Source organism: Streptomyces sp. G-G2 (assembly GCF_030063135.1).
Classification (GTDB): domain Bacteria; phylum Actinomycetota; class Actinomycetes; order Streptomycetales; family Streptomycetaceae; genus Streptomyces.
In genome coordinates this window covers 223746-279890 of the sequence record NZ_JASISO010000003.1, presented here as the reverse complement: position 1 = coordinate 279890, position 56145 = coordinate 223746, and the positions used below count along the sequence as shown (strand labels likewise).

General features: G+C 73.4%; 52 protein-coding genes (1 of these 52 cut by a window edge). 32 read left to right on the top strand and 20 right to left on the bottom strand.

The window, feature by feature from the left end; translation table 11 throughout:
• Window positions 1-1356: the 5' portion of an FAD-dependent monooxygenase gene (locus tag QMF80_RS04330; RefSeq protein ID WP_283449557.1), read on the bottom strand. The gene continues 75 nt to the left of window position 1, outside the view; 1356 of the gene's 1431 nt are visible here — the first part of the coding sequence; it begins with the start codon at window positions 1354-1356; the stop codon falls past the left edge of the window.
• Window positions 1357-1394: 38 nt separating this feature from the next.
• On the opposite strand from QMF80_RS04330, the gene QMF80_RS04325 reads away from it, so the two are divergent.
• The 5 genes from QMF80_RS04325 (at window position 1395) to QMF80_RS04305 (ending at window position 5121) form a co-directional block, all read left to right on the top strand.
• Window positions 1395-2081 (top strand): TetR/AcrR family transcriptional regulator C-terminal domain-containing protein, encoded by a 687-nt coding sequence (locus QMF80_RS04325; RefSeq protein WP_283449555.1) that lies wholly within the window; start codon window positions 1395-1397, stop codon window positions 2079-2081.
• A 141-nt stretch (window positions 2082-2222) separates the two neighbouring features.
• Complete coding sequence (locus QMF80_RS04320) at window positions 2223-2756, top strand: hypothetical protein (protein ID WP_283449554.1); 534 nt, start codon at window positions 2223-2225, stop codon at window positions 2754-2756.
• A gap of 109 nt (window positions 2757-2865) precedes the next feature.
• Entirely contained in the window at window positions 2866-3054 is a 189-nt protein-coding gene (locus QMF80_RS04315) for a DUF6381 family protein (RefSeq protein WP_283449553.1), read from the top strand.
• Window positions 3055-3209: 155 nt separating this feature from the next.
• On the top strand, window positions 3210-4412 hold the full coding sequence (locus QMF80_RS04310; RefSeq protein ID WP_283449551.1) for a serine hydrolase domain-containing protein: 1203 nt from the start codon (window positions 3210-3212) through the stop codon (window positions 4410-4412).
• Between the two features lie 283 nt (window positions 4413-4695).
• On the top strand, window positions 4696-5121 hold the full coding sequence (locus QMF80_RS04305) for a hypothetical protein (protein WP_283449549.1): 426 nt from the start codon (window positions 4696-4698) through the stop codon (window positions 5119-5121).
• A 284-nt stretch (window positions 5122-5405) separates the two neighbouring features.
• Here the strand turns inward: QMF80_RS04305 and QMF80_RS04300 are convergent, their stop codons facing one another.
• Entirely contained in the window at window positions 5406-6779 is a 1374-nt protein-coding gene (locus tag QMF80_RS04300; RefSeq protein WP_283449547.1) for a M64 family metallopeptidase, read from the bottom strand.
• A gap of 149 nt (window positions 6780-6928) precedes the next feature.
• Here QMF80_RS04300 and QMF80_RS04295 point away from each other — a divergent pair, with 149 nt between their 5' ends.
• Window positions 6929-8404: a helix-turn-helix domain-containing protein gene (locus QMF80_RS04295; RefSeq protein WP_283449546.1), complete on the top strand. Its 1476-nt coding sequence runs from the start codon at window positions 6929-6931 to the stop codon at window positions 8402-8404.
• Here the strand turns inward: QMF80_RS04295 and QMF80_RS04290 are convergent.
• The 7 genes from QMF80_RS04290 to QMF80_RS04260 form a co-directional block, all read right to left on the bottom strand.
• Window positions 8374-8706 carry a TcmI family type II polyketide cyclase gene (locus QMF80_RS04290; protein ID WP_283449545.1) on the bottom strand — a complete coding sequence of 111 codons (333 nt, stop codon included), beginning with the start codon at window positions 8704-8706 and terminating at the stop codon, window positions 8374-8376. The genes QMF80_RS04295 and QMF80_RS04290 overlap by 31 nt on opposite strands.
• Before the next feature lie 159 nt (window positions 8707-8865).
• Complete coding sequence (locus QMF80_RS04285; RefSeq protein WP_283449544.1) at window positions 8866-9336, bottom strand: SRPBCC family protein; 471 nt, start codon at window positions 9334-9336, stop codon at window positions 8866-8868.
• A gap of 1 nt (window position 9337) precedes the next feature.
• Window positions 9338-9592, bottom strand: coding sequence for an acyl carrier protein (locus QMF80_RS04280; protein WP_283449543.1), 255 nt, complete (start codon window positions 9590-9592; stop codon window positions 9338-9340).
• A 41-nt stretch (window positions 9593-9633) separates the two neighbouring features.
• Window positions 9634-10902: a ketosynthase chain-length factor gene (locus QMF80_RS04275; protein ID WP_283449542.1), complete on the bottom strand. Its 1269-nt coding sequence runs from the start codon at window positions 10900-10902 to the stop codon at window positions 9634-9636.
• The gene (locus QMF80_RS04270) at window positions 10899-12206 is read right to left on the bottom strand and encodes a beta-ketoacyl-[acyl-carrier-protein] synthase family protein (protein ID WP_283449541.1); all 1308 of its coding nucleotides are present in this window, start codon (window positions 12204-12206) and stop codon (window positions 10899-10901) included. Before QMF80_RS04270 ends, QMF80_RS04275 begins: the two co-directional genes overlap by 4 nt.
• Window positions 12167-12610 carry a cupin domain-containing protein gene (locus QMF80_RS04265; RefSeq protein ID WP_283449540.1) on the bottom strand — a complete coding sequence of 148 codons (444 nt, stop codon included), beginning with the start codon at window positions 12608-12610 and terminating at the stop codon, window positions 12167-12169. Before QMF80_RS04265 ends, QMF80_RS04270 begins: the two co-directional genes overlap by 40 nt.
• Before the next feature lie 136 nt (window positions 12611-12746).
• Window positions 12747-13853, bottom strand: a complete 1107-nt coding sequence (locus QMF80_RS04260; protein WP_283449539.1) for a SchA/CurD-like domain-containing protein — start codon at window positions 13851-13853, stop codon at window positions 12747-12749.
• Between the two features lie 224 nt (window positions 13854-14077).
• Here QMF80_RS04260 and QMF80_RS04255 point away from each other — a divergent pair, with 224 nt between their 5' ends.
• On the top strand, window positions 14078-15724 hold the full coding sequence (locus QMF80_RS04255) for an FAD-dependent oxidoreductase (RefSeq protein ID WP_283449538.1): 1647 nt from the start codon (window positions 14078-14080) through the stop codon (window positions 15722-15724).
• A 37-nt stretch (window positions 15725-15761) separates the two neighbouring features.
• Here the strand turns inward: QMF80_RS04255 and QMF80_RS38225 are convergent, their stop codons facing one another.
• Window positions 15762-16100 carry an acyl-CoA carboxylase epsilon subunit gene (locus tag QMF80_RS38225; protein ID WP_502962759.1) on the bottom strand — a complete coding sequence of 113 codons (339 nt, stop codon included), beginning with the start codon at window positions 16098-16100 and terminating at the stop codon, window positions 15762-15764.
• Between the two features lie 129 nt (window positions 16101-16229).
• Entirely contained in the window at window positions 16230-17699 is a 1470-nt protein-coding gene (locus QMF80_RS04250; RefSeq protein WP_283449537.1) for a UDP-N-acetylmuramoyl-L-alanyl-D-glutamate--2,6-diaminopimelate ligase, read from the bottom strand.
• Between the two features lie 557 nt (window positions 17700-18256).
• On the opposite strand from QMF80_RS04250, the gene QMF80_RS04245 reads away from it, so the two are divergent.
• From QMF80_RS04245 to QMF80_RS04235, 3 genes are all read left to right on the top strand, one after another.
• Window positions 18257-20143 carry a galactose oxidase early set domain-containing protein gene (locus QMF80_RS04245; protein ID WP_283449536.1) on the top strand — a complete coding sequence of 629 codons (1887 nt, stop codon included), beginning with the start codon at window positions 18257-18259 and terminating at the stop codon, window positions 20141-20143.
• 125 nt (window positions 20144-20268) lie between these two features.
• Window positions 20269-22074: a glycoside hydrolase family 15 protein gene (locus tag QMF80_RS04240; RefSeq protein WP_283449535.1), complete on the top strand. Its 1806-nt coding sequence runs from the start codon at window positions 20269-20271 to the stop codon at window positions 22072-22074.
• A 236-nt stretch (window positions 22075-22310) separates the two neighbouring features.
• Window positions 22311-23198 (top strand): glycoside hydrolase family 19 protein, encoded by an 888-nt coding sequence (locus tag QMF80_RS04235; protein WP_283449622.1) that lies wholly within the window; start codon window positions 22311-22313, stop codon window positions 23196-23198.
• Between the two features lie 16 nt (window positions 23199-23214).
• Here QMF80_RS04235 and cynS read toward each other — a convergent pair whose 3' ends face one another.
• Window positions 23215-23685, bottom strand: a complete 471-nt coding sequence (gene cynS / locus QMF80_RS04230; protein ID WP_283449619.1) for a cyanase — start codon at window positions 23683-23685, stop codon at window positions 23215-23217.
• Window positions 23686-23741: 56 nt separating this feature from the next.
• A complete protein-coding gene (locus tag QMF80_RS04225; RefSeq protein WP_283449534.1) occupies window positions 23742-24329 on the bottom strand; it encodes a carbonic anhydrase in 588 nt (195 codons plus the stop codon).
• 128 nt (window positions 24330-24457) lie between these two features.
• Between QMF80_RS04225 and cynR the strand changes: the two genes are divergently transcribed.
• From cynR to QMF80_RS04170, 11 genes are all read left to right on the top strand, one after another.
• Window positions 24458-25369 carry a transcriptional regulator CynR gene (gene cynR / locus QMF80_RS04220; protein ID WP_283449533.1) on the top strand — a complete coding sequence of 304 codons (912 nt, stop codon included), beginning with the start codon at window positions 24458-24460 and terminating at the stop codon, window positions 25367-25369.
• Window positions 25370-25645: 276 nt separating this feature from the next.
• Window positions 25646-26371, top strand: coding sequence for a CatB-related O-acetyltransferase (locus QMF80_RS04215; protein ID WP_283449532.1), 726 nt, complete (start codon window positions 25646-25648; stop codon window positions 26369-26371).
• Window positions 26372-26468: 97 nt separating this feature from the next.
• On the top strand, window positions 26469-27371 hold the full coding sequence (locus QMF80_RS04210) for a class I SAM-dependent methyltransferase (RefSeq protein WP_283449531.1): 903 nt from the start codon (window positions 26469-26471) through the stop codon (window positions 27369-27371).
• A 250-nt stretch (window positions 27372-27621) separates the two neighbouring features.
• On the top strand, window positions 27622-28290 hold the full coding sequence (upp, locus tag QMF80_RS04205) for a uracil phosphoribosyltransferase (RefSeq protein ID WP_283449530.1): 669 nt from the start codon (window positions 27622-27624) through the stop codon (window positions 28288-28290).
• Window positions 28287-29249: an EamA family transporter gene (locus tag QMF80_RS04200; protein ID WP_283449529.1), complete on the top strand. Its 963-nt coding sequence runs from the start codon at window positions 28287-28289 to the stop codon at window positions 29247-29249. The genes upp and QMF80_RS04200 overlap by 4 nt, the downstream gene beginning before the upstream one ends.
• Window positions 29246-33139, top strand: a complete 3894-nt coding sequence (locus QMF80_RS04195) for an amino acid adenylation domain-containing protein (RefSeq protein ID WP_283449528.1) — start codon at window positions 29246-29248, stop codon at window positions 33137-33139. Before QMF80_RS04200 ends, QMF80_RS04195 begins: the two co-directional genes overlap by 4 nt.
• A 111-nt stretch (window positions 33140-33250) precedes the next feature.
• Window positions 33251-33484: a tautomerase family protein gene (locus QMF80_RS04190; RefSeq protein ID WP_283449527.1), complete on the top strand. Its 234-nt coding sequence runs from the start codon at window positions 33251-33253 to the stop codon at window positions 33482-33484.
• Window positions 33481-34479, top strand: coding sequence for a pseudouridine-5'-phosphate glycosidase (locus QMF80_RS04185; protein WP_283449526.1), 999 nt, complete (start codon window positions 33481-33483; stop codon window positions 34477-34479). Before QMF80_RS04190 ends, QMF80_RS04185 begins: the two co-directional genes overlap by 4 nt.
• Window positions 34476-35150, top strand: a complete 675-nt coding sequence (locus QMF80_RS04180) for an HAD family hydrolase (protein WP_283449525.1) — start codon at window positions 34476-34478, stop codon at window positions 35148-35150. Before QMF80_RS04185 ends, QMF80_RS04180 begins: the two co-directional genes overlap by 4 nt.
• A 114-nt stretch (window positions 35151-35264) precedes the next feature.
• Window positions 35265-36245: a GlxA family transcriptional regulator gene (locus tag QMF80_RS04175; RefSeq protein ID WP_283449524.1), complete on the top strand. Its 981-nt coding sequence runs from the start codon at window positions 35265-35267 to the stop codon at window positions 36243-36245.
• 133 nt (window positions 36246-36378) lie between these two features.
• The gene (locus tag QMF80_RS04170; RefSeq protein ID WP_283449523.1) at window positions 36379-37023 is read left to right on the top strand and encodes an isochorismatase family protein; all 645 of its coding nucleotides are present in this window, start codon (window positions 36379-36381) and stop codon (window positions 37021-37023) included.
• On the opposite strand, the gene QMF80_RS04165 is transcribed toward QMF80_RS04170, so the two are convergent.
• Window positions 37013-37804 carry an NADPH-dependent F420 reductase gene (locus QMF80_RS04165; protein WP_283449522.1) on the bottom strand — a complete coding sequence of 264 codons (792 nt, stop codon included), beginning with the start codon at window positions 37802-37804 and terminating at the stop codon, window positions 37013-37015. The two genes, QMF80_RS04170 and QMF80_RS04165, sit on opposite strands and share 11 nt — an antisense overlap.
• 110 nt (window positions 37805-37914) lie before the next feature.
• Here QMF80_RS04165 and QMF80_RS04160 point away from each other — a divergent pair, with 110 nt between their 5' ends.
• Together QMF80_RS04160 and QMF80_RS04155 are read left to right on the top strand one after the other, a co-directional pair.
• Complete coding sequence (locus tag QMF80_RS04160) at window positions 37915-39033, top strand: glycosyl hydrolase family 18 protein (RefSeq protein ID WP_283449521.1); 1119 nt, start codon at window positions 37915-37917, stop codon at window positions 39031-39033.
• A gap of 337 nt (window positions 39034-39370) precedes the next feature.
• Window positions 39371-39778 (top strand): hypothetical protein, encoded by a 408-nt coding sequence (locus QMF80_RS04155; RefSeq protein WP_283449520.1) that lies wholly within the window; start codon window positions 39371-39373, stop codon window positions 39776-39778.
• Between the two features lie 77 nt (window positions 39779-39855).
• Here QMF80_RS04155 and QMF80_RS04150 read toward each other — a convergent pair whose 3' ends face one another.
• The gene (locus QMF80_RS04150; RefSeq protein WP_283449518.1) at window positions 39856-40314 is read right to left on the bottom strand and encodes a MarR family winged helix-turn-helix transcriptional regulator; all 459 of its coding nucleotides are present in this window, start codon (window positions 40312-40314) and stop codon (window positions 39856-39858) included.
• A 120-nt stretch (window positions 40315-40434) separates the two neighbouring features.
• Here QMF80_RS04150 and QMF80_RS04145 point away from each other — a divergent pair, with 120 nt between their 5' ends.
• Window positions 40435-40980, top strand: coding sequence for a DoxX family protein (locus QMF80_RS04145; protein ID WP_283449516.1), 546 nt, complete (start codon window positions 40435-40437; stop codon window positions 40978-40980).
• A 47-nt stretch (window positions 40981-41027) separates the two neighbouring features.
• On the opposite strand, the gene QMF80_RS04140 is transcribed toward QMF80_RS04145, so the two are convergent.
• The 3 genes from QMF80_RS04140 to QMF80_RS04130 all read right to left on the bottom strand — a co-directional run bounded on the left by QMF80_RS04140 (window position 41028) and on the right by QMF80_RS04130 (window position 47014).
• The gene (locus QMF80_RS04140) at window positions 41028-42089 is read right to left on the bottom strand and encodes a GNAT family N-acetyltransferase (protein ID WP_283449514.1); all 1062 of its coding nucleotides are present in this window, start codon (window positions 42087-42089) and stop codon (window positions 41028-41030) included.
• An 87-nt stretch (window positions 42090-42176) separates the two neighbouring features.
• A complete protein-coding gene (locus QMF80_RS04135) occupies window positions 42177-44936 on the bottom strand; it encodes a helix-turn-helix transcriptional regulator (RefSeq protein ID WP_283449511.1) in 2760 nt (919 codons plus the stop codon).
• Window positions 44937-45238: 302 nt separating this feature from the next.
• Window positions 45239-47014, bottom strand: a complete 1776-nt coding sequence (locus QMF80_RS04130; protein WP_283449617.1) for a S8 family serine peptidase — start codon at window positions 47012-47014, stop codon at window positions 45239-45241.
• 575 nt (window positions 47015-47589) lie between these two features.
• Here QMF80_RS04130 and QMF80_RS04125 point away from each other — a divergent pair.
• The 6 genes from QMF80_RS04125 to QMF80_RS04100 all read left to right on the top strand — a co-directional run bounded on the left by QMF80_RS04125 (window position 47590) and on the right by QMF80_RS04100 (window position 52360).
• Entirely contained in the window at window positions 47590-48678 is a 1089-nt protein-coding gene (locus tag QMF80_RS04125) for a DUF1996 domain-containing protein (protein WP_283449509.1), read from the top strand.
• 91 nt (window positions 48679-48769) lie between these two features.
• Complete coding sequence (locus QMF80_RS04120) at window positions 48770-49399, top strand: sigma-70 family RNA polymerase sigma factor (RefSeq protein WP_283449507.1); 630 nt, start codon at window positions 48770-48772, stop codon at window positions 49397-49399.
• A complete protein-coding gene (locus tag QMF80_RS04115; protein WP_283449506.1) occupies window positions 49396-50127 on the top strand; it encodes a zf-HC2 domain-containing protein in 732 nt (243 codons plus the stop codon). The genes QMF80_RS04120 and QMF80_RS04115 overlap by 4 nt, the downstream gene beginning before the upstream one ends.
• Window positions 50128-50324: 197 nt before the next feature.
• Window positions 50325-51239 (top strand): SCO0930 family lipoprotein, encoded by a 915-nt coding sequence (locus QMF80_RS04110; protein ID WP_283449505.1) that lies wholly within the window; start codon window positions 50325-50327, stop codon window positions 51237-51239.
• Between the two features lie 190 nt (window positions 51240-51429).
• Window positions 51430-51624, top strand: coding sequence for a DUF5302 domain-containing protein (locus QMF80_RS04105; protein WP_283449504.1), 195 nt, complete (start codon window positions 51430-51432; stop codon window positions 51622-51624).
• 235 nt (window positions 51625-51859) lie between these two features.
• Window positions 51860-52360, top strand: coding sequence for a hypothetical protein (locus QMF80_RS04100; protein ID WP_283449503.1), 501 nt, complete (start codon window positions 51860-51862; stop codon window positions 52358-52360).
• On the opposite strand, the gene QMF80_RS04095 is transcribed toward QMF80_RS04100, so the two are convergent.
• Together QMF80_RS04095 and QMF80_RS04090 are read right to left on the bottom strand one after the other, a co-directional pair.
• Window positions 52350-53099 (bottom strand): DUF1838 family protein, encoded by a 750-nt coding sequence (locus tag QMF80_RS04095; protein ID WP_283449501.1) that lies wholly within the window; start codon window positions 53097-53099, stop codon window positions 52350-52352. The two genes, QMF80_RS04100 and QMF80_RS04095, sit on opposite strands and share 11 nt — an antisense overlap.
• Before the next feature lie 57 nt (window positions 53100-53156).
• Window positions 53157-54341, bottom strand: a complete 1185-nt coding sequence (locus QMF80_RS04090; RefSeq protein ID WP_283449499.1) for an FAD-dependent oxidoreductase — start codon at window positions 54339-54341, stop codon at window positions 53157-53159.
• 391 nt (window positions 54342-54732) lie between these two features.
• Between QMF80_RS04090 and QMF80_RS04085 the strand changes: the two genes are divergently transcribed.
• On the top strand, window positions 54733-55350 hold the full coding sequence (locus QMF80_RS04085; protein WP_349372172.1) for a TetR/AcrR family transcriptional regulator: 618 nt from the start codon (window positions 54733-54735) through the stop codon (window positions 55348-55350).
• Window positions 55351-55496: 146 nt separating this feature from the next.
• Window positions 55497-56135: a hypothetical protein gene (locus tag QMF80_RS04080; protein WP_283449497.1), complete on the top strand. Its 639-nt coding sequence runs from the start codon at window positions 55497-55499 to the stop codon at window positions 56133-56135.
• Window positions 56136-56145: the final 10 nt, after the last annotated feature.

The following is a 56145-nucleotide window of genomic DNA, read 5'->3' as shown; positions in this document are numbered from 1 at the left end:
GACGTACCCGTCGGGCCGGATCAGGAAGATCCCCTTGCCGTACGGCTCGTACGCGGGCAGCCGGTGGACGTGGGCGAACTCGCCGTCCACCGGAGGCAGTTCGGCATCACTGCCGACGGCGAGCAGGGTGAAGTGCGGCCCCCGGAACAGGTCGAAGAGCCTACGGCCGTCCGGTAGCGGGCCGTCGGGGGCGCGGTCGCCCGCCTCCAGGGCGCCCGCCGCACCCTCGGAGAGCGGGCCGCCCCGGTAGCCCAGGCCGAGCTGGCGGGTGGCCGCGCCGCGCTGCTCCTGGCCGCGGTGGATCCGGGTGGACAGACCCAGCACCTGCGCGGCGACGGGCTGCCGCTCCTCCTCGTAGGTGTCCAGGAGTGCCGGGTCCGCGCCGTGGCGCAGGACCTGGCCGAGCTTCCAGCCGAGGTTGTACGCGTCCTGGACGCTGGTGTTGAGGCCCTGGCCGCCCGCCGGGGAGTGCACGTGGGCGGCGTCGCCCGCGAGGAACACCCGTCCGGCACGGAAGCGGTCGGCCATCGCCGCGCGCGGGCGGAAGTCGGAGGCCCACCGGACCTCGGTGACGTCCTGGGCGCTCAGGTGGGTGAGGGCGGCGATGACGGCGGGGATGTCCAGCTCACCGGTGCGGGCGACGAGCTGGTAGTCCTCGGTGCCGGGCAGCGGGCAGAGCGCGGCGAAACCGCCGTCCGCGCCCGGGAAGAGGTGCCAGTGGTCGCGGTCCAGGGCTCCGGGGCGCAGCCGGACGTCGGCGACGACCCCCTGAGCGGGGTCCACGGTCTCGCCGGTCATGCCGACGCCCAGGGCCGCGCGCACGGTGGACCGGCCACCGTCGGCGGCGACCAGGTAGGCGGCGCGCAGGGCGCTGCCGTCGGCGAAGTACGCGCTCACCCCGTCGGCGTCCTGGTCGAGCCCGGTCAGCGCGGCGCCGAAGGCGACCCGGCCGCCGAGCGCGGTGAGGCGCTCGAACAGGAGCTCCTGGGTCCGCCACTGGGGGAGCAGGCGGGCGCGCGGATGGGGCTCGGTGCCGGTGGGCCCGCCGACACCGCTGTCCCCGAGCATGTCGCGTTCACCCACGGGCCGGCCGTCCTGCCAGATCTGCCCGATGGGGGCGGTGGCACTGCCCGCCAGCACCGCGTCCACCACGCCGAAGTCGTCGAGGACCTCCAGCGTCCGCGGCTGGAGCCCCTTGCCGCGCGAGCCCGGGGAGAGGGTGTCGGCCCGCTCGACGACCAGGGCTTCGACGCCGCGGCGGGTGAGATCGAGCGCGAGGGCCAGTCCGGCGGGGCCGGCGCCGACGACGAGGACATCGGGCACCCCCGCTTCCTTAACAACGTTAAGTTGGGTCATGGCTACGAGGATGGGCTTAACGCTGTTAAGTTGTCAAGGTGGCGACAGAACGAGAAGTGAAACCCGCACGGCCCCGGCTCGACCGCGCGACGGTGGCGGACACCGCTCTGCGCCTGCTCGGCGAAGTGGGCCTCGAGGGACTGACCCTGCGGGCCATCGCCAAGGAGCTGGACGTCAAGGCACCCGCCCTGTACTGGCACTTCAAGGACAAGCGGGCCCTGCTCGACGAGATGGCCACCGAGATGCTCCGCCGGATGACGGCGGAACTGGACGCGGCCCTAAGCCCGTCCCGCGACTGGCGCGAGGCGCTGGAGGTCGCGATGCGCGGGCTCCGCGACCACCTGCTGCGTTACCGGGACGGCGCGAAGGTCTACAGCGGTACCCACTTCACGGACATGAGCTACGCCGCGCCCATGGAGGCCCACCTGCGGTCCCTGGTCGCCGGCGGCTTCACCGCGGCCGGCGCCGCCCGCGCCTGGTTCACCGCCTACAGCTACACCATCGGGTACGTCATCGAGGAGCAGTCCATGGGGCCGCTGCCCGGCTCGGACGGCGAGGTCTATGACCTGGAGGCCCGCGCCGCCCGCCTCGCGGACTACCCCCTGACGGCCGAGGCGGGTCCGGAGATGTTCCGCGACCAGGATTCCGGCTTCGAAGCGGGCCTGACGGCGGTCCTCGCGGGCATCGCCACAACCTTGCCGCCGCCCGCGAAACAGCGCCGGTAGGCCGCCGACGACCGGCCCGCCGAGGACGTACGGCGCGAAGTCGACACTGAGGGATCGCGCGCCCGTCTCCCCCGTACGGGGGAAGCGACAGAGCCCGCCGACGGACGCGGACGCGGCGCTGCCGCGGCGAGCATGGGCGGCATGCCGAAGATACTGAGGATGCTGAGGATCGACGCACTGCCCGAGGTGCCCCGCTGGGCAACTCTCATAGCCCACGCCGCGCCTCTGGTCACCCTGCCGTCGGGGCTGTGGCGGATCGCCCTGGTCGCCGGGCTTCCGGTGGCCACGGAACCGGTCAGGACCGTGGGCGAGACGCTCTACGTCCTCTCGCTGACCGTGGTGTCCGAAGCCCTCGCACTGCTGACGCTGGGCCTGGTCCGACCGTGGGGCGAGATCGTGCCGCGCTGGATCCCCGCGCTCGGCGGCCGCCGGGTACGGCCGCTCGCGGCGGTGGTCCCGGCGCCGCTGGGCGCGGCCGCGCTCTTCGCCCTGTGCGGCTGGGTCGGATACATCCAGGTCGCGGACCTGGCTGCGGGCTCCATCACGGACACACCGGCCCAGCAGGGGCTGCTCGTGCTGTGCTACGTCCCGCTGCTGGCGTGGGCTCCGCTGCTGACGGTGTCGGCCCTCGCCTACTACCGGCGTCGGACGAGCGCCTCCCTCGCCCTCGTGTGAGACCGGTCGGCCGTCGTCGTCACTCCGGGTGAGGCTTCGGGATGCGCGGGCGCGTCGCGGCTGGTTCGCTGATGGCGCCCGCTCTCTCCCAGCGATCCAAGGAGCGATCATGAGCGTTGCAGGCGAGCCCGGCGGCCGGGCCGGGCAGATGCGTGCCAAGGCGCAGGAACTGAAGGAGGCCGCCGAACGGGCCGCCGATCCGCAGGACCGCAAGCGGCTCCAGGACAAGGCCCGCCGCCTCCAGGAGCAGAGCGACCAGGAGAGCCGGATCGACGATCCGGGCATGGACATGCGGTAGCGCACGCGCGGCGGCCGGTGAAGGCCGATCCCAGCCCGCCGACGCGCCGTTCCGGTCGCCGATGATTTCGCGCGCTCACGGGAGTCATGACGGTGAAGAGGGCCGACCGCCGGGGGGGGGGCGCCCCGACCGCGGCGACCATGGAGTGTGGAGTCATGACCAGCCTGCGCGAGATCCTCGAACCGCACGTTAACGACGGGTCACTGCCGGGGGCGGTGGCCTTGGTGGACCACGGCGAGCGGGCCGAACTCGGGGACCCCGGCGACCGGGTCGAGGTGGTGACTGTCGGTCGCGCCGGCACCGGGGGGTCCGCCCCGATGGCCAGGGACACGATCTTCCGGATCGCCTCGCTGACCAAGCCGGTGACCGCGGCGGCCACGATGCTGCTGGTCCAGGACGGCCGGTTCACGCTGGAGGACCCGGTCACGCGCTGGCTGCCCGAGCTGGCGGATCCGGTGGTCGTCCGTACGCCCACGAGCACCGTCGACGACGTGGTCCCGGCGCTCCGGCCCATCACCGTGGCCGACCTGCTGACCTTCCGCGCCGGATACGGCTTCCCCGCCGACTTCTCGCTGCCCGCGCTGGTCCCCCTGTTCGGGGAGCTGCTCCAGGGGCCGCCCCAACCGCAGCGGGTCGCGGCGCCGGACGCCTGGATGAAGACGCTGGCAGGGATCCCGCTGCTGCACCAGCCCGGCGAGGCCTGGCTGTACAACACCTGTTCCGACATCCTGGGCGTGCTGATCGCCCGCGCGGCGGGACAGCCCCTGGGCGCGTTCCTGGCCGAGCGGATCTTCGGGCCGCTCGGGATGAAGGACACCGGATTCGCGGTGCCGGCCGCCGACCTGGACCGGTTCACCTCGTCCTACCGGCCCGTGACCGGCGAGAGCGGGAACGGCCTGGAGCTGGTCGACGCGCCGGACGGGCAATGGAGCACCGAACCGGCGTTCCCCTCCGCCGCGGGCGGCCTGGTCTCGACCGTGGACGACTGGTACGCCTTCGCCCGGATGATGCTCGCGGACGGGTCGGCCGACGGGTCCGTCGGCGGGCCCCGGGAGCGGCTGCTCTCGGCCGAGTCGGTGCGGCTCATGACCACCGACTGCCTGACCCCGGCCCAGCGCGCCGGGGGCGAACTGTTCCTGGAGGGCCAGGGCTGGGGCTTCGGCGGATCCGTCGACGTGGAGCCCCGCGACCCGTGGAACGTGCCGGGGCGCTACGGATGGGTCGGCGGCACCGGTACGGCCGCGCACCTGGTCCCCTCCACCGGGGCCGTCGCGATCCTGCTGACCCAGCGGGAGCTGACCGGGCCGACGCCGCCCCCGCTGATGCGTGCCTTCTGGCGGTACGCGGCGGGCGGCTGAACGCGTGCTGCGGCAGCGGTGCGGGCCTGTGAACAGTACCGATCATTCTTTCGTCCGGTTGGTGGAGCGATCCCCCATGTGCCCGCCATTGGGGTGCGGTTGACCGAATCGGCGCAGACCCCCGCGGGCCGGAGCTGACAACCCAGCAGGGTGTCAGTCAGTGGCAGAGCCACGACCACCGGAACCCGCTACGAGTATCAATGTCAGTGGCTGCCGTTAAAGTCACCCCTTTGACCGGACGACGTACGACACGTGTGAAGACGCGTGCGGAGGGGGTGCGTGGATGAGCGCGCGATTGCGGGAGACCGCGACCGAGCTGGCCGAGGTGCTGTGGCGGGAGCACGCCGTCTACCGGGACCGGGCGGGCGTGGTGGTGATCCGGGGGGATCACGTGCGGCGGTGGATCAGCCTGTCCACGGGCGCGGGCCGGGACGAAGTCCTGGTGCGCGCCGGGCGGATACTCGACGGCGGGACGACCGCCCCGGCCCGGTGCGAGGCGGTGGCGCGGCTCTCCGGCGGGACCGCCGAGCTGGCGGCGGTCTGCCGCAGACTGCTGTCCGAGACGGCGCCGGGACCGTCCGCCCCGGCGCCGGTACGGCGTGGCGGGCGCCCGGGCCGGACCGGGCGGCACACCGGTCTCGGGTCCTGGGCGGTCGTTGTGTGCGTGGTCGGCCTGGTGGGCTCCTACCTCTATCTGACAGCCCGGTGAAAGGGCCCGGCGGGCGGTCAGCAGGATCCGCCCTTTCGGATCGTCCCGCCGGGCGCGACACCCTCCCCACGCCCAACAGCTGACCGACTTCTACGCCGACCCCGAGCGCGCTCTCCTGGAGCGGGCCGGGAAGCCGCTCCCGTGGTCTCCAGCACCCCGATCGCGAAGATCCCGGACTTCTTCCTGTTCCTCGCGGTCGTCGACCGCCTTCGCCACGGCCGGACCGGGTCCCAGTGCCCCGGAATCCAGGCATCCAGTCCTCTGGGCTATGGGGCTCTGGGGCTCTAGAGCCGCACCTGCCATGCGGCCGAGGACCGCAGGGTGCGGGCGATCTCCGGGTCGCGCACCGACGGCGTACGGTCCTCGGCCGTGGCGGTCAGCCGGTGCGTGCGCAGGTCGAGCGGCCACAGTTCGCCGACGTGGACCTCGGTGCGGCCCGCGAGCCACTTCTGCTCCCGGCCGTCCAGGTACCAGCGGACCACCGGCTGCCGCCCGTCCGGGCCGGTCAGCCGGGGTACGGAGACCTTCGCGGCGTCGCGCAGCCGCAGCGGGCGCGCCGTGGGGGTGAGCGGGGTGACCAGGTGCGCGTAGCGGTAGAAGCCCGCGATCATCGCCTCGGTGCCGGGCAGGCTGAACGGTTTGCCCAGGACCCGCATGATCGACCCGTCGGTGGGCCGGTACAGGCCGGTGACGAAGTAGCCGCCGCCCTCGTACGCGCCGACCTGGCCGCCGTCGGGTGACGGGGCGCCGAGCCAGCGGTACCACTTGGCGCGCTGGGCGCCCATCGCGGCGGCGGTGAGGGTGGAACTGTTGGACTCGGCGGGTTCGGCGCCGGTGTAGTGCTCGTACTCCGGGACCCCGGGGTAGAAGTATTCGTCGGCCAGCTTGCCCAGCGAGTGGCCGGTCTCGTGGATGGCGACCTGCCCGGACTTCGGGTGGCCCGCCGAGGCGGTGGATATGCCCGCGTAGCCGAGGGTGGCGCTGGGCTCGTTGTAGCCCGCCCCGCCGTACTTGGCGCTGTTGGCCAGGACGATCACCAGGTCGGCCGCGGGCGCCTTCGCCACGTACCCGTCCACCTTGGGCTGGTCCACACAGAGCAGCCGTTCGATCTCCTCGCACCAGAAGTACGAGCCGAGGGCGGTGTCGCGGACCGCGGCCGGATCGGGGTCGCCGGACACCCCGGACTCACGGGAGACGGCGTCTACCGTCCATACGTTGAAGAGGTTCTGGTACGTCGCGTACGGCTCGATGGCGGCCAGTTCGGCCCACTTCGCCTTGGCGTCGGCGTGGAACCGGTCCAGCTCGGCCGCCGTGTAGCCGTCGCCGACGACGACGACGTCGAGGCGGTCGGCGACCGGCCCGTTGCGGATCATCTCGGTGACCGCTCCGTCGGCGGTGCGTTCGGCCTCGGAGAGCCCCAGCGAGGGCTTCGCCCGGCCCGCGGACGGGACCCGCACCGATCCGGAGCCGGCGTCGCCGCCGCGCTCCGGGCCGGGGATCTCGACGGGTACCCGGGCCCCGGCCGCCGCGGCGACCGGGTGGGCGGCCGGGCCCGGGGCGGCGCTCGCTCCCGCGGGAGCGGCGGCCAGCAGTGCGGCGGCGGCGCAGACCGCCGCGACGGCCCCGCGCAGGGCCGTCGGGCGGAGGACTGATCGCATGAAGTGGCCCCCAGGGAAGGAAAGTTAAGCAGCCGGTTAAACGCAGTGAATCGGTTGCTTAAATTAGGGGGCGCACAGGGCGTGCGCAATGGTCCGGACGACTCAATACTGTTCATCGTCGGGGACGTTGGCGGAACCAGGGAGCACTGATGGACGGACCGGCGGACGAATTGGCAGACGAACGGGCAGACGGCTCTGCGGACACAGCCGCGGACGCACCGGCCGCGATCGGCCGCAGGGTGCGCCGACTGCGAGCCGAACGCGGGCTGACCCAGAAGCAGTTGGCCGATCCCCTGTACAGCGCGGCCTACGTCTCCACACTGGAGTCGGGCAAGGTACGGCCGTCGGGCCCCGCGCTGCGCTTCCTCGCCGAACGCCTCGGCGTCTCCTACGAGGAGCTGGCCACCGGTCAGCCCGCGCACCTGGCCACCGAACTGCGGCTCGCCCTGACCGACGCCGGGCGGACGCTCGCCACCGGACCGGCCGACGAGGCCGCGGAGCACTACCGGCGGATCCTGGCCGAGGCGGAGCGGCTCGGGCTCGCCGACGTGCGGGCCGAGGCCCTCCTGGGCCTGGGTGAATGCGCCCTGGAGTCGGGAGAACTACCGGAGGCGGTGGCGCACTTCGAGGCCGCGGAGCGGCTCCTGGAGGGCGAACCGCTGCCCCGCCGGGCCCGGCCGATCCGGGGCCGGGCCGTCGCCCTGCTGCTCGCCGGTGAGCTGCGCTACGCCTGCTACCTCCTGGAGTCCGCCATCGACGAGCTGAACGCGAGCGGACTGGCCGACCCCGAGGCGCTGGTACTGCTCTACTCCGCCGTCATCGGCCCGTACCTCGACATGGGCGCGCAGACCCGGGCGGCGCACGCGGCCGAACTCGCCCTGTCGCTGGCGCCCCGGGTGGCCGATCCGGCGCTGGTCGCGGGCATGCACCGGCAGGTGGCCCGGACGCTGCTCGCCGGGGGGCGCCCGGCGGACGCCGATGCCTCACTGGCCAAGGCGCAGGCCGTCTACCGGCAGCTGCGCCTGGGCACCGACCTGGCGCACTGCCACTGGATGCGGGGGTACGTACTGGCGCAGGACGGCGAACTACTGGCGGCCGAGGCCGAGTTGCGGACAGCCCGGGAGATGCTGGCCGCGCGCCGGGCCGTGCTCTACACCGCGCAGGTCGAGGTGGAGCTGGCCGATGTGCTGCGCCGCCTCGGACGGGCCGGGGAGGCGGCCGAGCTGCTGTCGGAGCTGCTGGAACTCGGGGACCGGCACGGCGCCGTGCACGCGGGCGGGGCCCACCGGCTGCTGGGGCTCATCGCGGAGGAGCGCGGGGACGCCGGGTCCGCCGAGGAGCACTACGTACGGGCGCTGGCCCTGCTGGAGCGCAGCGGGGCGACGGGCGACCTCGCCGACCTGTGCCGCCTGCTGGGCGATCTGCTGCGGCGCACCGGGCGGACGGAGGCGGCGCTGGACGCGTACCGCACGGGGCTGGGCCATCGCGCGGCCCCCGGCACCACCACGCTGGGTCCGGCTCCCGCCCTGCCGCCGTCCCCGGCCCTTCACGGCCACCGCCCGCCCCGATCGGGGGCGGGCGGTGCTCCGGCGGGTCAGCCGCTGGAGCCGCGCTCCCACCGGTAGAAGCGCTGGGCCATCGCGTCCTTCGGGCCGCGCCAGGTGTCCGGGTCGTGCGGGCTGATGTACCGGGCGAGGCTGTCGCTGAGGGACACGAACTCGGGGTGTCCGGTGACCTCGGCGATGGCCGGACCCGGCGGGGAGTCGGACTCGATCAGGTGGAGGTAGACCTCGCCGAACTGGAAGAGGCTGCGGCGCTTGACCCCGACCAGGTGGGGCAGTTCGCCCGCGTCCGAGGCCGCGAAGAGGTCGGCGATGTCGGGGGCCGAACCGGGAGCCATACGGGCCACGATGAGCGCTTGGTGCATGGGAGGGGAGGGACCTTTCTGCGCGGGCGGCGGGACAGGACCCGACGGAGCGGGACAGGAATCGACGGGGCAGGAGGCGACCGGGCAGGACGCGAGGGGCAGGACGGGCCGGAGCGGTGCGGGGCCGCGCGGCGCGGGCGGCGCGGCGCGGCGCCGACATCAGGCGACCGGGACCCGGTTCTTGCGGCCGTGCTCCTCGATCTTGTCGCGGATCAGCTCCATCTGGACGCGGGAGTTGTGGTTGATCCGCTCGGTCATGCCCGCGTCGTCGATCGGGGCGTCCGGCTTCATCGCGAAGTCCTGGACCCAGCGCATCCGGGTGCCGCCGGGGACCGGGGCGTACTCCCAGTGGATGTTCATGTGCGCGAACGGGCCGGTCTCGACGCGGCGGGCCCGGACGGTGAGGCCGTCGCGGTCGACGGTGCGTTCCGAGACCCAGCTCCACACCACGCCGTTCTCGTCGGGGTGCATCGCGAGGCGGAACTTGGTGGTGTCGCCGCTCTGGTCGAGGATCTCGATGGAGGCGTACTCGCTGAACAGGCCCGGCCAGTTGGGGAGGTCGTTGGTCATCTCCCAGACGAGGTCCACGGGGGCCTTGACGGTGATCTCGTTGTCGGTGTGGCCAGCCATGTCAGGCTCCCATCATCAGGCTGTTGTTGACCAGGTCCAGGAACTCGGCCGGGCTCTTGCAGCGGTCGGCGTCGGTCGGCAGGGCGCGGCCCCGCCGGTTCTCCAGTTCACCGACGACGCCGAGCAGTCCCAGCGAGTCGAGGCCGTAGTCGTCGAACTGCGCGTCGGGACGGCTCGCCAGCTCCTTCGGGTCGACGGTGATTCCGGCGGTCTTCATGAGGGCCGCCAGTTCTTCCATGGTGAGTCGTTCGGACATGGTGCCTGCCTTTCTCTGCGGGGTACGGCCGTGGCCGCGGGCTACGCGCGCCGCGGACCGCGGATGACGAGTGCGGAGTTGGAGCCCATCCGGCCCCGGCTCAGCACGAGGGCGGTGCGCAGCTCCGCGGAGCGGGCGCCGCCGGTGACCACGGCCAGGTCGTGGCACACGTCGAAGACGTTCGGGGTGGGCGGCAGGACGCCGTGTTCCAGGGCGAGGACGGCTGCGGCGACGTCCAGGGTCCCGGCCGCGCAGTAGGCGCGCCCGGTACCGGATTTGGGGGCGGTGACCGCGACCTCGCGCCCGTGCGCGCCGAGCGCCTCGTGCAGGGCGCGGGCCTCGGCCGCGTCCGCCTGCGGGGTGCCGATGGCGTCCGCGAAGACCACGTCGATCTCCTCGGGGGCGCATCCCGCGTCCGCGAGGGCGCCGCGGATCGCGTGGGCGAGGCCTTCGCCGGACTCCTCCCACCGGCCGGGACCGGTGAAGGTCGCGGCGTGCCCGGCGATCAGGGCGCGTACGGGCGCCCCGCGCCGCAGGGCCGCTTCCTCGTCCTCGAGGACGAACATGGCGCCGCCCTCGGCCGGGACGAATCCACAGGCCTTGTCGGTGAAGGGCCGGTACGCCCGCTCGGGGTCGTCGCTGGTGCTGAGCCCCTCGTACCCGAGCTGGCAGACCACCGAGTACGGGGCGAGCGGCGCCTCGGTGGCTCCGGCGAGCATGGCCCGGCTGCCCTGGCGGATGGCCCGGGCGGCGTGCGCGAAGGCGTCCAGTCCGCCCGCCTCGTCGCTGGCCAGGACCCCGCAGGGGCCCTTGAACCCGCGCCGGATGGAGACCTGGCCGGTGCTGGCCGCGTAGAACCAGGCGATGGACTGGTACGGCCCCACGTAGCGGGGTCCGCGGCCCCAGAGCCGTTGCAGTTCGCGCTGTCCGAACTCGCCGCCGCCCGATCCGGCGGCCGTGACCACGCCCACCGAGTAGGGGTCGTCCTCGTAGTCCGCGCGGCCGAGCCGGGCGTGTTCCATGGCGAGGTCGGCGGCGGCCAGGGCGTAGTGGCTGAACCGGTCGGTCTGGACGAGGAAGCGTTCCTCGATGAGGGTGCCGGGGTCGAAGCCCCGCACCTCGCCCGCGATGCGCAGGGGGAGGTGCTCGCAGCCCTGGCGGGTGATGCGGTCGACGACGCTGTCGCCCGCCTGGGTCGCCTTCCAGAAGGCGTCGGCGCCGATCCCGTTGGGCGCGATGACACCGATGCCCGTGACGGCGACCGCCGCGGGGGCCTCCGTACGGCCGGTGGCACTGCTCCGTGCGTTCACGCGCGTACCTCCTTCGGCTGGGACATGACCACGGCGGACTGGAAGCCGCCGAACCCGCTGCCGACGGAGAGCACGCTGCGCAGGGGGTGGTCCCGTGCGGTGCGCGGTACGTAGTCCAGGTCGCACTCGGGGTCGGGGGTCTCGTAGTTGGCGGTGGGCGGGACGACCTGGTGACGCAACGCCAGCACGCAGGCGGCGAGTTCGATGGCTCCGATGGCGCCGAGGGAGTGGCCGACCATGGACTTGATGGAGCTCATCGGTGTCTTGTAGGCGTGGTCGCCCAGGACCCTTTTGACCGCGGCGGTCTCGTGGCGGTCGTTCTGTTTGGTGCCCGAGCCGTGCGCGTTGACGTAGTCGACGGCGTCGGCCGGGATCCTGGCCTGGTCGAGGGCAGTCTCGATGGACCGGGCCATCTCCAGGCCCTCGGTGGTCAGCCCGGTCATGTGGTGGGCGTTGCCGAAGGTGGCGTACCCGCCGATCTCGCAGTAGACGGTGGCGCCGCGGGCCCGGGCGTGTTCCAGCTCTTCCAGGACCAGGACGGCGCCGCCCTCGCCGAGGACGAATCCGTCGCGGTGGGCGTCGAAGGGGCGCGAGGCGTGGGCGGGGTCGTCGTTGTTCGCCGAGGTGGCCTTGATCGCGTCGAAGCAGGCGACGGTGATCGGGGACACGGGTGAGTCCGAGGCTCCGGCGATGCAGACGTCCATCCGTCCCTCCTGGATGGAGTGGACGGCGTACCCGATGGCGTCGAGTCCGGACGTGCAGCCGGTGGACACGGTCTGGACGGGTCCGCGGGCGCCCGTCTGTTCCGCCACGGCCGAGGCCAGGGTGGCGGGGGTGAACGCCCGGTGCAGGAAGGGGGAGGCGAGCCGCTCGTCCACGTCCCACCATTCGCCCCGCTGGCTGACGGCGACGTAGTCGTGCTCCAGGCGGGTGGTGCCGCCGACCGCCGTGCCGAGGGAGACGCCGGTTCGCCAGGCGCTGTCGGTGGTGAGGTCGAGGCCCGCGTCGGCCACCGCCTCCTTGGCGGCGACCAGGGCGAACTGGATGTACCGGTCCGCCCGGGCCGCCGCGTCCTCGTCGAGCCCGTGCGCGGCGGGGTCGAAGTCGACCTCGGCGGCGATCCGGGACCGGAACCCGGCCGGATCGAAGAGGGTGATGCCACGGGTCGCCGTACGGCCGTTGGAGAGGAGGTCCCAGAAGGCGGCGGCACCGATGCCGCCGGGCGCGACGACGCCGACTCCGGTGACGGCCACCCGCCGGCGGGTCACGACACCACTCCCGTGCGGTCCGGCGGGCGCTCCCATTCGGCGGCCTTGGTGTGCGGCGCTTCCTCGGTGTCCACGTGGCCGAGTTCGGGCCGCGGGGCGAGCGGGCCCAGGTGGAAGACCATCCGGGCCTCGGTGTCCCCGACGTTGCGGAAGCGGTGGCGGACGTTGAGGGGGACGAGCAGCCCCTGGTCGGTGCGCAGCGGATGGGCCTCGCCGTCGAGGTCCACCTCCAGGTACCCGGCCACGACGTACACGAACTCCTCCGAGTACGGGTGGTAGTGCTCGGCGATGGATTCACCCGGGCCCATGATCGCCAGGCCCATGAAGCCGCTGGTGCAGCCCACCGAGGTAGGGGTGAGCACGGCGCGCAGATCGCCGCCGCGACGGGTGTTGGGCTGCGTCTCGCTCAGGTCGACGATGTGTGGGCGATGTCTGGTCATGGCTGACTTCCTCCGGGCGGAGACGGAGCCTGGGCGAGGCTGGCGTGGCTGGGGCGGGAACGCGGGTGGTGCGGGTGGTGCTGGGCCTGCGGGTGGTGCGGGGCCATACGGGTGGTGCTGGAGTGGTGCGGCCGGATCAGGACCGGGCGGGAGCGCGCCGGTCCGTGATCGGGTTCATGGGGTGGGGCGCGGCCGGGTCCTGCCCGGCCGGCCGGGCGAGCAGCCGTTCCAGCACCGCCGCCTGGCGGGGGCCCTCGATGCCGAAGGCCGCCGGGGGGCGGGCGTCGCGCGGGCCGCTCACGTCAAGGAGGCGGACGACGATGTCGTCGCGCTGGAAGATGCTGCTGCTGCGCACGGGCCCGTCGGGCCGCCGCGCGGCGGCCTCGTCCTGGCGGGAGAGGAAGCGGGCGACGGCGGGACCGCAGCCGGGCTTGGCCGGGTAGAAGAGCGCGTGCCGGTGGACCTCGCCCGCGTCCGCGACGGTTTCGGGGGCGGCGATGTGGTGGACCGCCGGGAGGCCCGCCCGCATGAAGAACATCCGGGCCGATTCGGGGTCGGCGAGGTCCCGGTCCTGTTCCAGGTAGGGGTTGATGGCCTCTTCCACGGCGCGGACCTCGGGCTGTTCGGACACGTGCCGCAGCGCCGCCATGAGGTCGCCCTCGACCTCGACGGTACGGACCACACGGTTCCCGTGCATGAAGAGGGAGGTGCGGCAGAGCCGGGTGTGGTCGTCGACCCGGGACGCCGGGGAGGCGTAGGAGGACAGGATCGCGGCGACCTCGCCCTCGCTGCCGGGCTTGACCGTGAAGGTGAGGCCGTGGCGGACGATGCCCGCGCCGAGCCGGGGCGAAGGCTGGAGCCGGGCCCGTACCGAGGGGGCGGCGGGGGCGTCGTAGCGCCTGCCGGTCTCGCGCAGGACCGTGAACTTGAGGGGGCGCATGGAGCGGGCGCAGGCACCCAGCGGGCGGACCTGCTCGGCGTGCTCCTCGCTGTTGACCCAGGCCAGGTACTGCGGGGCGCTCTCCCACTCGCTGGTGATGAGCCATTGGGAGGGGTTCTCGAAGGACTGGCACAGCTGGTCGCCGAGATGTCCGGGTACGGACGCGATGTCGTGACGCAGCTTTTCGTACGCCTCGAAGAACCGCTGCTGGGTCCCCTCGTGGAGGTCCATCAGGAGGACGACTCGGAGCATCGAGCCGTCGAAGGCGGACTGTGACACCCGTTCGGCCAGGGTGTTGGTCATCTGCTCACTCCTTCGTGAGGGCGTCGAGGCCATCGCGTTCGGTGCGGAGGTGGGTGGTGCTGCCCCTCATGGTCATCCGGACCCGGACGGATCGCTACATCTCACAATCAAGCGGGTGACAAGCGACGACTCGCCCGGACCTGATGGACGATCGGGGGCATAAGCCGCATAAGGAGTTCGCTCCCCCCGCACCGACTCGCACAGAAATCAGGAGCCCGTAGCCAATGGAAGAGAACGCCGACGTCCGCGTACCTGTCCTCGTGGTGGGCGGCTCCCTCGTGGGCCTGTCCACCTCGCTGTTCCTGAGCCGCCACGGCATCAGGCACATGCTGGTCGAGAAGCACGCCGGTACGTCCGACCACCCGCGCGGCCGCGGCATCAACGCCCGGACGATGGAGCTGTTCCGCACCGCCGGAGCGGAGCCAGCGATCCGCCGGGCCGCTTCCGCGCTGGAGAACAACAACGGCATCCTCCAGACGGAGTCACTCACCGGAGACCAGCACCACTGGCTGGTCAAGGCCATCGACCCGTCCGGGGCCCTGGCCCGGTTCAGCCCGACCGGCTGGTGCCTGTGCAGCCAGAACAACATCGAGCCGGAACTGGCCGCGCAGAGCCGCGCGCAGGGCGCCGACGTGCGGTTCGCCACCGAACTGATGAGCTTCGACCAGGACGAGACCGGGGTGAACGCCCTGGTCAAGGACCGCGACACCGGGGAGCACATCCGGGTCCGCGCCGACTTCCTGATCGCGGCGGACGGCCCGCGCAGCCCGGTCCGGGAGGCCCTGAGGATCCCCCAGACGGGTGGCGGCGAGCTGTTCCACAACGTCAGCATCACCTTCCGCTCCGAGCGGCTGACCGACGTGCTGGGCGATCTGCGCTTCATCGTCTGCTACCTGATCCGCCCGGGGGCGGACGGGGCGCTGCTGCCGGTGGACAACGAGTCCCAGTGGGTCTTCCACGCGCCGTGGCACCCCGACCAGGGCGAGACCCTGGAGGACTTCACCGAGGAGCGGTGCGTACGTCAGATCCGCGAGGCGATCGGCGTCCCGGACCTGGACGTGGAGATCGGCGGGAAGGCCCCCTGGCACGCGGCCGAACGGGTGGCGACCCGCTACTCCACCGGCCGGGTGTTCCTCGCCGGGGACGCCGCCCACGAGATGTGCCCGACGGGCGCCTTCGGTTCCAACACCGGCATCCAGGACGCGCACAACCTCGCGTGGAAGATCGCTGCGGTGCTCGGGGGCTCGGCGGGCATCGAGCTGCTGGACACCTACGAGGCCGAACGGCTCCCGGTCGCCCGGGCCACCAGCGAGCGGGCCTCGGCGCGCTCGGCGGAGCACGCCCACCCCGGGTACGCTCCGCCGCCCACCATGGGCGGCGGCCCCAAGAGCGGGGTGCTGCCGACCGCGATGGGGTACTGCTACCCGACCGGCGCGGTCGTGGGCGGCGACCCGGAGCGCCCGATCATCCCGGACGGACTGCGCCTGAAGGGTGACGTGGGAACCCGGGCCCCGCACCTGTGGCTGACCAGGGCCGGGCAGCGGATCTCCACGCTCGACCTGTTCGAGCGGTCCTTCGTGCTGCTCAGCGCGCCGGGCACGCCGTGGGCCGCGGCGGCCGGGGAGGTGTCCCGGCGGACGGGTGCGCGACTGGACGCCTACACGGTCGGATCCGCGGCGTCGGGGGCCGATCTGGTCCAGGGCGACGACGCGGACTGGGCCGCGGAGCACGAGCTGCCCGCCGACGGGGCCGTGCTGGTGCGCCCCGACGGATTCGTGGCCTGGCGCTCGGACGACGCCGGATCCGCTCCGGCGGGCGACCCGGCGGCGGTGCTGCTCGACGTGCTGTCGACGGTGCTCCGCCGCTCCTGAGGTACCGGCCGCCCCGGGACCCGGGGCGGCCGCGCCGTCAGCAGGCCCAGCACCCCGCCCAGCATCCGTGGCCCCGCGGCCCCGGACCCCTGTGGCGGGGTGCCCGGGTGGGCCGGGTGGATCCGCGCGCCGCACGCGTGGCGTGCGAGGCGCGGCCCACGAGGCAGGCGACCACGACCGCGATCGCGGCCAGCTCCTCGGGCTCGGCGACGCCGCGGTGGACCCGCAGCAGGTTCCGCAGGGGCACTTCTGGTGCCGGTACTTCAGATGTCGGTCCTTGTGGTGCCGGTACTTCTGGTGCCGGTACTTCTGGTGCCGGTACTGATGCCGGCACGTCGGATATCGGTGCGTCCGATATCGGTGCGTCAGGCTGCATCGACAGGGCCTCTCATCAGGAGAGTTCACCGCGCGGGCCTGCTGGCCCGGATGCTGACGACGCTACGATCACGGTGCGGCCCTGTCGTGTCGGGCGGCCCTGTCCACACCCATCCGTGCGACGGACGGCTTACGGACCGGCGAGTTCCCGCACCGTGGCCACGTCGCTGAACGGGAGCAGCCGGTCGCCGATGATCTGGTGCGGCTCGCTGCCCTTGCCCGCGATCAGGACGGTGTCCTCGGGACCGGCGGCCGACAGGGCGAAGGCCACGGCCGCGCGGCGGTCGGCGAACCGCTCGAACGGCGTACCGGTCCGCACGAGCCCCGGAGCGATCTGGTCCATGATCCCCTCGGGGTCCTCGTTGCGCGGGTTGTCCGAGGTGAGGACGCACAGGTCGGAGTGGGTGCCCGCGATCCGCCCCATCTCGGCGCGCTTGGTGGCGTCCCGGTCCCCGCCGCAGCCGAAGACGGTGATCACCCGGCCCCGGGCGAATCCGCGGATGGCGGTCAGCACCTTGTCGAGGGAGTCCGGGGAGTGCGCGTAGTCCACGATCACCGAGGTGCCGCCCGGGGTCCGTACACGTTCGAACCGGCCGGGAACGGGCGGCATCACGGCCAGCGCCGCCACCAGACCGGGCAGCGGATGGCCCAGGACGTGGCAGGCCGCCACGGTGGCCAGCGCGTTGGAGACCGAGAACCGGCCGGGAACGGGGATCGACGCCGGATACCGCTGTCCGTCGTGGAGCAGGACGAACCGGGTGCCGGAGGCATCCATCACCAGGTCCACCGCGCGGTAGTCCGCCCCGGTGTCCAAGGCGTACGTGGTCACCGCGTCCGGCATCAGTTTGCGGATGCCCTCGCCCACGGGGTCGTCGGCGTTGACCACCGCGTGCCGGCAAAGCCCCTGGAACAGACGGAGTTTGGCGTCCCGGTAGTTCGCCATTGTTCCGTGGTCGTCGAGGTGGTCCTGCGTCAGGTTGGTGAACACCCCGACATCGACGAACGTACGGTCGACCCGGTAGGTCAACAGGGCCATCGAGGTGGCCTCGAGCACCGCACTGGTCGTCCCGCGGTCGCGCATGCATCCCAACAGGTACTGCAGATCCGGTGATTCGGGTGTGGTCAGCACCGTGCGCGGCATCGGGATCAGCTCGTCGCCGATGCGGCTGCCCGCCGTGCCGATGACGCCCACCTTCGCGCCCTCGGCGATCCGCAGGACCGACTCGACCATGTAGGAGACGGAGGTCTTCCCGTTGGTGCCCGTGATGGCCACCACGTCCATCTGCCGCCCCGGCTCGCCGAAGTAGCGGGAGGCGACGACCGCGGCCGCCTTGCGCGTGTCCGCGACCCGCACGACACACCCTCCCGGGGCCGGGGCGTCCGGCGCACCCGCCTCGACGAGGACCGCCGCGGCGCCGCGCGCCAGCGCCGGGCCCACGGCGTCAGGACCGCCTTCGACATGGCCGGGGACCGCGACGAACAGGGAACCGGGGGTCACCCGGTCGACATCGAAGGTGGGGCCCGCGGTGATCACCACGGCCTGCGGGTCGCCGCGGAGAACCTCGTGGTCGTGCTCTGCCAACAGCTCGCTGAGCTTCATGGTGGTCCCTTCGAAGTGGCACGGCGCCCGTGGTGCGGCAGCGGCCAGGCGGCAGCCCCGGCGGTGCGCCGGAGGCTGCGGTGAATGCGGTGAATGCGGTGCGCGGATGGATGCGCGCGATGGGTGACCGGCGTCGGCGGACCCGGTCCGGGGTCAGGGGACGGGTGCGGACGGGCGGCGGCGGGGGTCGTCAGCCGTGGCCGTGCAGCGCCCCGCGCAGCGCGAAGGTGGCCTGGTGCAGGCTCTTCCCCTTGACGCGTGTGCGTGTGCGACCCATACGCCGAGTGTACGGGCGGCGGAGCGGCCCGGATCCCGGGTGCGCTGAGACCGGCCCGAGGGCGCCGCCGCCCGCCCGGGCGGCGGCGCGGATCCCCCGTCCGGCGGACGCCGGCGAAGCACGGGGCCGACGGCCGCACCGGACGGCAGAGCGCGGCCGATGGTGGCTTCGACGCCCGGTCGGCGCGCGGCACCACCGGACATCTGCCCCTTTCCTCCTACTATGGGCCGCGATTCGGCCCGCAGGCGCGGGAGCTGACCCCCTTCCGTTCAGGAGTCCCATGGCCCGCGCACCCCACCCCGCGCCGAGGCGTTCCGTACGAAACCCGGCCCTCCGGTCCGCCCGCGCGCTCCTCGCCGCCCTGGCCGTCATCGGCGCCGCCCCGGCCACCGCACCGCCCGCCCCGCCCGGCCCGCACCCCCCGCCCCCCCCCGCCCACCACCACGGGGACCCGGCCGCGCCGCGGCCCGACGAGGCCGCGCTGCTCGGCGAGGACCACGCCCGGGAGCACGCCCGGCGGCGGCTCGCCGCGGGCAGCGTGGGGGCGGCGGAGTACCCGCAGGCCAAGCGCACCACGAGCCTCGCAGCGCTGAGCGCCTCGCAGCGCACCGCGAACGCGGGCTTCGCCGCGGCCGAGTCCGGCCGGTTCACGGAGTTCTTCCCCTCCCCCGACTTCGGCGTCCACGTCGCCCAGCTGCCCACCGGCAAGGTGCTGCTCTTCTCCTTCGAGCGCGTCGAGACCGATCCCACCAAGGAGACCGGGCCCACCGACCGGATCGGCCGCACGAACGCGGGCCGCGCCTACCTCTGGGACCCCGCCCGGGGCACCGGGGCCGGCTCCTTCAAGAAGGTCGAGCCACCGACCGTCCTGCTGCCGGACGGCAGGTACGCGCCCCGGCCCGCCCCGTTCTTCTGCGCCGGCCACGCCTTCCTGCCCAACGGGATGGTCGCCGTGTTCGGCGGCAACGCGGGTGGCAAGGGCGGCAGCGGCGCCAAGCTGTCCTTCGTCTTCGACCCCTGGACCGAGACCTGGTTCCGCAACCGCGACATGTCGGTGGGCCGCTGGTACCCCTCGGTGGTGACCGGCGCGGACGGCCGCCAGTTCATCATGTCCGGCCAGTCCCAGCGGGGCACGGGCACCCCCACCCCGGTGGTGGAGCGTTTCCCGGCGCGCTCCCGGCCCGTGCCCTGGCGGACGTACGACATTCCGGTGAACCTCCCGGTGGAACGGTTCGGGGCGGACGCGCCCTTCCGCAACGACTACCCGCACCTCTTCTCGCTGCGGGACGGCATGATCTACGGGCTCGGGCGCGACGCCGACCAGCAGTGGCTGTTCGACCCGGTCAAGGAGACCCGCGCCGACCTGGCCCGGCGGCCCGCGGACTTCCGGGGCTACGGCTCGGCCGTGCCGCTGCCCGCCGGGTTCCGCGGGCCCGACTCGGTGCTCGTACTCGGCGGCGATCCGAAGGACCCGAACACCTACCGGCTCTCGGGCGGCGCCTGGACCACCGAGCAGCCGCGCGCCTTCGGCCGGACCCAGGACGACACGCTGATCCTCCCGGACGCCACCCTGCTCACCGTCAACGGAGCTCTGGACACCCGGGATTACGGCCACGGCCCCTTCAATCCGCAGGCGGACCTGAAGTACCGGCAGACCGAGCTGCGCGGCCCCGACGGCCACTGGCGGCTCGGGCCCGCCCAGCGGCTGCCGCGCGGCTACCACTCCAACGCCCTCGTCCTGCCGGACGGCCGGGTGATGGTCACCGGGGACGAGCTCCAGCAGATCGCCAACGACCCCGACATCCGGGACGGCATGGACGGCAGCATCGAGCTGTACGAACCGGCGTACCTGCACCGGGGCGCGCGCCCCGCCCTCGACCGGGTGCCCGCCGGGGAGCTCGGCTACGACACGGAGTTCAAGGTCACCACCGCCACCCCGGGCGAGGTCCGGCGCGCCGTGCTCCTCGCGCCGACGACGGTCACGCACGCCGTGAACACCAGCCAGCGGCACCTGGAACTCCGGATCACCGGCAGCCGGGACACCGCGCTCACGCTGCGCACCCCGCCCAGCGCCGCCGACGCCCCGCCCGGGCACTACATGCTCTTCCTGCTGAACGCGAAGGGCGTCCCGAGCACGGCGCGATGGGTGCGGCTCGGCACCCGCTGAGCGGACCCGCGGCGGCCCGGCTCGGCACCCGCCGAGCCGGGTCGCGGCGGCGGCCGGCCGCGCCGAGTGGATCACATCCCCGGTCGGCCCGCTTAGCGCGGTGGTCCCGGGGGAACACGACTCGGGTGAACCAACGCATCGAGGACTACGCGCTGATCGGCGACCTGATGACCACCGCCCTGGTCGGCCGGGACGGCTCCATCGACTGGCTGTGTCTGCCCCGCTTCGATTCGGGTGCCTGCTTCGCGGCGCTCCTGGGGGACGAGGAGAACGGCCACTGGCGGATCGCCCCGGCGGGGGCGGCGGCCGGGACCGGATGCACCCGGCGTGCGTACGCGGGCGAATCCCTCGTGCTCGAATCCGTCTGGGAGACCGACGAAGGAACCGTCAAGGTCACCGACTTCATGCCGCAGCGCGATGTCGCCCCCGATGTCATGCGCATCGTCGAGGGCCTCTCCGGCTCCGTGGCGATGACCGGAACGCTCCGCCTGCGGTTCGACTACGGCGCCGTCGTGCCCTGGGTGCGGCGCGCCGACGGCCACCGGGTCGCGGTCGCCGGACCCGACTCCACCTGGCTGCGCAGCGACCCGCCGGTGGACACCCGGGGCGAGGGCAACAGCACCCGTTCGGACTTCACGGTCGCCGCGGGTGAACGCGTGGCCTTCGTCCTGACCTGGCACCCCTCGCACGAGCCGCGCCCGGACCTGGTCGATCCGTACGAGGCGCTGGAGAGCAGCCTGGAGGACTGGCGGGCGTGGTCCGCCCAGTGCCTGTACGAGGGCCCCTACCGCGAGGCGGTGATGCGCTCGCTGATCACGCTCAAGGCGCTCACCTACGCGCCGACCGGCGGGATCGTCGCGGCGCCCACCACCTCGCTGCCCGAGGAGATCGGCGGCGTGCGCAACTGGGACTACCGCTACTGCTGGCTGCGCGATTCGACCCTGGTCCTCAACTCGCTGCTCCAGACCGGGTTCCTGGACGAGGCGCAGGCCTGGCGGCAGTGGCTGCTGCGCGCGGTGGCGGGCGATCCGGCCGACCTGCAGATCATGTACGGGATCGCCGGCGAGCGGCGGATCCCGGAGATGGACCTGCCGTGGCTGGCCGGGTACGAATCCTCCGCGCCGGTCCGGGTCGGCAACGCGGCGGTCGACCAGCTCCAGCTCGACGTGTACGGGGAGGTCATCGACTCCCTCTACCTTGCGCGCACCTCGGGGCTGGCCGCGGAGACGCACGCCTGGCAGATCAACCTGGCCCTGCTGCGGTTCGTGGCGGAGAACTGGCGGCGGCCCGACGAGGGCCTGTGGGAGGTCCGCGGCCCCCGCCGGCACTTCGTGCACTCGAAGGTGATGGCGTGGGTGGCCGCGGACCGGGCCGTGCGCACGCTGGAGGCGAACCCCGATCTGGAAGGTGACGTCGAGCGCTGGCGGACGATGCGCGAGGAGGTGCACCGCGAGGTGTGCGAGAAGGGCTTCGACCCGGTGCGGGGCACCTTCACCCAGTCGTACGGTTCCGTGGAGCTCGACGCGGCGACCCTGCTGATCCCCCGGGTGGGTTTCCTGCCGCCCGACGATCCCCGGGTGATCGGCACGGTCGACGCGGTCCGCGCGGAACTCGGGCACGGGGGCCTGGTGCGCCGGTACTCGACGGAGGGGCCGTCCGTGGACGGGCTGCCCGGAGCCGAAGGAACCTTTCTGGCCTGCTCGTTCTGGATGGCCGACGCGCTGCTGATGACGGGGCGCGAGAAGGAGGCGCGGGAGCTGTTCGAGCGGCTGCTGGAGCTGCGCAACGACGTGGGGCTGCTGGCCGAGGAGTACGACCCGGTGGCCGGGCGGCAGTTGGGCAATTTCCCGCAGGCGTTCAGCCACATCGGCCTGGTGGGCTCCGCGCTGGCCCTCGGCACTGGGAGCCGAGCAGGCGCAGGAAGCGAGTAGGCGCAGGAAGCGAGTAGGCGCAGGAAGCGAGGAGACGGAGGAAGGGGCGGCGCGGGAGGGTGGGGCGGGGGGATCCGGCCGCGGAACGAAAGGCTCCGCGGACACACCGAAGCTGGTCTAGACCTTGACAGGTCCAGACCAGCTTCGCTTGAGTGGCGGCAGTTGCCCCCCACGGCGATTCCCCCCACCCGAGGAGCAGTTCCGTGATTCGTGCGCTACGTCTTCGCACCGTCGCCCTGACATCCGCCGCGGCCGTGACCGCGGCCCTCGCCATCGCCCTGCCCGCCACGCCCGCCGCCGCGGCGGCGGCCTGCGCCGGCCCCTGGGCCTCGTCCGCCGTGTACACGAACGGCATGACCACCTCGTACGGCGGCCACAACTGGCAGGCCAAGTGGTGGACCCAGGCCGAGACCCCCGGCACCACCGGCCAGTGGGGCGTCTGGTCGGACCAGGGCGCCTGTGGCGGCGGCACGGACCCGGGTGGCCCGGGTCCCGGTACGCCGTCCGGATTCGTGGTCGGCGAGGCCCAGTTCAACCAGATGTTCCCGAACCGGAACCCCTTCTACACCTACAACGGGCTGGTGGCGGCCCTGTCCGCCTACCCCGGCTTCGCCAACACGGGAGACGACACCACCAAGCGCCGCGAAGCCGCCGCGTTCCTCGCCAACGTCGCCCACGAGACGGGCGGACTGGTCTACATCGTCGAGCAGAACACGGCCAACTACCCGCACTACTGCGACGCGTCACAGCCGTACGGCTGCCCGGCGGGGCAGGCCGCCTACTACGGCCGGGGTCCGATCCAGCTCAGCTGGAACTTCAACTACAAGGCGGCCGGTGACGCCCTCGGGATCAATCTGCTCGCCAATCCGTACCTGGTCGAGCAGGACCCGGCCGTGGCCATGAAGACGGCCCTGTGGTATTGGAACACGCAGAACGGTCCGGGCACGATGACCGCTCACGCGGCGATGGTGAACGGGGCGGGCTTCGGCGAGACGATCCGCTCCATCAACGGGTCCCTGGAGTGCAACGGGGGCAATCCCGCGCAGGTCCAGAGCCGGGTGGACAACTACCGCTCCTTCACCCAGATCCTGGGCGTGACCCCGGGTGACCGCCTGACCTGCTGAGCCGTCGGGGCCGACGTCAGAACGGCTTGGTGGGGAGGTACTTGCCGTCGAAGGTGATGACGGCGCGCTCCCCGCCATCCGGGTCGGCGACCTTGCGCACGTCCAGCTTGAAGTTGATCGCGCTGATGATGCCGTCGCCGAACTGCTCGTGGACCAGGGCCTTGAGGGTGGTCCCGTACACCTGGAGCATCTCGTGGAACCGGTAGATGGTCGGGTCGGTCGGGATGCCGCCGGGGATCGAACCCCGGGTCGGGATGGTCCGCAGGAGGCGTACGGCGTCCTCGTCCAGGTCCAGCAGCGCGGCGACGGCGCGGGCCGCGTCGGCGGGCAGCGGGTGCTGGCCGAGCAGGGCGGCGGTGACGAAGGCGACCGACAGGCCCGTGACGTCGGCGAGCTGCTGCCAGGTCAGGTCCTTGCGGGTCTTGGCCTCGACGGCCGTGATGGCGAGGGCCTGCCGGGCGGCGGGGTCGAACTGGGCGTGCGGCATGCTCGTGGTCTGCGTCATGGTGGTGACTCCTTTGCTGGGGGAAGAGCGAACGGGGATCAGGCGGCGGCGGTGAAGTCCTCGACGCCCCCGGTGGGGATGTCGTAGACCCAGCCGTGCAGGGTGAGCGTGCCCTCGGCCAGGGCGCGGGCCACCGAGGGGTGTGTGGCCAGGTTGGCCAGCTGCGCGGCGACGTTGTCGCGCACCAGGGCGGCGACCCGGTCCCCGGTGGCCGCCCGCGCGGTCCGGGCCAGCGAGGCGTCGGCGTGGCGCAGCCAGTGCGCGACGGCGGGCAGGCCCGCCAGGTCGCGGCCCTCGGCGAGGGCGGTCATCGCCCCGCAGGCGGAGTGACCGCAGACCACGATGTCCTGGACGCCCAGGACGGCGACGGCGTATTCGATGCTGGCACCGACGCCGTCGGATCCGGGGGCGTAGGCGGGCACCAGGTTCCCGGCCGTGCGGATGACGAACAGCTCCCCCGGCTCCCGCTGGGTGATCAGTTCCGGTACGACGCGGGCGTCGGAGCATCCGATGAACAGCGTCTGCGGCCGGTGGGTGTGCGCCAGCCGGGCGAAGAGGCCCGCCTTGGCCGGGAAGACGTCCTGCTGAAAGTGCGCGACGCCTGCCGCGAGATCGTGCGTGGTCACTGCGGTCACTCCCTTCGGTCTGCGGCCGCTTGGTGGCGGCTGCCTGGGATCCACCATGCATGACCTGTATCTATAGTGTCCAAGTCGTATGAGTCATGATCGGTATTGGTGCCATCTATACTGGTGGCATGGCTCCGGAACTGCGTCATCTGCGCTACCTGCTCGCCGTCGCCGAACACGGCAGCTTCACCCGCGCCGCCGAGGAGCTGCGGGTCTCCCAGCCGACCCTGTCGCAGCAGGTCCGGCAGCTGGAGCGGGCCGTGGGCATCCAGCTGCTGGACCGCAGCGGCCGTACGGTGCGGCCCACCGACGCCGGGACCGCCTACCTGCACTACGCGCGCCGCGCCCTGCGGGACCTGGCCGCGGCCGAGCGCGCGGTCCTCGACGTGGCGGACCTGTCCCGGGGCAGCCTGCGGCTCGCGATGACCCCGACCTTCACGGCGTACCTGCTCGGGCCCCTGGCGGCCGAACTGCACACCGGCCATCCGGGGATCACCCTGGACGTCAAGGAGATGACCCAGGCCCAGCTGGAGGCCGGGCTGACGGCGGACTCGCTGGACCTGGCGATCGCGTTCGCCGGGCCGCACCTCGCGGGCATCGGCGCCACCGAGCTGTTCACCGAGACCCTCGGCCTGGCCGTCGGCCCCGCCCACCCGCTCGCCCGACACCCCGGGCCGCTCCCGGTCGCCGAACTGGCGGAATGTCAGCTCGCCCTGCTCAACCGGGACTTCGCGACCCGGATGCACATCGACGCGTACTTCGCCGCGCACCGCGTCGCGCCCCGGATCGCGGTGGAGGCCAACTCGCTGAGCGCGCTCACCGAGATCGTCCGGCGCACCGCCCTGGCCACGGTGCTGCCCGACCCACTCACCCGGGACCAGCCCCGGCTGCACCCCCTCGCCCTGAGCCCGCCCCTCCCCGCGCGCCGCGTGGTCCTGCTGCGCAGGGAGGGCGCGTACGAGAGCGCCGCCGCGCGGGCCTTCACCGCGCTGGCCCGGACCTGGGCGGCCGGTGCGGGGGCGCACGGAGCGGCGCGGTAGCCCGGGGTGGGCGACGCCGGACGAAGCGCGCCGCCCACCGCCGCGTCGCCATCCGCCGCCCCGCCATCCGCCGCGCCGCCCACCGCCTCGTCGCCCTGCCGCGCCGCCCACCGCCTCGTCGCCCTGCCGCGCCGCCCTCCGCCGCGTCGGCGTCCGGAATCCGCTGAACAGGGCTTCTGTAGGGTCCGGTTCGTGGCACACGACAGAGAACGCGGGGCCCTCGGGGACCTCCCCACACCCACCGCACCCATCACACCCACCGACGGAGGACCACCGATGACGGACGCGCCCGACACCCCGCACCACGACGCCCCGGGCCCCGCCGCCGCGGATCCCGACACCCCGCGGGCCGCCGCCGATCTCGCGCCCGCCGATCCGACCGTGCTGCACCCGGTCCCCGGCCAGCCGCGCGTGGTGCTCCTCAAGCCGCTGGTCACCTCGCCGCTCATCGAGGTGGGCGAGTTCTCGTACTACGACGACCCGGAGGGCGCGACGGCCTTCGAGACCCGCAACGTCCTCTACCACTACGGCCCGGAGCGGCTGGTCATCGGCAGGTTCTGCGCCCTGGGCACGGGCGTGCGGTTCCTCATGAACGGCGCCAACCACCGGATGGACGGTCCCTCCACCTTCCCGTTCCCGATCATGGGCGGGTCCTGGGCGGGGCACTTCGACCTGATCACCGGGCTGCCCGGCCGGGGCGACACCGTCGTGGGCAACGACGTGTGGTTCGGCAACGGCGCGACCGTGATGCCCGGCGTCCGGATCGGGCACGGCGCCGTCGTCGCCGCGGGCTCCGTGGTCGTCGACGACGTCCCGGACTACGGCGTCGTCGGCGGCAACCCGGCCCGGCTGCTGCGGCGCCGCTTCGACGACGCGGACATCGCCCGGCTGTTGGCCCTGGCCTGGTGGGACTGGCCCCTGGAGCACCTCACCGCGCGGCTGCGCACGGTCATGTCCGGCAGCGTGGACGCCCTGGAGGCCGCCGCTCCGCATCGCCCGTAAATCCGGTGACGTACGGCTGCGGACGTGATGTCCTCATGATGGCTCACGGCGCCCAGTCCGTACGCCGTACCGTCTCTCATCCGGATCCGAGGAACATGTGCCTGATCTGACCGCCGACCCCACCCCCGGCCCGACCCCCCACCCCACCGCCGAACCCTCCGCCGCGCGCGTCGCCGCGCTGGCCGACGCGATGGCCGCCGCCGACCTGGACCGCGCGGTCCAGGAGATCCAGACCCTGCACCGGACCGCGCTCGTACGCGGCTGGGGCATCGAACCAGGGGCCCGGATCCTGGAGATCGGCTGCGGGCAGGGAGACATGACGGCGGTGCTCGCCGACGCGGTGGGGCCGCGGGGACACGTACTGGCCGTCGATGTCGCCGATCCGTCCTACGGCGCCCCGGTCACGGTCGGCGAGTCCGCCGCCCGGCTCGGCTCCGGGCCACTCGGCTCCCGCATCGCATTCCGCTTCGGCTTCGACGTGCTCGACGCGGCCGGCGAGGGGGCCCCGGCGGGGATCGCGGACGGCGCGTTCGACTGTGTGGTCCTGGCACATTGCTCCTGGTACTTCGACTCCGCCGAGCGGATAGGTGACACACTCGCCCGGGTACGCCCGTGGGCCCGCACCCTCTGTTTCGCCGAGTGGGACCTCACCCCGCGCGCCGCCGACCGGATTCCGCATCTGCTCGCCGTACTGGCCCAGGGCCAGGCCGCCGCCTACGGGCACGGCGAGGGGGCCAATGTGCGGATGCCGATGTCGCGCGAAGCGCTGCACGAGCTGCTCGGCGCGGCGGGCTGGTCGGCAGTCACCGAGGAGCGGGTGGACACCACCGGGCTCCAGGACGCGGACTGGGAGATCGCCATCTGCCGGGACATGTACGCCGCCCTCGATCCCGGTTCGGCCGTGGCCCGCGCGCTGCGCCCCACGCTGGACACCCTCGGCTCGCTCGCCCTTTCGAAGGGGAACCGCACCTTGGACGCGTACGTCCTGACCGCGCGCTAGTGCCGTGACCGGCGCCGCTCGCCGCCCGAATTCGGCCAAGGCCGCGCGGTGCGCCCCCGCCCGGATCCGGGCAGGGGCGCACGCGTACGCGCTGGTCGGGTGGGGGCGAAGCGGGAGCGCGCGTGGACGCGGGGCGCCGCGGAAGGCGGGATTCGGCCACGAGTGCGGAACTCGGACCCTTGCGGACACCAAGTCACAGAGTGTTTGCTCTGTTTCTGACCGCTGCCCCCACCGACGAAGAGCAGGACCCATGTCGACGAGCCCGAAAGTCCACGAACTGCCCCAGACCAACCAACTCCGCGCCCTCCACACGGTCATCCGGGACCGGAGCGCCACGCGCGCCGACTTCGTCCTCTACTCGCGCCGCGTGATCCGATTACTGCTCGAATCGGCCCTGGACCTGCTGCCCTTCGACAAGCACGAGGTGGTCACCCCGGTCGGCGAGACCTACCACGGGCTCAAGTTCACCGGGAAGCTGTGCGCCGTACCGGTGATCCGGGCCGGGGACTCCATGGCCGAGGCACTGCGGGAGTTCATACCCGGCATCCGGATCGGCAAGATCCTGATCCAGCGGGACAAGACCACTAAGCTGCCGCACCTGCAGTACTGGAACCTGCCCGACGACATCGCCGACCGGCACGTCCTGCTGCTGGAGCCGATGCTCGCCACCGGAGGCAGCGCGAATGCCGCGATCGGCGTGCTCACCGATGCCGGGGTCCGCGAGGAGAACATCGTCCTCGTCGACTTCCTCGCCGCGCCCGAGGGGATCGCCGCGGTCCACCGCGAGCACCCGGACGTCACCATCATCACCTCGTCGATCGAGGAACGGCTCAACCCCAACGCCTTCATGATCCCGGGCATCGGGGACTTCGGCGACCGGTTCTTCGGCACCACCGACTCGGCCGTGGCAGCGCGGTGAGCGGCCACCGGGTCGCGGCGGACTCCGCCGTCACCGCGCTCGCCCCCGCCGTCTGGGGCTCCACGTACCTGGTGACCACCGAATTCCTGCCCCCGGACCGGCCGTTGCTGGCGGCCACCGTCCGGGCCCTGCCCGCCGGACTGATCCTGCTGCTCATCGGGCGCACGCTGCCGCGCGGGATCTGGTGGGCGCGGGCGCTGGTGCTCGGGGTCCTCAACATCGGCGCCTTCTTCACCTTCCTCTTCCTGGCCGCCTACCACCTGCCGGGCGGCGTGGCCGCACTGGTCGGCTCGGTGCAGCCGATGTTCGTCCTGGTCCTGTCGGCGCTGCTGCTGGGCGACCGGATCAGGGCCGTCCACGTGGTGGCCTGCGCGCTGGGCGCGACCGGGGTCGGTCTCCTGGTGCTCCAGCCGAACGCCGGGCTCAACGGCATCGGGGTCACGGCCGGGCTGCTCGCCGCGGTGAGCATGGCCTGCGGGATCGTGCTCACCAAGCGCTGGGGGCGCCCGGAGGGGGTCGGGCTGCTGACCTTCACCGGCTGGCAGCTGACCGTCGGCGGACTGGTCCTCGCTCCCCTCGCCCTGTTCGGCGAGGGGCTGCCGGAGACGATCACCGGGAGGAACCTGGCCGGGTTCGCGTACCTCGGTTTCGTCGGGGCGCTGCTGGCATACGCGGTGTGGTTCCGCGGCGTGGAGCGGCTGCCCGCGCTCGCGGTGTCCTTCCTCGGCTTCATCTCCCCGCTCGCGGCGACCGCGCTCGGCTATCTGGTCCTGGACCAGACGCTGCGGCCGCTCCAGCTGGCCGGGGCGCTCGCGGTGGTCGCGGCCGTGGTCGTGGCCCAGCCGCGCGGCAGGCGACGCAAGGACTCCCCGGCGCCCCCGCCGTCCCCCGGCCTTCCCCCCGTGTCCACCGGACGTCCGGCGCCCGCCGCGTCCCAACCGACCGGAGTGGTCAGATGAACACGGACCCGACCGGCGAGAGCGCCGCACGTGCCGCGGCGCTGTCGGAGCTGCTGGCGGAGCAGGTCCGCGCCCGGCCCGAAGAGGTGGCCGCGATCTGCGGTGACCTGGGGCTGACCTACCGGGAGCTGGGGTCGGCGGCGGACCGGCTGGGACGGCGGCTGCGCCGGCTCGGCGCGGGCGTCGACACCCCGGTGGGCCTGTACGCGGAACCTTCGCTCGATCTGATGACCGGGGTGTGGGGCATCCTCGCCTCCGGCGGGGCCTATCTGCCGCTGTCGCCGGACTATCCGGAGGACCGGCTGCGCTACATGATCGAGGACTCCGCCCTCGGCGTCATCGTGACGCAGCGCCATCTGGCCTCGAAGGTACGCGAGTTGGCCCCGGCGGGAGTCACCGTCGTGACCCTGGGGGACGACATCCCGGCATCCCCGCAGGACCACCCGGCGGCGGGCCCCGCGGATCTCGCGTACGTCATCTACACCTCGGGATCCACCGGCCGTCCCAAGGGCGTACTGATCGAACAGCACAGCATCGTCTCGCAGTTGGGCTGGCTGGTGGACCAGGGCCACCTCGGCCCGGGGACCACCGTGCTCCAGAAGACTCCCATGAGTTTCGACGCCGCCCAGTGGGAGATCCTCGCGCCCGCCGCGGGCGGGCGCGTGGTCATGGGGGCGCCCGGCTGCTACCGGGACCCCGAGGACCTGATCGACACGATCGTCCGGCACGGGGTGACCACGCTCCAATGCGTACCCACCCTGCTCCAGGCCCTGCTGGACACCGAGCGCCTCGCCTCCTGCACCTCCCTGCACCGGGTGTTCTCCGGGGGCGAGGCGCTGACCGTCAAGCTCGCCCGCGCCTTCGCCGCCCAGCTGCCGGGGGCCTGCCTGGTCAATCTGTACGGCCCCACCGAGTGCACCATCAACGCCACCGCGCACACGGTGGACCTGGCCGCCCTGGCCGGGGAGGAGGCCTCGGCGATCGTCTCCATCGGCGTGCCGGTGGCCGACACCGGCTGTTTCATCCTCGACGAGGAGCTGCGCCCGGTCGGCCCCGGGACGAAGGGCGAGCTGTACATCGGCGGGGTGCAGCTGGCGCGCGGCTATCTGAACCTGCCCGAGCAGACGAAGGAACGATTCGTCGACTCAAACACCCTGCCGGGCGAGCGGCTGTACCGGACCGGTGACCTGGCCTCGTGGAACGAGGACGGCACCATCCGGTTCCGGGGCCGCGCCGACACCCAGGTGAAACTGCGCGGCTACCGGGTCGAACTGGAGGAGATCACCTCCGCGATCGAGGAGCACACCTGGGTCCGGCGGGCCGCCGCCCTGGTCGCCGACGACCCGCGCACCGGGTTCCAGCAGCTGTTCGCGCTGGTCGAACTGAACCCTCGCGAGGCCGCCCTGATGGACCAGGGCGCGCACGGCGCGCACCACCAGTCCAAGGCGAGCAAGCTCCAGGTCAAGGCCCAGCTGTCGAATCCGGGGCTGCGCCCGGCGAAGGAGCTCGCCGACCGCCCGGTGTCCGTCCTGCCCGGCCAGCAGGCCTCGGGGCACCAGCGGCGCGAGGTCTTCGCCCGCAAGACCTATCGCTTCTACGAGGGCGGCAAGGTCACCCGCGCCGATCTGCGCGAGCTGCTCGGCCCGCGCGCCGCACGCTCGCGCCGACCGGCCTCCGCACGGGACCTGACGTACGCCCAACTGGGCTCCCTGCTGCGCTGGTTCGGGCCGTTCGGCAGCGGCGAGCGGCTGCTGCCGAAGTACGCCTACGCTTCCCCCGGCGCGCTCTACGCGGTGCAGATGTACCTGGAGACCGGCAGCGGCGTGGCCGGGCTGGCGGCGGGGATCCACTACTTCCACCCGGTCGACCACACCCTCGTACGGATCGGCGACAGCCCCCCGGCGGCCTCGGGCCCGCTCTCCCCCGGCGCCCTGCGGGTGCACTTCCTGGGGCGGCGGCAAGCGATCGAGCCGGTGTACAGCACCAACATCGAGGAGGTGCTGGAGTTCGAGACCGGTCACATGCTGGGCGTGTTCGAGGAGGTGCTCCCCGAGTACGGGCTGACCCTGCGCCCGGCCCCGCACGGCGGCGCCGCGGTCAAGGCCGCCCTCGACGTGGCCGACGAGGACCATTTCGTCGGGACCTTCGAGGTGGTGCCCGACGACCGGCCGGCGGACCCGGACCCCGTCGAGCTGTTCGTGCAGGCCCACCCGGGCCGAGTGCTGGACCTGCCCGGCGGGCTCTACCGCCTCGACGGGGAGGACTTCACGCTCGTCGCCGCCGAGGCCGTCGAGAAGCGGCACGTCATCGCCATCAACCAGGGCGTGTACGAGGCCGCCAGCTTCGGCGTCAGCGCCGTCAGCCGGGTCGGGGACGAGCGGCTCGCGTACCTGAGCCTGGGCCGTACCCTGCACCGGCTCCAGCGCAACGCCCTGCGGATCGGCCTGATGTCCTCCGGCTACTCCTCCCGTTCGGGCCACCCGCTGCCGACCGCCGAGCGCATCGACGCCGTGCTCGCCGAGGCGGGCATCCCGTCGGGGCCCTCGTACTTCTTCCTCGGCGGCAAGGTGAGCGAGGAGCAGGTCGCCTGCACGGGCATGCGCGAGGACTCGGTGCACATGCGCGGCCCGACGGAGATGATCCGCGACGACCTCGCCCGGCTGCTGCCCGACTACATGATCCCCAATCAGGTGCTGGTGCTGGACGCGCTGCCGCTCACCGCCAACGGGAAGATCGACTACTCCGCGCTGGCGGCCCGGGAGGAACTCACCGCCCCCGCACGGGGGTCGGGCGTCCACGTGCCGCCCGGGACCCGGACCGAGCGGCTGCTCGCCGGAGCCTGGGGCAAGGCGCTCAAGTACCGCGACGTGGCGAACGTATCGATGACGGACAGCTTCTTCGCCTCCGGCGGCAACTCCCTGATCGCCATGACCCTCACCCGCTGGATCAACCGCGAGTTCGGGATCGCGCTGCCCATGCAGACCCTCTTCGGTCACCCCCGGCTGGCCGATCTGGCCGACCGGATCGCGGACGCCGACCCCGAACCGGCTTCGCGGCTGGTGCTGTTGCACGACAGCGGGCCGGCCGAGGGGCCGTACACGCGGGGTCCCGTTCCGCCGGTCTACTGCTGGCCCGGGCTCGGCGGCTACCCGATGAACCTGCGGCTGCTGGCCCGCGAGGCGGCTACCGGGGGCCCCTTCTACGGGGTCCAGGCGGCGGGCATCAACGCGGGCGAGACCCCCTTCGCCACGATCGGTGAGATGGCGGCGGCCGATGTGGCGGAGATCCGCCGGCTCCAGCCCGACGGGCCCTACACCCTGTGGGGTTACTCCTTCGGCGCCCGGGTGGCCTTCGAGAGCGCCTGGCAGCTCGAACAGGCCGGGCAGCGGGTGTCGGACCTGCTGCTGATCTGCCCGGGCAACCCGAGGGTGCGCGACGCCCGGGGCCTCCCCTACGACCGGGAGTCCTCCTACCGCAACCCCGGGTACGTGACGATCCTGTACTCGGTCTTCGCGGGCAGCGTCGCCGCCGGGCCGGACCTCGCGGCGTGCCTGGCGGCCGCCCGCGACGAGGACTCCCTCGTGGGCTTCGTGACCGGCCGGTTCCCCGAGCTGGACCCGGACACCGTCCGGCGGATCACCCGGATCGTGCGGGAGACGTACGAATTCGACTACACCTTCCACGAGATGACCGAGCGGTGCCTGCGCGCGCCCGTGACCATCGTGCGGGCCGCCGGTGACGACTACTCCTTCATCGAGGGGCGCTCCGGCTACTCCGCGACCCCTCCGGTCGTCATCGACCTGGCGGCCGACCACTACCAGGCCCTGCGCCCCGAGGGCATCGAAGCGCTCGTGGCGGCCGTCCGCACCCGGACCCCGTCCGACGCGTGACCCCGTCCCGCTCTCTCCCCTGTCCGCCCGCCCCTGCCCCTGCCCCTGCCCCGACCGTCTGCCCCGACCGTTCCGTGCGTTGATCGCATCCCGTCCGAGAGGAGGGGCTCCGTGCCCCACGTCCACATCCACCACTTCCCGCTGGAGCTGACCGCGGAGCGGCTCGCCGCCTTCGACCGGGCGGTCACGGCGGCCGTCACCGAGACCTTCGGCGTCCCCGAGAACGTCGTGTCGATCTCTCTGGAGCCGGTGGCCCCCGAGGACTGGGCCGACCGGGTCGTCACCGACATCTCCGCCCGCCGGGAACTGCTGTTGAAGGCTCCGGGCTACTGGGACGGATCGTGAGCGCCCTGGGGGGCGGCCCCCTCGGGCCGGGGGTTCCCGTCGTCCCGCTCGTGTTCACCGAGGAGGTCTCCGAGGCGCTGCACGAGGGCCGGGCGGTCGTGGCCCTCGAGAGCAACGTCATCACCCACGGCCTGCCCTACCCCGACAACTCTGCGACCGCCCGCAAGGTCGAGGACGCGGTCCGCGCCGGCGGGGCGGTACCCGCCACGGTCTGTGTGGAGGACGGCGCGATCCGGATCGGCATGACCGACGCGGACATCGACCGGTTCGCCACCCGGCCCGGGATCCCGAAGGTCTCCAGCCGGGACCTCCCGGTGGTCCTCGCCCGGGGCGGACCGGGGGCCACCACGGTGGCGTCCTCGCTGGTGGCGGCCGAGCTGGCGGGCATCCGCTGGTTCTCCTCCGCGGGCATCGGCGGGGTGCACCGGGGGGCCCAGCAGAGCTTCGACATCTCCTCGGACCTGATCCAGTTCACCCGCTCCCGGCTCGCGGTGGTCTCCGCGGGCGCGAAGATGATCCTGGACCTGGGGCTGACCCTGGAGTACCTGGAGACGCACTGCGTGCCCGTGGTGGCGTACGGGTCGGACGACTTCCCGGCCTTCTACTGCCGTACGAGCGGCCACCGCGCTCCGCACCGCGTCGACGACCCGGACGTCCTGGCGCGCGCCGTGGAGACCCACTGGGCGCTGGGCGGACGCACCTCGTTCCTGATCACCACCCCGGTGAGCGAGGCGGACGCCATCGATTCCGGGGAGGTGGACGCGGCGATCACGGAAGCGGTGGCCGCGGCGGCCCGGGAGGGGGTGTCGGGCCAGGGACTGACCAAGTACCTGATGCGCGCGGTGGACGCGGCGACCGACGGGCGGGCGGCGCGGGCCAACATGGCCGTGCTGGTGACCTGCGCGGAAGCCGCGGGCAGGCTGGCCGCGGCGCACAGCGCGGTCGTCAGGGAAGAAGAAGCCGGGCACGACGCGACGACAGGGCCATCCTCATGATCAAACTTGCCGTATTCGACCTGGACGGGACCCTCGTCGACTCGCCGCGCGCGATCGTGGACACCTTCCAGGCCGCCTTCGACGCCCTGGGTACGGAGCGGCCCGCCGCGGCCGACATCCGCGCCACCATCGGGCTCCCCCTGGAACGGGCCTTCGCCCTCCTCCTGGGCGTGGAGACGCACGAGTCCGTGGTCACCGAGGCGGTCCGGCTGTACCGGAAGTTCTTCGACACCATCGTCCTGCCGCAGGCCCCCGCACTGGTCTTCCCGGGCGTCGCGGAGGGGCTGGCGGCGCTGCGCGACGGCGGGATGCGCCTCGCCGTCGCGACGAGCAAGTTCCACGCCCCGGCGGACGCGCTGCTCACGGCGGCAGGACTGATCGAGTACTTCGCCCTGGTGATCGGCGCGGACGAGGTCTCGCGGCCCAAGCCCGACCCCGAGTCGGGGCGGGTGGTCCTCGACCGGCTCGGCTTCAGGGCGGCGGACGCCGTGGTGGTCGGCGACACCACGCACGACCTGCTGATGGCCCGGGCGGCCGGGATGCGGTCCGTCGCGGTGACGTACGGCGTCCACTCCGCGGCCGAGCTGGCCGGGGCCGAACCGACCTGGGTGGCCGACACCTTCGCGGAGGTCGTCGCCCACCTCGCGCAGGTCGTGCCGGTGGCCCCGTAACGGCGCCCGGGAGGGGCGCGGACGGGCAGGGCGGCGGGGGCGGGGCCTCGGGATGGCCAGATATGACAGAGAACCGTCATTGCGGCCATGGGCCCGAGCCGTGACGATGGACGCATGCCCACTCCCCACCGCGTCGTCATCGCGGTCTTCCCGGACGTCGACCTGCTCGACGTCACCGGCCCGGCCGAGGTCTTCGCGCTGGCCAACCGGGAGTCCGCCGACAACGCCTACGAGGTGCGGCTGGCGGGCCCCGAACCCGGCCACGTGACCACCTCGGCCGGGGTCCGGCTGGTGGTCGACCTGACCTTCGCCGAGGTCGGGGCCGCCGTGGACACCCTCCTGGTGCCCGGCGCGGTGGACCTGCGCCCGGACGGGCCCGTGCCCCGCGTGGACCCGGCGGTGGTCGAGTGGATCAGGGCCACCGCCCCGCACGCCCGGCGCGTGGCCTCGGTCTGCGTGGGCGCGCACCTGCTGGCGGCGGCCGGGCTGCTGGACGGACGGCGGGCGACCACCCACTGGTCGACCGCCGCCCTGCTGGCCGCCGAGCACCCGCGGGTCGAGGTCGATCCGGACCCGATCTTCGTCCGGTCCGGGCGGGTGTGGACCGGGGCGGGGATCAGCGCCTGCATGGATCTGGCCCTCGCCCTCGTCACCGAGGACCTGGGGGAGGAGATGGCCCTGGCCGTCGCCCGGCATCTGGTCATGTACCTCAAACGGCAGGGCGGCCAGAGCCAGTTCAGCGTGCCGCTCAGCCGTCCCCCGGGTACCCGCCGGGACATCGACGAGCTGTGCGCGTACATCGCCGATCATCTCGACGGCGATCTCTCCGCCGCCGCGCTCGCGGCCCGCATGTGCATGAGCGAGCGGCACTTCGCCCGCACCTTCCGCCGGGAGACGGGCGTCGGCGCGGCCGGTTACGTGGAGGCCGCGCGGGTGGAAGCCGCCCGCAGGCTGCTGGAGACCACCGACGAGCCGCTCGAACGCGTCGCGGCGACTGCCGGGCTGGGGTCGGTGGAGACCCTGCACCGCGCCTTCCGCAAGCAGATCGCCACGACTCCGGCCACCTACCGGCGGCGCTTCCGCAGCGCCCCGTAGTTCCCTGTAGCGCCCGCCCGTAGCACCCTTCGGCGCTGCACCAGCGGCGCAGGCTTGCCACGTGTTCATTCGTTCATTCAGTCATTCAGTCATTCAGTCATTCAGTCATTCAAGAGATGAAGGATCCCACCCCATGAGCGTCACCCCTCCCTCCGTCATGCCCTCAGCCACCCTCCGCGAGGTCGTCGGGCTCGACGGCACGCCTCCCCGACTCGGCGGCGACACGGTTCTGATCATGATCGACTTCCAGCAGACCTACCGCACCGGGGTGATGGCGCTGGAGGGCGCCGAAGCCGCCCTGGAGGCGGGGGCCCGGCTACTGGCCGCCGCCCGCGCAGCCGGTTCGCCCGTGGTGCACATCGTCAACGACGGCGGCCCGGACACCCCGTACGACATCCGGGCCGACATCGGCTCCATCAGCCGCGAGGTCGCGCCCCGGGACGGGGAGCCCGTCGTGGTCAAGCAGGTGCCGAACGCCTTCCACGCGACCGGGCTGGAGGAGACCCTGCGGGAGCTGGGCGCCGGTGCGGACCTGGTCTTCGCCGGATTCATGACCCATATGTGCGTCACCTTCACCGCCCAGGGCGCCTTCAACCTCGGCTACCGGCCCACCGTCGTCGCGGAGGCGACCGCCACCCGGTCGCTGCCCGCGTTCGACGGGAGCCCCGTCTCCGCCGCCACCCTCCAGAGCGCGAGCCTCGCCACGATCGGTGACCTCTTCGGGCTGGTGGTGCCCACCGTCGGCGACCTGTCGGCGCCGGAGGCGGTCAGCCCCTGAAGCTCTCCTTGCGCTCCGGGGAGGCCTCGGCGAGCGCCTTGGTGACGGCTTCCACGCCCGCACGCAGCCCGTACACGGGGGTTTCGGGCTGCTGGCGCCAGGAGTCGTCGAGGCCGCCCGCGTCGACGGAGTCGAAGCCGAGTTCGTCGATGAGGGCACGGACGGCCTTCTTGGCCGCGTCGTCGTCACCGGCGACCGGCAGGGCCATCCGGCCGGGGTCTCCGGCCGGGAGCGGCCTGGCCAGGATGTCCTCGGCGTACGTGCCGTTGAAGGCCTTCACCACCGGGTGGCCGAGGTGGCCCTCGGTCCAGCGGCTCTCGGTCAGGCCCTCGTCCTCGATGGCGGCGATCCGGCCGTCGCGCTGCTGCGGGTAGTAGTTGCCGGTGTCGATGACGACGAAGCCGTCGGCCGCCTCGTCGAAGAGGCCCGCGGGCAGGTCGGGCACGTTCTTCAGCGGAATGGTGACGACGACGATCTCGGCGCCGCGGGCCGCTTCGGCGACGGTCACGGGGGTGGCGCCGGTCTCCTCGGCGAGGGCGGTCAGGGTCTGCGGGCCGCGCGAGTTGGCCACGGACACCTCGTGTCCGAGGGAGGTGAGGCGGCGGGTCAGATTGCCGCCGATGTTGCCTGCTCCGATGATGCCGATCTTCATGGTGTCTCCAGTGCGTGCGGGGTGGTCAGGTCTCGCGATGATCCGAACCGCCCGTCGCCGCCCGGCATTCCCGGGATCCAGATCTTCCTCCGAACGGGCGGGCCCGGCCCAGGGGTGACCACCCGTCATGGGCTCGCGGTGCCCGGCCGGTCCGCCGATCGGTGTGCGCTCGGTGTGCGCTCGGTGGCTTCCGGCGCGTCCGGGGGGCCGGGGCGGGCGGTCCGGGCCAGGTTCGTGGCATGACCGCCACTCGCGCCCTGCCGCTGCCCGTCCCCCTGCGCCTCCCCCGCCCTCTGCCCCTGCGGCGCGCCGCCGTGCTCGCCGTCGCCCTCCTCGCCGCTCTGGCGGGTACGTCCGCCCCGCACGCCGACGCGGGCCCCGCGGCCGGGGGCCGCGCCGATGCCCGTACGACCTCCGCGTGGCTGCCGTACTGGGACACCGAGGCCGGCTACGCCTCGGCCCTGGCCCATGCCGATCAACTGCACACCGTCAGCCCCTTCTGGTACACGGCCTCGGCCGCCGACGCGATCGCGGGCGAGGCGGGCGCCGGGGACGAGCGGATCATCGACGGGCTGCACGGCAAGGGGATCCGCGTCGTCCCCACCGTCGTCGAAACCCCGGGACCGGCCGCGATGGCGGAGCTGATGGACGATCCGGCCGAGCGCGCCACCCACGTGGACGCGCTGATGGAGGTGGTGACGAGCCGGTCCTACGACGGTCTCGACCTGGACTACGAGCGGATGGCCGAGACCGGGGACGCGCGGCTGACCGAGCGGGTCCGCGAGGGCTACGACCGGCTGACCGAGGAGTTGTGCGCCCGGCTGCACGCGCTCCGCAAGACGTGCGTGGTCACGGTCATGCCCCGGCTCGACGGCGAGGGGCTCGCCTTCGACTACGCGCACCTGGGCAAGGTCGCCGACCGGGTGCGGATCATGGGCTACAACCTGCACAACGCGCTGGCCGATCCGGGTCCGCTGTCCTCGCTGGACTGGTACGACCGGTTCATCGGGTACGCCGTGGGGGTCGTGCCGCGCGAGAAGCTGGAAGTGGCGCTGCCCGCCTACGGCTGGAACTGGACGGTCGGCTCGAAGGCCCGGGCCGGGCACGTGACCAGCCGGGAGGCGGAGGCCCTGCGCGAGCGGGTGGGCGCCGCCTACACGTACGACACGGTCTCCGGCACCCCGCACTTCGGCTACACCGACGCGGCCGGGGCCGCGCACGAGGTCTGGTACCAGGACGCGCGGGGCTCGAAGGCGCACCTGGCCGTGCTGGCGCGGCACGGGGTGCGGGGCAGCGGACTGTGGGCCCTCGGTTTCGAGGACCCCGGGGTCTGGACCGCCCTCAGTGCCTGTTTCTGAACCCCAGAGCCAGGGAGTTCGGTAGCTTGGTAGCAGGCGGCGCCTGGACCAAGTTGGTGGTGACCAACTTGAGATTGATCAAGCTGTCAGGCTCTTCGGGGCCTCTGGATGACACTGCTGATGAGCAGCGCCACGGCGAACGCCACATCTTCCCCTCACGTCACGTGAGCCTCGTCGGCTTCCGTTCGGCGAGCGGTCACCGTGACCGTTCCCCGAACGCACACCCAAAGCTCTCATTTCAGACTGATAGCCCCTGACCTGCTGTGACGGGGTTCAGAAACAGGCACTCAAGGGCTGACCGCCCCCACCACTCAGGGGATGTGTTCCCATTGGCCAGGTGATCGATGTCGCGTTCCTCGCCGTCCTGGCCTCGGTGGTCGTCGGCTTCGGCTGGCTGCTGCGCCGCAAGCACCTCCAGCGCATGGCGGCCGGGCCCGCGGCGAACCCCGTCGGCATCCCGGGCATGGCCCGGCTGCCCGCCGGGGAGGGCCGCTGGCGGATGGGCCGGGTGTGCGGCGGGCCGGAGGCGGTGCGCTGGGTCCCGGAGCGCGGCCATCCGGTGGACCTGTCGGGCGCCCGGGCCACCGGGGTGCGTACGCCGTCCGTACGCGAGGCCATGGTGATCAACCCGGGCTCCCGCATCCTGACCTGTGCCTACGCGGGCGGCGCCGCGGAGATCGCCGTCATGGCCCTGGACCTGCGCGAACTCCAGGAGTCCGTACCCCCCGCCCCCGAGGGCGCCTGACCGGCTCCGCGCCGCCGGTCGGCCCGAGCGCCCCCCGGACCGGGCCAGTGACGCGCCGCGGGGGGCTTCCGGGGCGCTCAGGCGTCGCGGAGGCGGCGGCTGACTTCGCCCAGGCCGTCGGCGAGGGCGGCGAGTTGCTGCGGGGTGAGGACGTCGATCAGTGCCTCGCGCACGGCGCCGACATGGCCGGGGGCGGCCTGGGCGAGCCGCTCGCGGCCCACGTCCGTCAGGACGGCGAAGACGCCCCGCACGTCGGAGGGGCAGCTGCGGCGGCGGACGAGTCCGGCCTTCTCCATCTGGGTGACCTGATAGGTGAGCCCGCTCTTGGAGTTGATCAGCCCGTGGGCGAGTTCGGTCATCCGCAACTCGCCGTCGGCGGCGTCCGCGAGCCGGACGAGGATCTCGTACTGCGCGTGCGAGAGGCCCGAGTCGTCCTTCAGCTGCTGGTCGAGGCGCCGGTTCACCAGCGCCGAGGCGGCGAGGAAGCCCTTCCAGGCGCGCATCTCATCGTCATCCAGCCATCGAGTTTCAGCCATGTCTCCACTTTACGCCAGGTTGTTCCAATTTGAATCACGGGTTAGGGTCGGGATTCGTAGTTCAAATTCAAAACACATCGCGTCTTCCACGGCCGTCCCCACCGCGAAGGATCCCCCACGATGACCTCCACCCCCACGCTCACTCCCGAAGCCACCACCCCCTCCGGCGTCGCGCCCGCGCACCCCTTCGCGGGCAGCGGCCTGCTGATCCTGCGCCTCGTCCTCGGCCTGACCATGGCGGCGCACGGTTCCCAGAAGCTCTTCGGCTGGTTCGAGGGCGGCGGCATCAGCGGCACCGGGAAGTTCTTCACCATGAGCGGCTACCCGGCGGGCGAGAGCATGGCCGTCGTCGCCGGTCTCTCCGAGGTCCTGGGCGGGCTCGGCCTGGCGGCCGGACTGCTGACCCCGCTGGCCGGGGCCGCCGTGGTCGGCACCATGATCAACGCGATCGCGGTCAAGGGCACCGGGTCCTTCTTCGCCCCCGCGGGCATCGAGTACGAACTGCTGCTGACCGCCGCCGCGGCGGCCCTCGCGCTCACCGGGCCCGGCCGGTTCGCCCTCGACCGCTTCGTCCCGGTCCTGCGCACCCACCGCCCCGTGTACGGCGCGATCGCGGTGCTCCTGGGCCTGGTGCTGGCGGGCGCGGTGCTCCTCGCCCGCTCCTGATCCGGGGTGCGGCGGGCCGGTCCCGTTCGGGCCCGGCCCGCGCCGTCTCAGCGGGCGGTGAGGGTGTAGTGGACCTGCCCCTCGCCCTCGCCGCCGCGCTGGAACCCGGCCCGGGCGACGACCGCGTGCGAGGCGAGGTTCTCCTCGTCCACCGTGGCGTGCAGCGCGCTCAGGCCGGGCTGACCGAGGGCCCAGGCCGTCAGCGCCCGTACCGCCTCGGTGGCGTAGCCGTTGCCCCGGGCCGAGGGCACCAGGTCGTATCCGATCTCCGCGTGGCCGTCGCCGTCGGGAGCGCCGTGGAAGCCGATGCCGCCCACCGCGCGCCCGTCCTCGGCGCGGACGATCGCGTACGCGCCCCAGCCCGGCCGGTGGACCCCCGCCTCGTGCGCCTTGGTGACCATTCCGGCGGCGAAGCGGGTGCCCTCGTACGGCCCGTCCTCGGTCCACGCGAACCCGCCCGGGCCGCCCGTGTGCAGATCGGCCCCGGTCACCGGGGAGATCTCGCACAGCGCCAGCCGCTCGGTGCGGATCGGCGCGGTCTGCCAGCGCCAGCCCGCCAGCCGAGGCAGGCCCGGCAACTCGGCCCGCCCGGTGGCCCACAGCAGGGTCGGCCACGGGGAATGCGCGCGCGGCGCGTGCGGGAAGAGCCGGTCCAGGACCGCCCCGCACAGCTCCGCCGGGGGCGCCCAGTCGGTGACCCCGAGCCCACCCAGCACGTCATGGGTGTGCAGCAGCGCCTCGACGATGCCCATGGCGGCGAAGGCGTCCGCGCCTCCGGTGCCGTACGGGTGCCAGGCCCGGACCTCGGCGGGGCTCGTGGCGACGACGGCGGAGAGCAGGCCGCCGGTCGCCTCGATGATGTGGATCAGCCCGTCGGGCCCGGTCCCCGGGTCGGCCGCTATCTCGTAGGGCACGTACCCGGCGGAGGCGCGGCCGGTGAGCTGGGTCGCGTAGCCGGTGAAGTCGCTCGCCACGTGGACGACGGTGTCGTAGCAGCTCCACTCCAGCCCGGCGGCGGGCACCGACCAGTCGAGGTGCGCGACCGAGCGCAGGGCCCGCGCCGTGAGGGAGACCGCTTCGTCCACATGCTGTGCGTTCATGATCGTCATGCGCGCACCCTAGGGCTCCCGGGTCCTTTCGGGCCACCCGATAAATCAGGTCACGGACGGGCTCGGCGGGCCCGGCCAGCGGCCCGCTCAGCGGGCCCGCAGCGCGGTGGCCAGCTGGGCCCGGGACCGCACGTCGAGCTTCTGGTAGATGCGGGTGAGCCGCGCCTCCACCGTCTTGACGCTCACGAAGAGCCGGGCGGCGGCCTCCTGGTTGCTGGCGCCCTGGCCGACCAGCAGGGCGAGCCGGGTCTCGGCCTCGGTGAGCGCGGCCACGCCCGGGCACCCGGTCCCGCTCTCGGCGCCGCCCGCCGGGCCGGGCGCGCTCTCCCCGGCCAGCGCGGCCCAGGGCTTCGCCTCCGCCGCGGCGAAGATCCGGGCCGCCGAGAGCAGCGCGGCGCGGGCTGGGGCGCGGCGGCGCCGACGGCGTTCCACCCGGGCGACGGCGAGCAGGGTCCGGCCGTGCTCCAGGGGCAGTTCGAGGCGGTCGAACCGCTCGGCGGTGGCTTCGAGCAGGGCGACGGCCGCGTCGGCCTCGCCGCGCGCGGACAGGCACAGGCCGAGGGCCCGGTCGAGGGCGGCGACCACGCTGGTGCGGCCCAGGCCGAGGGCGACCGTACGCACGGATCCGGCCAGTTCGGCGGCCTCGTCGGTGGCGTCGGCGGCGACCAGGGCCTCGGCGAGTTCCCCGTGCCAGCGCAGGATGGAGGGATCCACGACCTGCTGGGCCGCCTCCAGGGCCGCGACGCGGCGCAGGGTGGTCACGGCCTTGGTGGTCTCGCCCGTGGCCAGTTCGACCTGGCCGAGGGCGAACAGGCTGCGCGAGAGGAACACCTGGTCGTGTTCCTCCTCGGAGGCCTGGATGCCGCGCCGGGCGTATCCGGCGGCGCGCGCGAAGCTGCCGCCCATGGCCTCGGCCGAGGCCGCGACGTACCAGGCGGGGCCGGGCGAGAGGCCCGCCTCGATGGTCAGTTCCAGGGCGCGGCGGGCGTGGGCCATGCCCGCCGCGCAGCGGCCGCGGCGCAGTTCGGCCTCGGTGAGGCTGCGCAGTACCTCGAAGACGTCCTCGGCGGAGCCGGTGCGCCGTACGGCGGGCAGCAGGACCAGGAGCTGCTCGCGGGCGTCGGTGAGCCGGTCGTCGAAGAGGGCGTGGCGGACGGCGAGGTACTGCGGGGCGTTGCGCATGCCGAGCGGTACCTCGGGGGCGGGCAGGGTGAGGGCCTCGGCCAGGATGTCCTCGGCGGCCGGGTCGCCCAGGATCCGGCCCATCCGGGCCCGCACGGTCAGGGCCATGGCCTCGGCGACCTGGTCCCCGCCTATGGCGGCCAGTACCCCCGCTTCGGCCGCGGCGGCGCGGGAGCGGACGGGGTCGCCGTCGGACAGGTTGAGCTTCCAGGCGATCCGCAGTTGTACGGCGGCCTGGAGCGCGGGGTCGGCGGCGGCGTCGTCGCGGGCATGGGCGAAGGTCTCGTCGAGGTCGGCGAGGGCCTGCCCGGCCGCGTCGATCACGGCGAGCCGGGCCCGTACCCGGTCGGCGGGCGGGGCGTCGCGGGCCAGGACGAGACGGGCGGCGCGGCGGGCGAGGTCGGCGCGGCCCGCCCAGCCCGCATCCTCCGCGGCGCCGACCAGCCGGGCCAGTTCGGCGGCGGCCCGGCCCGGCGGGGTGCGTTCCGCGGCGAGCAGGCCGAGTTCGGCGGCCAGGGCGCGTCTGCCCCGGCGGCGGCAGTCCGCGGCGGCCTCGGTGATCTCGGCGGCGAGCGCCTCGTCGGGGGTGTCCACGGCCAGGGCGCGGTGGCGGACCGCCTGGACGGGGTCGTCGACGGCGGCGGCCAGCGCCGCGTGCCCGGCGGCCCGTTCGGGCCAGCCCGCGTCGGCCGCGAGGGCGGTGGGCAGCGCTCCAGCGGTGAACTCGACCGTGCCGTCCTCTCGTACGGTCACCAGCGCGGCCCGTTCGGCCTCGGCCAGCTCGGCCTCCGCGTCGGGGCGGCCCGCCCGGCGGAGCAGGGCGGTGGTGGGCCGGGCCGCGAGGGCGGCGAGCAGCAGGGTCCGGTGGGCGCGCGCCGGGGCTTCGGCGAGCAGCCTGCGCGCCACCTCGCGGGCCTGGCCGGACAGGGGCAGGGTGTCGGCGTGGTGCGCGGCGCCGTCGCGGGCCTCGGCGAGGGAGTGCCCGAAGGCGAGGGCGAGGCGCGGGTTGCCGCCGCTGGCCTGGTGGATCCGCCCGGCGAGGCGGGCGGGCAGGCCGTGGCGTACGAGGAGTTCGGCGACCTCGTCGGCGCCGAGCGGCGGCATCCGGACCGCGGGGGTGCCGGGCCCGCAAAGGGTTTCGGCGACGGGGGCGCCGCCCTGGACGCATTCGGCCACCAGGACCCGGACGGCGCGCGGGGTCAGGCGCAGCGCGAAGCGGAGCAGGTCGGTGGTCTCGGCGTCGAGCCACTGGGCGTTGTCGAGGACGAGAAGGAGGGGGTTCCGGTCGGCCAGGGCGCGGAGCACCTCGACCACGGCGAGGCGCAGGGCCACGTGGTCGCGTCCGGCGCGCGGGGCGTCGGCCTCGCGGCGGAGCTGGGCGATGGCGGTGCGCTGGGGCGGGGCGAGCCGGTCGAGCGCGGTGCGGGGGACGGAGGCGAGCAGGGCGGCCGCGGAGGCCTCGGGTATCCACTGGTCGGCGGCTTCGGGCGCGAGCCGGAGCACGCGTTCGCGGCGGCCGGTGGCGGCCGCCGCGATCGCGCGCAGTACCTCGGTCTTGCCCGAACCTGCCGGTCCGGTGAGGACGGCGCGGCCGTGCGTGGTCAGCGCGCGGTCCACCGTCTCGATCAGTTCACCGTGCCCGACGGTCGTGTCAGCGTTCCCCATCGCCGCCACGCACAGCCACCAGCCTCTCGGTCCCCAGTTCCTGTGCTGCTTCTGTGAGCGCGACAATACGAGGTCGGCCGCCGGGCGGACCCGGATTGTGACGCAGAAATCAGTCAGGTGACCGGAAAGCCCGCCGGAGCCGCCCTTACGCGGTGTATTGGCAGGTCCGGGGGGTGGCTTGGTCCGTACTATCGGCCCGTCAGAGCGGCTGGTTCAGTGCCCGGGACCGGTTCGGGAGCCGGGCCGGAGGTCGGGCCGGAGGCCGGTTCGGGAGCCGGGGCGGTCCGAGGACCGGGGCCGGTTCAGAAGCCGAGGCTCCAGGAGTCGATGAAGCCGGTGTCGGCGGCGGCGACGTCCTGGACCTTGAGCTGCCAGGTGCCGTTGGCGGGCAGCGCGGACGCGTCGACGGTGTAGGTGGTCAGGATGTTGTCGGCGCTGTCGCCGGAGGAGTTCTGCAGGCGCTTGACGACGACGCCGCCGGGGCCGACCAGGTCGATGACCAAGTCACCGCGGTAGGTGTGCTTGATGTCGACGGACACCATGAGGGTCGCCGGGGCATTGCCCGTGCGGCCCGAGACGGTGATCGAGGAGGAGACGGCCCCGCCGTTGTCCGGGATGGCGACGTCGGTGGTGTTCTCGTAGGCCTGGGCGGGCGGGGTGGAGCTCACGGCGGTCACGGTCGCGGCCGCGTCGGCCAGACCGGCTCCGCAGCCACCGGTGCAGGTCCCCGCGAGCGGGCGGGCATTGGCCTTGATGGCCGACTCGACCTGGGCCGGGGTGAGGGAGGACTTGGCGGAGACGAGCAGCGCGGCGAGACCGGCGATGTGCGGGGCGGCCATGCTGGTGCCCTGGTAGGGCTTGTAGATCTCGGCGCCGGGGGTGGTGGTGCCCGCGTTCAGCGAGGAGAGGATGCCGTTCTCGGGGGTGGTGACGGTGCCGGGCGTGTCGGTGGCGCGGCGGGTCTCGCCGCCCGGGGCCGCGACGTCGACCAGGGAGCCGAAGTTGGAATAGAAGGAGCGGTCACCGGTGCGGTTGGTCGCCGCGACGGTGATCACGTTGCTGCAGCTGGCGGGCGTGAAGCCGCTCGCGTCCGCGTTGCTGTTGCCCGCGGCGACGACGACGGTCGTGCCGCGCGCGACGGCCGAGTTGATGGCGTTCTGGTAGCTGGTGCCGCAGGCGCCGGAGCCGCCGAGGCTCATGTTGATGACCTTGGCCGGGGTGGCGTTGGCCGGGACGCCGGGGACGCTGCCGCCGGAGGCCCAGGTGATGGCGTCCACGATGTCCGAGGTGGCGCCGCCGCACTTGCCGAGCACCCGGACGGGCTGGATCTTCGCGCCGTAGGCGATGCCCGCGATGCCCTTGCCGTTGTTGGTGGCGGCGGCGATGGTGCCCGCCACGTGGGTGCCGTGCCAGGAGGAGTCACTGGCCTTGGAGCCGGTGCCGCACTCCTCGGCCGCGCTCCAGTCGCCCTGGTCGGCGGGGTTGCTGTCCCGGCCGTTGCCGTCACGGGCCGCGGTGGAGCTGGAGATGAAGTCGTATCCGGCGACGATGTTCGGCGCCACGTCGGAGTGGGTGACGTAGCCGGTGTCGATGACGGCGACGGTGACGCCACTGCCGGTGGCCTTGGCCCAGGCGCCGGGGACGTTCATGCCCGCGGTGGGCTCGAAGAGGTCCCACTGCTTGGCGTACTCGGTGTCGTCCGGGGTGGCCATGGCGTAGGCGCGGGAGTCGGGCTCCACGTAGGCCACGTCCGGGTCGGAACGGAACTGGGCGATCACGCCCGCCGCGTCGGCGGGGGCCACGGCGCCGCCGAGGTTGACCAGCGCGGCTCCGGTGCCGAGACGGCGCTCGAACGTCGTCCTCTTGCCGGTCTTCTTGCCCTTGGCGACGGCGTCATCGGCCGCGGCGGTGTTGGAACTCGCCTCGGTGGCCGAGGACTTGTATCCGACGATCAGGTTCTCGACGGGGGCCGGGGTGGTCGGGCCGACGGGGGCCGCGGCGGCCGCGGCGGGCGCGGAGGCGGGGTGGCCGAGGGCCATCGAGGTGGTGGCGGTACCGCCGAGCAGGGTGACGGACATCGCCACCACGGATATGAGCCTACGTCTGGACGCGTGCACGGTGTTCCCTTTCGCGGGCCGTCCCCGGCAGGCCGGGGACGGCCGGTGTGGAGCTGTGTGGGAGGTTGCGTGGGGGGAGGTAGGGGAGGAGGCACGGTGCCCGCACGACGGTGTGCGCGGCGGTGGACGGGATACGGGGAGGCACCCGGGGAGGGGTGGGGCGTGTGGGGTGTGGGGTGGGGTGTGTGGGGCAGGGCCCGCCTCGCGGGCGGCGGCGGCCGGAGAGGGCTCCTCAACGCGCCCCGGCCACCACCGCTCGCCACGTGACCCCGCCCGCGTCGACGGGGCGGGGCAACGGCGGTACCGGGGAGCGCCGGGTCGCGCAGCCGCGCGCCAAGTGGGGTTGGCGTCGCTGGTGTTCGGTCCCGGGCGACATCGCCGGTGGGCAGACAGTAGGCAACGCGGGGATGAACTCGATACGGGGAAAACCCTTGCTCACCCCCCTGCCGCTCCCCCGCGGCCCTCGGGCCGGGGCCGCCGGGCCGTCCGTGAGACGCGGTTGACCGCGGGGCCCGCGAACGGCAACCGTGACCGTCATGGGGACTGAACGCCGACTGCTCGCGCTGCTGATCTGCCTGCTGCTCGGCGGCGGACTGACGGGCGCCGTGCTGGGCGCCTCGCGGGCGGCCGACGCGGCGCGGCGGCCGGGCGCGCACGGGGGCCCGGCCGCCGGACCGGCGGACACGGGGGGCGCGGGGGGCGCGGGCGCGGGGGGCTCGGCGGGCACGGCACACGCCGGGTCCGCCGCCGACCGGCCCGCGCCCGGCGACTTCGTGGACATCCGCGAGGTCCCGCCCGGTCCCGGCGACCCCGGCCCGCTCGGGCCCGACGCCTCGACGGGCACGGCGGACGTCGACTGCGGCCGCGACGAGGAGGGCCACTACAACGAGGACAACCTCGTCGTCTCCCCGGGCCTGCGCGCGGGCGCCCACCACACGCACGCCTACGTCGGCAACCTGTCCACCGACGCGCTGTCCACGGACGGCTCCCTCGCCGCGGCGCCCACCAGCTGCCGCGACGGCGACCGGTCGGCGTACTACTGGCCGGTGCTCCGCCGCCAGGACAGGCCCGGCGTCCGGCCGCGGGAGAGCGCGGCCGGACACGGGAACACGGGCGCGATCCTGCCCGAGGCGGCCGTCTCCCTCCGGTTCCTCGGCAACCCGGCGGGCAAGGTCGTAGCGATGCCCCGGTTCCTGCGCGCCATGACCGGCGACCCCGTCGCCCGTACCGCGGACAGCGACGCCGAGGTCCGGGCCCGCTGGGGCTGTTCGGGCTCGCCCGACCGGTCCACCACCCGCTACCCGCGGTGCCCCGGTGGTGAGCGGATCACCCGCACGCTGACCTTCCCCAGCTGCTGGAACGGCCTGGACACGGCCGCCTTCGACCATCGTTCGCACCTGGTGTTCCCTGGCGCGGGCGGCATCTGCCCGGCCGCCACCTTCCCGGTGCCCGAGCTGCGGATCTCCCTCGCCTACGCCGTCGCTCCGGGCGTCCCGGTCGCCCTCGACTCCTTCCCCGAACAGCGGCACGGCCCGGAGACGGACCACGCGATGTTCGTGAACGTGATGACCGACGCCGCGATGGCGCGGATCGTGTCCTGCCTCAACGAGGGCCGCCGCTGCTGACGGCCGGTGTGACGCGGGCCACGTGAACCCGGGGCGTCCTGGCGGCGTGTACGGACCGCACCACGCACGCGAGGAAGACGGAGAGGGTGAGATGGCCGGACCACTGTGGCCCCGCGGTCGGCGGGGCTCGACCGACGAAGCACTGATCAGGTCGGTGTACGAGGAGCACGGCCACGCCCTGCTCGCGTACGCGACCCGGCTGACCGGAGACCGCGCCACCGCCGAGGACGTCGTCCAGGAGACGTTCATCCGCGCCTGGCGGCATGCGGACGTACTGGTGAACGGAAAGGGTTCGGTGCGCGGCTGGCTGCTCACCGTGGCCCGCAACATCATCACGGACCGCTTCCGGGCCCGGGCGGCCCGGCCGAAGGAGGTGTCCGGTTCCGCCGCCATGCCCCCGGTGGAGCTGGACCATGCCGATTCCGTGGTGGACTCCATGACCGTACTCGGCGCCCTGGACCAGCTCTCCCCCGAACACCGGGACGTCATAACGGAGTTGTACTACCGGCAGCTGAGCGTGGCCGAGGCCGCCGACACCCTCGGGATCCCCGCGGGCACGGTCAAGTCCCGCTCGCACTACGCCCTCAAGGCGCTGCGCGAGGCGTTCCGGGAGGCGGCCGGCGCCGACCACGGCAGAGCGGGCAAGGACAATCGGGGCAGCAGAGGCAACCGACCGGGCAGGCCGCCCCAACAGCCCGGACTGCGAGAGGTGGTGGCATGAACCGGGAGGTGCACGAGGAGGAGCTGCTCGGCCCGTACGTGCTCGGCGTACTCGACGACGGCGAGGCCCGTCGGGTCGAGGAGCACATGAGCGGCTGTGTGCGGTGCCGTGAGGAGGTGGCCGCGTTGCGCGAAATGGAGGCCGCGCTCGGCGAGGTCCCTGAGGAGGCGTTTCTGGAGGGGCCGCCGCAGGGCGGTGACCTGCTGCTCCAGCGCACCTTGCGGCAGATGCGGAGCGAGCGGGAGGCCGCGGCGCGGCGCCGCACGGGTGTCGTGGGGCTGGTGGCCGCGGCCGCCCTCGCCGGCGTGTTCTGGGCCGGTACGGCGCTGGCCGGACCGGACGCCGGGCCCGTGGCCCAGGGCCCGCCACCGACCCCGACGGTGTCGGCCCAGCCGTCGCCGCCGCCCGTGGGCGTCAGGGTGGCCTCGGCGACCGATGCGGGGACCGGCGCGCGGGCGACCGTACAGCTGACGCCCGCCGCCACATGGGTGCGGCTGCACGCGGCGGTGACCGGGATCCCCGCGGGGGAACGCTGCCTGCTGGTGGTGGTCGCCCGGGACGGTACGCGCACCACGGCGGGCAGTTGGGTCGTCGGCAGCCAGGAGAACGGCTCGGGCAAGGGCGCGGCGCTGGACGGCTCCGCCGCCGTGGACCCCGGGCAGGTCAAGGAGATCGTGGTGCAGAACGAGGCGGGCACGTCGTTCGTGACCGTACCGCTGGCCGCCTGAGCGGGCGGTGCGGACGTGCGGGAGCGCCGGTCGGGGCACAGCCCTGACCGGCGCTTTCGCGTACCGGCGGCGAACCGCGCGGGGAGCGGCCGGGCGGACCGCAGGACTTTCCCCGATTCCGTTGAACCGGCTCCCGGGCCACCGCGTGTTTCCGGTGCCGACAGAGTGAAACGAACCACCGGATTACGGGAGTTGTCATGAGGAACCTGCGCAAGCTCACCCTCGCCGGAGCCGCCACCGCGCTGCTCCTGGGCGCGACGGCCTGCGGAACGCAGGCGAACGGTACGGCGGCCAAGGGCGCCGACGCGCAGGTCCCGGCGGCGGCGCAGTCGGCCGCCGCCGACCCGTACGGCTACGGCGACGGCGGCGCGAGCCCCGCCGGGACCGCCTCCGGGCCGCTCGGCGTCCGCACGGACGCCACGCTCGGCCAGGTCGTGACGGACTCCGCCGGGTTCACGCTCTACCGCTTCGACAAGGACACCGCGAAGCCCGCCTCCACCTCGGCGTGCGCCGGTGACTGCGCCAAGACCTGGCCGCCGGTCCCGGCCACGGGCACCACGGCGGGCGCCGTCCCCGCCACCGCCGTGGCCTCCTTCAAGCGCGCGGACGGCGCGGAGCAGCTGACCGTCGCGGGCTGGCCGGTGTACCGCTTCGCCAAGGACACCGCTCCCGGCCAGACCAACGGCCAGGGCGTGGGCGGCACGTGGTTCGCCGTCACGCCGGAGGGCAAGAAGGCGGGCCAGGCCCCGGCGGCGGCGCTGCCGTCCCTCTCGTTCGTGGAGAACAAGACGCTGGGCAAGATCCTCCGGGACGGGCAGGGCCGTACGCTGTACCGCTTCACCAAGGACACCGCGTGGCCGATGAAGTCCGCGTGCGAGGGCGCCTGCCTGGACACGTGGAAGCCCGCCCAGCTCGTGGACGGGACCAAGGTGGAGGGCATCGAACCGAAGCGGCTCGTCCCGTACACCCGTACGGACGGGTCCAAGCAGCTGACCATCGACTGCTGGCCGCTGTACTGGTTCACGGGTGACCAGAACCCCGGCGACACCAAGGGCCAGGGCGTGGGCGGCACGTGGTTCGCCGTGAACCCCGAGGGCAAGCCCGTCAGGTGACGCCGGTCCTGCCGGGGTGCGTCCATCGGGCGGGAGGCGGGAATCCTTGTGCCACACTGGGGATCGACGGGCAGCTGCCGTTTCCGCCCCGTCCATGTCCTCCCACGAGCGCCGCCCGCGTGAAACGCGCTGGTCAGCGAGCGCGCCGGCTGACAGAATAAAACGGTTTCAGACCACCCCAGGAGGACACATGGCAGACACAGCAGACACCCCGGAGGACACCACTCCCGCCGAAGAGGCCAAGCGCAAGTTCCGGGAGGCCCTGGATCGCAACGAGCGCAACGCCCAGTCGCAGCAGGCGCACCAGAGCCGCGCGAAGATCAATGGTGGCAGCACCGGTGGGGCACCCGGCAAGAACAAGAAGGTCCGCCGCAAGACTGGCTGATCCGTGGACACGGTCCGCTCCCCGCTGACGGCGGGGGCGCTGCCGCTCCGGCGCCTTCGGGCCCGCCGGGGCGGCATTCGTGTGTCACGGCGCCACCCAGGGTGCCGTACCGGACAGGATGGGCCATTTTCAGCCATTTCGCTCGGCGTGAGAACCGTCCGCCCCAGCGTCCTCGTCGGTAGGTGCAGTGACAGTGACCACACTGCACTCACTCGGAACGGGGAAGGTACCGCCCATGCTCAACCGCCCGACCAAGCGCACCGCCGCCATCGCCCTCGCGGCCACCGCGGCCCTCTCCCTCGCCTTCGTCACCACCGCGTCCGCGTCCGGCGACCACGCGCCCGCGCAGGCCGCCCCGGCCGCCGCGGCCGGTCTTCCGTCCGTTTCCGGGAGCCCGCAGGGCGCGTTCAACCGGATCGTCGACTTCTACGGCGCCTACATCGACGCGTCGTACGACGGCGACGGCAAGACGGCGGACCAGTTGCGCTCCTTCTACCTCGCCAAGCCCCTCCAGGCGGAGTTGAAGAAGTGGGAGGAGGCCAACCACGCCAACGGTGTGCTGCGGGCGCAGAACGTACCGCTGAAGTGGAAGGTCGCCTCCACCGGCAGCGGCATGGGCAAGACCAACGCCACCGTCACCCTCACGTGGAACGGCGACGGCTCGGCCGGCTCGACCACCGAGATCCGCGTCCAGGCCGATCTGAAGACCCAGAGGATCACCTCGATCACGGACTGACGCTCCCACCGCCGCCCTCGGCGAGCTTGCGGAAGTAGGTCCAGCTGGTCTCGTTCGGCTCGGTCCACCGCTCCGGAGCGTGCGCGAACTCCGGGTGGTGGGCCTCGATGTACGCGCGGGTCCGCTCCGGCACCTCGGCGTAGGAGCCCATTTTGCGGCCCCGGCAATGGAAGGTCAGTCCGCCCGGCCGCTGCCCCTGCTCCATCCACGGCAGCCAGGGCGACATCCGGGTCCACGACATCGTCGCGGGAACGCTCGGCGCGTCGGTGCCGAGGACCGAGGCCGGGGCGAAGAACTGGAAGAGTTCCAGGGCCCGGTAGGTGTCGTCCGCCGAATTGGCCGGGAACCGCTCGACCGGCAGTGGCGAGGGGTAGGCGAGCGGGATCTCCAGGCTGAAGCAGACCTGCTCCCCGAGCCGGGTCAGGGGGACGGGGAAGGGCCGCCACCGCTGGTTCGCCGGGTCGTTCCAGACGTGGACGACCGGCTTCTTCTCCCAGATCTCCATGACGTCCCGGGTGTCGGGGTCCAGGTAGAACGCCGCCTCGCGGGTCAGCAGTTCGTAGCCGCCGTCCGTGGTGACGAGGCGGGACACGTTCACCCCTTCGAACCCGAACACCTTCCGGTAGGGCTCGTCCGGGGCCCAGGCGTACACGTCACCGGACCACCAGTAGGTGACTTCCGCTCCGTCGAGGGAGGCGCGGGTGCGGGCGAAGGCTTGGAAAACATCGGCCGGAGTCATGGCGTCCACTGTGCAAGGCGGCTCGTGTACTCGGCAAACGCCCCTGGACACATCCGGTCAACCGGCGGTGCCCGCGTCGGCCTCGGCCCCGGGCTCCGTCCGGGCCTCCACCTGGTCCTGCGCGTAGGCGGCCATCCGGGCGACCAGGCCCGTCGGGGCGTCGGCGCCGAAGCACAGGCCGAGGCTCCCCGCCGATTCGGCGGCCGCGGCCTCGCCGCGCGGGAAGAGCGCGGCTTCGTAGACGGCCAGGGCCCGCTCGGGGCTGCCCGGGTGCGCGACGATCGCCGCGGCGAGTTCGGCGCCGTCGAGCATGGCCAGGTTGGCGCCCTCCCCGGCGAACGGGGACATGAGGTGCGCGGCGTCACCGAGCAGCGTCACGCCCGGGGTCCGGGCCCAGCGGTGGCCGACCGGCAGTGCGTAGAGGGGCCGGGTGACGAGCGGGCCGTCGCTGTCGGCGACGAGGGACCGCAGCCCCGGGTCCCAGTCCCCGAAGTGGGCGAGCACCTGCCCGGCGCCGACGCCGGAGGTCTGCCCGGCCCAGTCCTCGGGGACGCGCAGGGCGGCGTACACGTGCAGGCTGCCGTCCGGATCGCGGTGGGCGAGCAATCCCGCGCCCTCGGCGAGCGCGAACATCATGCCGCCGCCGACCAGGGCCGCGCCGACGGGGTGGCGGGTGTCCGCGTCGAGGAGGTGCGACTCGGCGAAGGAGAGACCCTCGTAGCGCGGTACGGCGTCCGAGACCAGCGGACGGATCCGGGACCAGGCGCCGTCGGCGCCGACGAGGAGGTCCGCGGTGAAGGCGGAGCCGTCGGCGAGGCTCACCTCGTGGCGGCCGTCGTCGAGCGTACGGACCCCCACGGCCTTGGCGCCCCAGCGGATCGCCCCCTCGGGCAGGGAGCCCAGCAGCAGGTCGCGCAGGTCACCGCGCTTGACCTCGGGGCGGTGGCCGTCCGCGCCCCCGTCCTCGTGGTGGACGGCGGCGTGCCGGTCGAGGATGCGCAGGGCCTCGCCGCCCTCGTGGACGAGGGCGCGGAACTCCTCGTACAGGCCCGCCGCGCGCAGGGCGGCCTGACCGGAGTCCTCGTGCAGGTCGAGCATGCCGCCCTGGGGGCGGGCGGCCGGGGACGGGTCGAGGTCGTAGAGGGCCGCTTCGACGCCGTGCCGGCTCAGGACACGGGCGAGGGTGAGGCCGCCGAGTCCGGCGCCGACGATCGCGAGGGGGTGGTGCGGGCGGGTGGTCATGGCGGGAGTCCTTCGTGAGGCGCGTGCGGGAGTGGGGGCGGGGCCGGGGGCGGGTCAGTCGGCGGGGTGCGGGGTGCGGGTCAGGCTGCGGGGTGCGGCCTCAGGCGGCGGGCTGCGCCGCGTTCTCCTTCGGTGCGGCGCGGGGCAGCAGGCGCAGCGCCGGGAGGCAGGCCGCCGTGACCGCGAGGACGGTGACGAGGCTGACGGTCATGGCGTGGGCGGGGGCGCGGCCTCGCCCACGCCGATCTCCGGGCAGGGCGGGGCGGGCAGGGCGGGGCGGGTGCGACGGGATGCGACCGGGGGTGGCTGCTACTCCAGATAAACACAGCCGCTCCAAACACGCAATGACTATGGTTTCGAAGTGAATCCGCTCATGCATTACACTGGAGCCATGACGCGAATGACCCGCACAGGGCCCGTGCCCCAGGTCCCGCCGGAGCCCCTCGGGCGCCGCGAGCGCAAGAAGGCCGCCACGCGCAAGGCACTGGCGGACACGGCGCTGCGGCTGTTCCTCGAGAAGGGTTTCGACCAGGTCAAGGTCGCCGAGATCGCCGAGGCCGCGGACACCGCGCTGACCACGCTGTTCGCCCATTTCCCCGGCGGGAAGGAAGCCCTGGTCCTGGAGGACGGCGGGGAGCGCGAGGCCGCGCTGACGGCCGCCGTGCGTGAGCGCCCCGAGGGCCTCGGCATCCTCGACGCCCTCCGGGACTTCCTGGCCGGACGCGGCACCTTCGACCCCGACCCCACGCCGGAGTTCCGGCTCAAGACGGACCTGGTGGTCGCCACACCCGCCCTGCGCGCCTACGCCAGGGCGATGTGGACCGGCTGCGAGGAGGTCCTGGCCCAGGTCATCGCCGAAGAGGCCGGCCGGGACCCGGCCGACCTCTCGCTGCGCATCCTGGCGCGCTACGTGCTGGAGATCCCGGACCTCGCGGGCCTGGAAGCGGACCCCCGACAGGCCTTGGACACGGCCTTCGCGCACCTCCGCCGCGGCTGGCCCGAACTCTGAGCGGCGCGTCCGGCCGGTCCGGGTCGTCCGGCCCCTGGTGACCCGTCCGGGTCACACCGGGCACTTGAGCCACATGGGGGCGAGGCGGGTCCTACGATGACCGCGGGCGGCCCCGGCCGCATGCGCCTCTCAGGGAGAGGGTCACCATGACGCTGCCAGTACGTAGGGACGAGTCGGCCGAAACGGTCACGGCTCGGGAGGTGGGACGGGCCGACCGGCGGCCTGACTACCCGCCGCGCACGCCCCCGCCGCCGAGGAGGCCCGTCGAGTCGCCCCGCCCGGAGCGGGCCTTCGCCATCGTCAACCGGCGGGCCGCCAACTGGGCCCTGGAATCACAGCTCTGGAGCGCCGTCCGGTTTCGTCGGCTGGTCCTCGACAAACTGACCGCGTGGCGCTATCTGCCGGACCCCCACGGGGTCGGAGCGGTGGTGACGGCCCTGGTCGCAGCCGCCGTCGCGGACGGAGGGCGGCGGATCAGCCTGCATCTGGCCGCACGGGAGGGGCAGGCCTGCATCGCGGTCCTGAGCCACCTCGGCAACCCGCACGCCGACGGGAGCGCCGGGCTTGGCGGGAGCGCTGGGCTCGTCGGGAGCGCTGAGCGCGATGGACGTGCTGAGCGCCGCAGACGTGCTGGCAGCACCGGACACGCCGAAGGCCGCGGGCTCCGTGACGTCGCCGGACTGCCCGGTCTGCACGCGTGCGGATCCGAGGCCGACCCCGACGGACACCGGGTGTGGGCGGTCTTCGACGTCCCCCTGCGCACAACCGGCACCCGGGACAGCTGATCGAGGACCG

Coding starts and splice junctions, on each gene's coding strand:
- QMF80_RS04255 (WP_283449538.1), top strand. CDS start 14,078: ATGGAAGAGAACGCCGACGTCCGCGTACCTGTCCTCGTGGTGGGCGGC.
- QMF80_RS04135 (WP_283449511.1), bottom strand. CDS start 44,936: ATGGGGAACGCTGACACGACCGTCGGGCACGGTGAACTGATCGAGACG.
- QMF80_RS04305 (WP_283449549.1), top strand. CDS start 4,696: ATGAGCGCGCGATTGCGGGAGACCGCGACCGAGCTGGCCGAGGTGCTG.
- QMF80_RS04120 (WP_283449507.1), top strand. CDS start 48,770: ATGGCCGGACCACTGTGGCCCCGCGGTCGGCGGGGCTCGACCGACGAA.
- QMF80_RS04310 (WP_283449551.1), top strand. CDS start 3,210: ATGACCAGCCTGCGCGAGATCCTCGAACCGCACGTTAACGACGGGTCA.
- QMF80_RS04145 (WP_283449516.1), top strand. CDS start 40,435: ATGACCTCCACCCCCACGCTCACTCCCGAAGCCACCACCCCCTCCGGC.
- QMF80_RS38225 (WP_502962759.1), bottom strand. CDS start 16,100: ATGCAGCCTGACGCACCGATATCGGACGCACCGATATCCGACGTGCCG.
- QMF80_RS04285 (WP_283449544.1), bottom strand. CDS start 9,336: ATGGCTGGCCACACCGACAACGAGATCACCGTCAAGGCCCCCGTGGAC.
- cynS (WP_283449619.1), bottom strand. CDS start 23,685: ATGCCGCACGCCCAGTTCGACCCCGCCGCCCGGCAGGCCCTCGCCATC.
- QMF80_RS04085 (WP_349372172.1), top strand. CDS start 54,733: ATGACGCGAATGACCCGCACAGGGCCCGTGCCCCAGGTCCCGCCGGAG.
- QMF80_RS04260 (WP_283449539.1), bottom strand. CDS start 13,853: ATGACCAACACCCTGGCCGAACGGGTGTCACAGTCCGCCTTCGACGGC.
- QMF80_RS04320 (WP_283449554.1), top strand. CDS start 2,223: ATGCCGAAGATACTGAGGATGCTGAGGATCGACGCACTGCCCGAGGTG.
- QMF80_RS04080 (WP_283449497.1), top strand. CDS start 55,497: ATGACGCTGCCAGTACGTAGGGACGAGTCGGCCGAAACGGTCACGGCT.
- QMF80_RS04110 (WP_283449505.1), top strand. CDS start 50,325: ATGAGGAACCTGCGCAAGCTCACCCTCGCCGGAGCCGCCACCGCGCTG.
- QMF80_RS04130 (WP_283449617.1), bottom strand. CDS start 47,014: ATGTCCGTCACCCTGCTCGGCGGTACCGCCACCACCTCGATGGCCCTC.
- QMF80_RS04095 (WP_283449501.1), bottom strand. CDS start 53,099: ATGACTCCGGCCGATGTTTTCCAAGCCTTCGCCCGCACCCGCGCCTCC.
- QMF80_RS04290 (WP_283449545.1), bottom strand. CDS start 8,706: ATGCACCAAGCGCTCATCGTGGCCCGTATGGCTCCCGGTTCGGCCCCC.
- QMF80_RS04265 (WP_283449540.1), bottom strand. CDS start 12,610: ATGACCAGACATCGCCCACACATCGTCGACCTGAGCGAGACGCAGCCC.
- QMF80_RS04140 (WP_283449514.1), bottom strand. CDS start 42,089: ATGACGATCATGAACGCACAGCATGTGGACGAAGCGGTCTCCCTCACG.
- upp (WP_283449530.1), top strand. CDS start 27,622: ATGTCGACGAGCCCGAAAGTCCACGAACTGCCCCAGACCAACCAACTC.
- QMF80_RS04180 (WP_283449525.1), top strand. CDS start 34,476: ATGATCAAACTTGCCGTATTCGACCTGGACGGGACCCTCGTCGACTCG.
- QMF80_RS04090 (WP_283449499.1), bottom strand. CDS start 54,341: ATGACCACCCGCCCGCACCACCCCCTCGCGATCGTCGGCGCCGGACTC.
- QMF80_RS04280 (WP_283449543.1), bottom strand. CDS start 9,592: ATGTCCGAACGACTCACCATGGAAGAACTGGCGGCCCTCATGAAGACC.
- QMF80_RS04170 (WP_283449523.1), top strand. CDS start 36,379: ATGAGCGTCACCCCTCCCTCCGTCATGCCCTCAGCCACCCTCCGCGAG.
- QMF80_RS04175 (WP_283449524.1), top strand. CDS start 35,265: ATGCCCACTCCCCACCGCGTCGTCATCGCGGTCTTCCCGGACGTCGAC.
- QMF80_RS04295 (WP_283449546.1), top strand. CDS start 6,929: ATGGACGGACCGGCGGACGAATTGGCAGACGAACGGGCAGACGGCTCT.
- QMF80_RS04100 (WP_283449503.1), top strand. CDS start 51,860: ATGCTCAACCGCCCGACCAAGCGCACCGCCGCCATCGCCCTCGCGGCC.
- QMF80_RS04195 (WP_283449528.1), top strand. CDS start 29,246: ATGAACACGGACCCGACCGGCGAGAGCGCCGCACGTGCCGCGGCGCTG.
- QMF80_RS04300 (WP_283449547.1), bottom strand. CDS start 6,779: ATGCGATCAGTCCTCCGCCCGACGGCCCTGCGCGGGGCCGTCGCGGCG.
- QMF80_RS04150 (WP_283449518.1), bottom strand. CDS start 40,314: ATGGCTGAAACTCGATGGCTGGATGACGATGAGATGCGCGCCTGGAAG.
- QMF80_RS04125 (WP_283449509.1), top strand. CDS start 47,590: ATGGGGACTGAACGCCGACTGCTCGCGCTGCTGATCTGCCTGCTGCTC.
- QMF80_RS04270 (WP_283449541.1), bottom strand. CDS start 12,206: ATGGGAGCGCCCGCCGGACCGCACGGGAGTGGTGTCGTGACCCGCCGG.
- QMF80_RS04160 (WP_283449521.1), top strand. CDS start 37,915: ATGACCGCCACTCGCGCCCTGCCGCTGCCCGTCCCCCTGCGCCTCCCC.
- QMF80_RS04250 (WP_283449537.1), bottom strand. CDS start 17,699: ATGAAGCTCAGCGAGCTGTTGGCAGAGCACGACCACGAGGTTCTCCGC.
- QMF80_RS04315 (WP_283449553.1), top strand. CDS start 2,866: ATGAGCGTTGCAGGCGAGCCCGGCGGCCGGGCCGGGCAGATGCGTGCC.
- QMF80_RS04215 (WP_283449532.1), top strand. CDS start 25,646: ATGACGGACGCGCCCGACACCCCGCACCACGACGCCCCGGGCCCCGCC.
- cynR (WP_283449533.1), top strand. CDS start 24,458: ATGGCTCCGGAACTGCGTCATCTGCGCTACCTGCTCGCCGTCGCCGAA.
- QMF80_RS04245 (WP_283449536.1), top strand. CDS start 18,257: ATGGCCCGCGCACCCCACCCCGCGCCGAGGCGTTCCGTACGAAACCCG.
- QMF80_RS04165 (WP_283449522.1), bottom strand. CDS start 37,804: ATGACGGGTGGTCACCCCTGGGCCGGGCCCGCCCGTTCGGAGGAAGAT.
- QMF80_RS04105 (WP_283449504.1), top strand. CDS start 51,430: ATGGCAGACACAGCAGACACCCCGGAGGACACCACTCCCGCCGAAGAG.
- QMF80_RS04115 (WP_283449506.1), top strand. CDS start 49,396: ATGAACCGGGAGGTGCACGAGGAGGAGCTGCTCGGCCCGTACGTGCTC.